Raw genomic sequence first — 57,671 nt, forward strand, 5'->3', positions numbered from 1 at the left:
GCAGTTAAAGTTGTTTTACCATGGTCAACGTGACCGATTGTGCCCACGTTTACGTGTGGCTTATTACGTTCAAACTTAGCCTTAGCCATGTTTATAGTCCTCGTTTACGTCGAACACAATTCTGAGCAAAAACTCAGCATCGACATATCGCCTAAAAAATCAAACACCCAATACTTGAAAAGCAGACTAATAAGCCTGCTTTTTAAATCTTTGTAGAAAATCTACTAAACTGTATCTGGAGCTCTTATCGAGATTTGAACTCGAGACCTCTCCCTTACCAAGGGAGTGCTCTACCACTGAGCTATAAGAGCGATTATCCTTCGATGGAGCGGGAGACGAGGATCGAACTCGCGACATGCAGCTTGGAAGGCTGCCGCTCTACCAACTGAGCTACTCCCGCACTGTGTTGGTATATATACCACTTCAATCGAAGTTAATGGTGGTGAGAGAAGGATTCGAACCTTCGAAACTTTCGTAGCGGAGTTACAGTCCGCCCCCTTTGACCGCTCGGGAATCTCACCATATCACACTTATTTCAGTGTTGTTCTTTACTTCACAACTACACACCTTTAAGATGGTGCCGGCACACGGATTCGAACTGTGGACCTACTGATTACAAGTCAGTTGCTCTACCAACTGAGCTATGCCGGCTCTTCTTAGTGTTTCGTACGTTTCGTATCGGAACGGTGTGCAGTTTAGCAAAACTTCCAAACGATGCAAGCGGTTTTTTTAAAAAAACCGCTAAAAACTCATAAAATCAATCCGTTTGATGATAATTCAACCGCTTTGATCACTGCGCGAGCTTTTATTTGCGTTTCATTCCATTCAGATTCAGGATTTGAGTCCGCTACCAAGCCTGCTCCAGCCTGTACATAGACCTTTTTATTTCGAATAACACAAGTACGGATTGCAATCGACATATCCATTTCGCCGTGCCATCCTAAATATCCCACTGCCCCGCCAAAGATACCTCTTTTCACAGGCTCAACTTCATCAATAATTTCCATTGCACGGATTTTTGGTGCACCCGATAAAGTACCTGCAGGGAAAGTTGCTTTGAATACATCTAGTGCATCGATATCATCACGAACTTCACCTTGTACATTTGAGACAATGTGCATGACATGCGAATAGCGCTCAATCACCATTTGATCAGTCACTTGGACCTTACCAATTTTAGAAACTCGCCCAACGTCATTTCGACCAAGGTCAATCAACATTAAATGCTCTGCGATTTCTTTTTCATCAGAAAGTAAGTCTTTTTCTAAAGCAAGGTCTTCTTCTTTAGTTTTTCCACGTGGTCTGGTACCTGCAAGAGGACGCACTGTCGCAATGCCATTTTCTAAACGAGAAAGAATTTCTGGCGATGACCCTACAATATGGAATGGCTTTTTATCAGTAATCGTTTGCCCTTGTACCAAGAATAAATAAGGCGATGGGTTCAAATGACGTAAAGCACGATAAACCTGTAAAGCCTCCCCATCGAAATCAGAAACCATACGCTGTCCCGGAACAACCTGCATCACATCACCAGCACGTATATATTCTTTAACTTTTTCGACTGTCTCTAAGAATTTCGCTTTACCAGTAATTGATTCAAAATGTGGAGGTGTATGCGGCTTAGCTTGCAAACTAACTGGGGTAGCTAACAATTGCTCTAATTGATCTAATTTTTGTTGAGCGTCTTCATAAGCATTACTCTGCTCTGCATCCGCATGAACAATTAAAAATAAAGTATCTTTAAGGTTATCAAAGACAATGACTGTCTTTGATAGCATTAACCATAAATCCGGCAATGTAATTGGGTCAGCTGTAGGAACATTCTTTAAACGTGGCTCGATATAACGGACTGCATCATAGCCTAAATAACCCACTAATCCGCCAGTAAAACTTGGTAAGTTTGGCAAGAGCTCAGCAGATGGCACTTTAAATTGCTTCTGAAATTCACGAATATACTGAAATGGGTCTTGGCAATCTTGTTGAGTAATTGAACCATCAGCATGTTGTATAGACAGAACACCTGCATTACATGAGAAAACCGTCGACTCACCTAAACCAATCATAGAATAGCGCGCCCAATTTTCGCCACCTTCGACGGACTCAAATAAATAAGCTTGCGTGTGGTCTTTAAAACGAGCGAAAACAGATAAAGGGGTTTCTGTATCTGCTAAGCGTTGGCGATAAACTGGAATCGTGTTGTAACCAGCAGCCTTGAGTTGCTCAAATTGCGCTAATGTTGTCATGAATTTTCTCTAATATGGTTTCGATTTAAAAGTGTGTTTTTCTAGATTCGGTTTAGACACGCCATCGAAAAACCATACGCTTATTCATTCTGATCTCCATTTCATTCATTAGATAATTAACTCAGCAAGACTATCAACAACTTGCTGAGGTTGGCAATCATAGATATTTTCTCCATGATTATAGCCATAGCTAACCACAATACAATCAATTCCAGCACGACGCGCAGCCTCAATATCATTACTTGAATCGCCAATCATTAATGATTGTGAAGCAGATATTTTTAGGCTTTGCATGCAATGCAATAATGGCAATGGATGAGGCTTTCTCTCAGGTAAACTATCCCCACCAAGTACGACTTGAAAATATGGAGAGAGCTGTAAAGCATCAAGCAAACCTTGAGCAAGTTGTACAGGCTTATTGGTAACGCATGCCATTTGTATATTCAAAGTTTTACAATGTTTTAAAAACTCGGTTACACCAGGATAAATTTGAGTATTTACACAGAGTTCTACACTATATATATCAATAAATTTTTGTAATAAGACTTTATGTTGTTCAGGATCTAATTTTCCAAAAATATGAAGCAGAACACTTTCACAGAGTTTTGAAGCTCCTTTACCCACCCATTCTCGTATTTGAACTTCTGTTACCAATGGCCAACTTAGCGCCTCTAAACTTAAATTCATAGACCGATACAAATCAGCAGCAGAATCAACCAACGTCCCATCTAGATCAAATAAAATTAAATCGCGCTTACTTAGTTGTGCAACAGACATCTTTTTTCTACTCAAAATTAAAAAGGCATGCGTTTAGCATGCCTTGATTGTAAAAGCAGCAACGGATTATTTAAAGAATAACCATGCCAATACAGCTAAAATTACTAAAATAATAATAGTGATTAAACCAACTGAGGCATTCTTTTGTTGCTCTTTTTCTTCGGCAACTCGAGAAACAGGCTCATCAAAAGTCACAGGTGATGGTTGTTTTACATTGACATCCACACCTTCGGGAATAGGCGCAGGTTTTGGAATAGAAATATTCTGCGGCATACCATCGCGACGAACTTCTACTTCTGCGGCACGCTCTGCAAGGCTCGGCATTCCTTGATCGCTTAAATCTGGAGAGGATGTCGTATTTACAGGTTCGGCTTCAATTTCAGGTAATTCCGTGATTGCCTGTGCAGGTGCTAGTACAGAAAATTTAAAACTAGCAAACTGAACAATATCACCATCATGCAACTGCTTTTCTTGCTCAATACGAATATCGTTTACAAATGTGCCATTCGATGAATTCAGGTCTTGCACCCATAGCGCTTGATCTTTTAGAAGCAATGCAGCATGGCGACGTGAAATTTCAGCAGCTTGTAACAATACATCAGCATCTTGATGACGCCCTACCAACATATCACGATCAACATTAATTTCTTGGCCAGTAATTTCACCAGTAATTGCTTGTAGTTTCCAAGTCATGCGTATGTCCTATTCATTTTTTATCAATCATAACATGCTACTACTGTGCTGTGCTTGGGCGCAGTGTCGTTGTTGTTACTGTATTTTTAGTACGATTAACTTCAGGATCAGGTAACTGTAAAGTTTGCTTTTGCAGTGCTGGCTCTACGGCTACAGGTGTAGTTACCGTCGAGGTTTTTCCACCTGAAGGAACTTGTTGATAGTTTTTCGGCTGAGAGGCAATACTAGGTGGTGTCATCTTTTGATTGTAGACATCATCAACCTGCTCAGGCAGTTTTGCAAAATTGCCGTTTTTATCCATAGCCAATTGCAAGCTATAAAGCTGGCTATAGCGCTGCTGAGACAAACGGCGCACATCATTTGCATCACCCACAATTGTTGGGTGGATAAAAACAAGAAGGTTACGCTTCACATTACTTCGAGTATCCGAGCGGAATAATCTACCTAAGTATGGAATACTGCTTAACCCAGGAATACCTTGACGGTTAAATTCAACATCATCAGATACTAAGCCACCCAAGACTACTGTCTGTCCATGCTCAGCCAATACAGCTGTTTTTATAGCACGTTTGTTTGTAATCAAATCGGCAGCCTGCCCCTTACTCGCCTGAACATTTGAAACTTCTTGTTCAATTTCAAGTCGAACTGTGCCATTTTCACCTATGTGAGGTATAACTTTTAATGTCACCCCCACATCTTTACGCTCAACCGTGGTGTATGGGTTGATCCCCGTACTGTTTGTAGTGACCGATCCTGTTACAAATGGAACGTTTTGACCGACAACAATATAAGCTTCTTCATTGTCCATCGTTACAATAGAGGGGGTAGACAATAAATTAGAAGCTGTATTCTCTTTTAAAGCTTGAATTAAAGCTCCATAAAGCTGGCGAGAACCATCCGCACCCTCTTTATACTTCCCTAATGCAATTGAACTACCGGCTCCAATTGCACTTCCCAAACCAGAAGCACCGCCAGTTAAATAACCTGCTGCCAATGAAGCCAGACTTGAACCTGCATTGGTAAAGTTAATTAGACCAATACCACTATTAATGTCACCAAGTGCCCATTGCACCCCTAATTGATCGGCATCTTTACCTGAAACCTCAATAATCGCAGCTTCAATCAGAACTTGCTGACGACGAACATCAAGCTGCTGAATAGCAGATTCAATTTCGCGCATTAATTGAGGATCTGCCTTAACCACTAACGAGTTTTGGGCATTATCCGCAATAATGCTTACCCCATTTTGGCTAAAGCTAGAGATATTATTCTGATTATTATTGTTCGAATTACCATTTAAATTAATAGATGGCGTAGAAATTGAACTACCATTTGAACCAGAGGTATTTGAACTAGAATTCTGGTTATTACCCATCAAATTATTGATCGGATTCGATGAATTAGAAGAACTGTTATTACTATTTGACGAAGAAACAGCTTGTCCTGTTACGAGGCCTTGCAAAATCTCAGATAAATTTTTTGCACTTGCATATTTCAATCGAAAAACTTTTAAACCACCTAAACGGTCGGCCGAAGGCACATCCAGCATTTCAATCATGTGGCGAATACGCTTACGCGTTTCAGGATCACCCTTAACTAAAATACGATTGGTTCGGTTGTCTGCAATAATACGGATACGGGCACCGTTAAAATCTTTCGATGCTCCCGTAGCACTCATTGCTTCCAGTTGAGTAATAATTTCTTCAGCTTGGCTCGACTGAAGGCTTATTGCCTCAATATCATTCTGGCCAGTACCATCTAAATTACGAATAATATTTTCAAGTTGATAAATATTTGCCGCACGGTCCGAAACAATCAGCGCATTAGTCCCTGCAATTGCAGCCATATGTGCAAATTGCGGCATTAATGGACGAAGTGCTGGAATTAAATCATTAGGATTGGTGTTTTCAAGCCAAATGACGCGGGTAACAATCTGATCACCACGCAATTTATTTCGCGAGTCGTAAGGAATTCCCGAATTTTTAACATTGCTATCTGGAACCAACTTAATGGTGTTACCCGAAGGAATTGCCACTACTCCATTCACATTTAAGACCCCAAGGAATAGGTCGTAAACTTCATTTTTATTAAGAGGTTTATTCGATATTACTGTGACGTTACCACGTACTCGTGGATCTACTGCAAAGTTTTTACCCGTAATATCTGCCACTTCATTAATAAATGCAGTTAAGTCAGCATCACGTAAATTGATCTTCCATGTTTGGGCATAGACACTGCTGCTCACTGTCGCAATCAATGGGGCTGCTGCAAGTAATGCCCAAAGTGGACGTTGATGATTCAATAAAGCCATAACTTGCGATAATTCCTAACTCTTATGGTGACGTGTTATCACTAAAAATTTTGTTGTATGGTCATCACTTGATCACCACGTTTTATTTCTATTTTCACTTGCCCAGCTCGACGAGCCTGTTCAAGTAACTGCACATCCGTTTGTCCCTGCCCAACCGTTTGACCGTTTAAAGAAACAATCCGATCACCCGGCCTTAAACCTAACTTATTTCGAAGCGCAGTGGGTGTACGTTCTGTAACTTCAAAACCTTCACCAGAGTTCCCACTAACGCCCATGTCACGCAGATATTGTTCACGGTTGCCTTGCATTTGCTGAATAGCCTGTCCTAACGCCTCTTGAGTCGTATTAACAGGTGCCGATGACTGAGGCGCAGTAGCAGTTGGCTGTGAAGCATCTGGCGTCATAGGTTGATATAAACCGTTTGGCAAACCTTTAAATTGGAGTTCACGAGTACTTCCATTACCTTGACGTAATATTACGTGATCCCAATAAACTTCTGCCAACTGATAAGATGTAGAACCGATTGTTTCTCCTACCCGATATCGGTCGGCAATATTGTCTAGTTTAATAACAGCCGAAGAAAAACGGTTCGGATAACCTAGCATTACGCCTTGTAATTCTAGGTTGACATTTTCCTGAGCTGCATTGGCTGAAGGTTCATTAAAAAGCGAAAAAGTACTAATGTTAGGAATTTGCGGCTGCTGTGATCCTAACTCGACTCGATCAAATTGCATCATTTGAGGAGGGGCAATTACCCACCAAAATAATGAAGCTAATTTCCAACACAACCATAAAACCAAAAAGGCAAACACAACTACACTTAACCGATCTAATTTTTGCCACTGTAATTGCTGTAATTTCTCAATCCATACTTTCATTAGTTACCCCCTTGTATTAAGGGTTGACGAGAACTAATGACAAACGTATCTAAACCAGCTTTTCCATCATAAGATGGGATATTGAGTAATAACCTTTGGGTAAGCTGTACATCAAGCATCATGTTGGCATCTAATAAGAGATTCGCCATTTTTTGACTGCGTTGATCACGTATATCAACTTGTAATTGTCCATTTTGATCCGTTAATTGCCCATTTAAAGAAGGCATATTCATACGGTCTTGACGATCACCGATATTATAAATTAAAGCACCACCACCCCAATGTAATTGACCATCAACTGCTGCGAACCCCTGCTCTTTCTTATAATTAAACTCAATATCTTTCAGCTGGATGCTGTTCGCAGGCCATTGCCAATTCACAATTTGTTTTAATGTTTCAGGTGCAACCTGACCATTCATAGCCTTTACAATTACTTTTTTCCCCACACCATAGCCCATTACCCCAGCTAATTGGGTATTTCCACTATGGATATCTACATCAGCAGCGAACCTTAATAAAAACAGGTCTAGAGGTCTAGTTTTCCAATGAATCGAGCCTCTCAAAGTACCACGCCGCCAATCTGCTTGGCCTTGCCAGATATTTCCACTTACATTGTGTAGAGTTTGATTATTCTTTGAAAATTTAGAAATAAGCCACGTCGCCGGGATCTGTAAAATAATAAAAATTAAAAATGCAATGAGGGCAAAAAACCACCACTTCCATTGCTTAGACTTTTTCTTCATTCAGCCTTACCAACATGCAAATTATCATCCTTATTTTGAGAGTAGCTCCCTAGTCTGACATTATGCATACTTTTTCAACATCGCCAATTCACTTCATATAAAAAAACCAAGCAATCGGGCTTGGCTTCGGTATTAAGACTATAAGTTGAACGTATGACAAAATCATGAAAACTTGACGCTTAATGAACTAAATGCACATTTGATCTCAACAATTCATTTAAAGAGCAATTTAAACACTCAATTTTTTAAATAATATTTATAGCAAAATTTTGAGATATTTTTATCAATAAAAAAGCCAAGCAAATTTGCTTGGCTTTTAAAAATGGCAATTTGATTAGATTAAGAAATCTTCAAGTTTTGCGCCTTTTTCAATTTCAGCAACTAACCAGCGTGGTTGTTTACCGCGACCAGTCCAAGTCTCTTCAGCATTGTTTTTGTTGCGGTAACGAGGCTCAACAGATTTACGAGTTGTTTTCTTACGTTTTTGAGCACCAAACTCAAGAAGTTGTTCAACACTGAAACCTACATTTTCAGCAATCTCGATAATTTGATTATAAGCATCTTCGATTGCTTGATCTTTTTTACTTGCAATTAAAGCTTCTGCTTCTTCTTGTAAGCGTTTTAACTCTTCAACAGATAATTCACTGATATCCGGTTTCATTAATAAATACTCCAGTCTTACAGACAATTCAAAATAATACAGACAAAATTTAAAAACATAAAATCAAGACCAATATTATTTATAATCTATTCAATAAGCAATAGTTTGAAAGCCGTGTTCATCAGAATAATCAAAAAAATTACCTTTTAATTACATTACCAATTATAAATGAAATATATTTTATTAATATTTATTTAAGATAAATGTATTAAGTCATGCCCAACTGATTTTTCTAGCTCAATAATTTTTTGTTTTATTTCCTGTGGTATTTCACATTTTCGTTCTGTTAATTTATCTACGCATACCATAACAGCTTCACCAGTAGCGACTATTTGTTGTTGGGTTTCACTCCACAATATATAAGCCATACGGAATGCGCTATTACGGAGCTCTTCCACGCGAACACCAACTTTCAATACGTCAGGATAAAAAACAGGCTTTAAATATTTACACTGACTTGAAGCAACAACGGTATATAAATGTGGGGTTAATATATTGATTGCTTCCATATATAAAATACGTGAGCTTTCAATATATCGATAATATTGTACATTATTGACATGACCAAAAGCGTCCATATCTCCCCACGCTACTTTCTGTTCATATATTACCGGGTAGACAGACAGTTCTTTCATTTTTACCTCATATTTTAAACTTTAAAAAATTTGCATCATTTTCAAAGATTAGATTTAACTGTTTGATTAACACATCATCTTCTTTAAGCGTGGACTTAATACGTAAATAGCTCATTAAAATATTATCTGGATATAATGATAATAATGTTTCAGCTTCTGTTTGACGTCCAGTTGCCATATAGACATGCCATTTTGCAAAGGTTAAAACTGGCAAATTCATATATTGATTTTCAAATTGAATAATTTTTTCTTCAACATCGGCATAGTCTGGAACTTGTTTAAGCAACTGCTGCTGAAACCATAGATAAAACACTTCTGGGTCAAACTGTTCTTTTAACAAATGTAGCGTTAAGGCCGCATGCTGCATGCTCATATCTGGCATACGTGCTAATAGTTTTAGCCATAACAACTTACTGCTATAAGGTCGAGTTTGTATTTCAGACTCTAAATCCAAATAACGTTGCTGCAAGGCATGTAAGTCATCGATAGATGCTTGGTCAAATTGCTGAAGAAGCTGCTGTAACCATAAATCACGGTGTTCTGCATCTAGTAAACCGTATTTCATAGAACGTAAATATACCCATGGATGTTGCAGCGCTAATTGCCCCCATAAAGCCGTTAACCTTTGCTGGTAAGCTGTTTCTATTTCTTGTAACCAAGGCGATAACTGATGCTGGTATAAAAATTCAAGATGAGTTAATGCACGATCAGCTTCATTTTCGGCTAAAAAGATTTCAATTCGCTGTAACTCTGCCAATTCAAATGCCATCGGTGGTGATTGATCGAGAGCAGCCAATGCTTTTGAATAATCCCCACTTAAAACCAGAAACTTGGCATCGATAATATTTTTTAAAAGCCCTGATTGAGTAAAAACACGTTCAATAAATACACGTTGATCTTCGGCCGCTTCTAATAACCAAACAATACCTAATTGTTCATAGGGATGAAGGTTTTTAAACTGGAAGATGTTTTCACTTTTTCTTTGTTCACGAGATGAATAACGTTTAATCCACAGCCACAAGAGTTGAGCAATAAAACTCATCACTACAAAAGTAAGAGTTAATCCCCAGACATTTGTTTGCAGCTGCAATTGTCGCCAGTAAATATAGACATACCCCATTCCATAGCCATAACTAAATAAAGCTAGGGCTGCAAAGAGTATTAAGCTGATTACGAAATAAACCCACAGGAGGTGTTTCATATATCCTCCTTATGAGCCGATTAGCCCAAGTGTAGAGAGTTTAGGAACAGGCACGATAGATAAATGTGCCACTTTAGCAATACGTTTTTTTAACTGCTGACTGGTTGCATCAGGCATTTCATCTAACTTTTGCATCACAGATTGCAACTCATTTTGATACTCAGTCATTTTTCCTTGATTGAGTGCCTGTTCGGCAATCAACAATCTTAATTGCACTTCTTTAAGCACAACGCTTCGACTCATTAAATTAATAGACGGCGTTTCTACTTTTTCTATACGGAACCACTTTTTCCACCAAGACACAGTCTCGGATTGATCCATTTCAAGTTTAGGCTGGGCTAAGGCTTGTTGAATATTCTTATCAATGTTCTGTAATAAATCATCGATTAATTGATGACGTTGATTTTGAGCCAAAGTGAACTGTTGAACTGCCTGTTTATCCTGCTCAAGCGATTGATCCAAGCTATGCTGCAATGCAGGAGCAATTTCATAGTGTACAAGCGATTGCTGTAACTGATTTAATTGATCAACTGCATAAATCAACTGCTGCTGATCAATCGCAAATTGAATTAAATCTAACTTTTGTTTAATTAAAACTGTAGGTGCAATACCTGTCGGTGGAGCATCCGGTTGAGCTACTGAACTCGTTTTATTCCCTGTACTTACGGGTTGATTCTGCAACTGTCGCTGTAAAGCAACCAATTGATCATTTAAATTGGCATAGTGCTGTTCTGATTGCAGCAGACTTTGTTTAAGCTCGGGAACAGTACGAGAAATTTGCCACATATCGTAACTGAGCTTAGCCAACCAAGCTACGCCCAGTAAAATGATGATAGAAACAAGTTTTCTCATACGAATCCTTATAATGCCTGAATGTGATGAATCATCCCCGAAGGCGATAAATTTTCAAGTTGAATAATGTGAAAATGAGCCTGTTGCTGATCGCGATACTCTTTAACAATTTGAAAAAGACGAGGTCCTAAAACCAGATATACACCATCAGGTTGTACATTATTTTTTGAACAAAGCTCTAACCAATATTTCCAGCTCGCTTCACTGGTAATTAAGACGAGCCATTTATTTAAATTATAATTTGAATTCTGTGTCAGATGTTTGAATGTAGAATATGAAGTTTCTGGGCATTGCCGATGATATAGAACAAAATTTAAAATCTGAATTCCTTGTTGTTGCAAGGTCTCCATCATAAATTGGCGTCCACCTTCTCCCCGCCAAAAAGCCACACTACCCGTCTGTTGCATATTGTGCAGAATAGGCAGGTTCAACATTCCTTCAGAAGTTTCAACATCTGGGATATGTGCTTCTATTCCATATTCGTTTAGACAATTGGCTGTTGCTTGCCCTACCGCAATCCACTGAATATGTTTTAAGTCGCTAATTTTTAAATCGCTTTTTACTAAATACTCCATACCCAATTCAACAGCAGTTGGGCTGACGACAACAATAGCTTGCGCCTTAACTAATTGTTGGTAAAGCTGAAGTAAGTGTTCGGAAAATGGGGTAGCAACGAGCTCTAAAAGAGGTAAAGACTCAACCTGATAACCTTCATTTTGCAAAGCTTCTGTTAATTCAGCTGCACGCGAATCAGGTCGAGTATTAATAAACAGCATGGTTTAGTAGAGGGCCTTTAATAGCTCGCCAGCACCTTGATCAAGTAAGTTTCGAGCAAGGTTTTCACCCAATTGCTGAGCATTATTGGCTTCATCTGTTAGTTCAGCACGTAATAATGTTTGGCCATCAGGGCTTCCAACACGACCTTCGATATGGATTTGACCATTTTGCAGTGTGGCATAACCTGCAATTGGGACCTGACAACCGCCTTCAAGATAGGCATTAAATGCACGTTCAGCACGTACACAAACATCAGTTTCTTCGTGTAATAAAGGTTGAATTAAAGCCAATACATCTTGGTCAGCTGCACGGCACTCTAAACCCAATGCACCTTGTCCCACAGCAGGCAAACTAATATCTGGTGTCAAACAATGACGGATACGTTCTGACAAACCTAAACGCTTCAAACCAGCACTGGCCAGAATAATCGCATCGTATTGACCTTCATCTAGCTTCGCCAAACGTGTGCCAACATTTCCACGCAAGTCAATAATTTGCAAATCAGGACGTTGTTTTAAAATCTGAGATTTACGACGCAAACTTGAGGTACCGACTTTTGCACCTTGTGGTAAATCAGCGAATTTTTCAAACTGATTTGAAACAAAAGCATCTAACGGATCTTCACGCTCACAAATTACTGCTAAAGTTAAACCTTCTGGCAAAGCCATTGGGACATCTTTCATTGAATGTACGGCTAAGTCTGCACGCCCATCTAAAAGTGCTGCTTCCAACTCTTTAACGAACAGCCCTTTGCCCCCAATTTTTGCTAAAGGCGTATCTAAAATTTTATCGCCCTGCGTGACAAATTTAACCAGTTCCACCGTTAAATCAGGGTGAAGCTCCTCTAAACGGGCACGAATATGTTCTGCCTGCCAAAGAGCAAGTGGGCTTTGTCGTGTAGCAATTTTCAAGGTTTTCATAAATTCAAGCATGGGCTGGTCAAACAATACACCCTAAACTTAACTTGATCCCTTAAAATTGCAAGTAAAATCTCGCAAGTCCAAGATAACTCTTTTAAATTTAGAGCTGATGAATTCGCTCTCTAAGCGTAGACAAATGTCGACGACTCACTGAAAGTCTTTCATCAAGACCGCGTAATTTAACCTGATATTGCCCCGAACTGATCAGCTCCAACCCATCTAAATATGCGACTGCAACCAACGCATTTCGATGAATACGAATGAACTGATCTGCGAATTCGGTTTCAAGCTCTTTTAATGTTTCATCTATTAATACACTGCCATTTTTATGTCTCACAGTGACATATTTCTGATCGGCTAAAAAGTAATAGATATTTTCAACTGGAATCAGCTCAACACCACGATAGGTTTTTGCGGCAATTTGATGACGCTGTGTTTTTAAATCTTGTAAAAGTTCAGAATTCGGTAATGCATTGAGCTGCGCTTGAGTAAGTTGGGTTAGCTGACTTAAAGCTTGCTCAAGCTCAACCGGATCAATCGGTTTAAGAAGATATGCTTGAGCCTGAGCTTTAAAAGCTTCCAATGCATGCTGATCGTAGGCGGTACAAAATACAATAGCTGGTCGAGGATTGAGCTGACTTAACTGTTCTGCACAGACAAGCCCATTCATACCTGGCATTTGAATATCAAGCAAGATTACATCCGGTTGATGAAGCCGTGCCTGTTCCAAGGCCTCTTGTCCATGATGAGCCGTTGATACAACTTCATGTCCCATCTTTGAAACTAAACGTGATAAACGCTCCACTGCAAGTGGTTCATCATCACAAATTAGCACCTTCATTCATCCTCCTTGTCACCGTTAACTTGGTCCATTTTTTTATGGTTAACTCTGACTGACTTATTATTTTGTTTGATATTGATAGCTCATAATAGTGGTATATAAAGCTTCACCTTTATAAACCTGAAATCTAACGGTGTTCCCATAATACGCTTTCAGGCGCTGCTTAACATTTTCAAGAGCGATTCCATGCCCTTTCCGTGAATTTATTGTATCGTCTGTATATGGGTTGGTAATGACTATACTGACCTGATTTTGCAATATTTCAACCAATACCCCTATGGTTGCTTTACCCATCATTGGTTCTACCCCATGAAAAATACTATTCTCTAACAAAGGTTGTAATGTCAATAAAGGAATAGTGATCTGTTTTAATTGCACAGATGAAAGCTCGATCTTCCAATCTACTTTTAAACGTTCTCCCAAACGGACCTGTTCAATCATTAAATATTGTTTACTCAGCTCGATTTCTTCATGCAGACTCACCAATTTTAATTCTTGGAAACTTGCTCGAAATAAACGCGACAAACTAATAAGCATACTTTCTGCTTTATCTGGATCTATCGCGATTAAACTCACCACATTATTTAAACTATTAAATAAGAAGTGAGGGTGAATTCGTGCTTGCATGGCCTGAATACGGGCATTTAACTCGGCATATTGCTGGTGCAACCATTGTTCCCTGACATATAAATAACGTAAGCAGAAAGCCCCGAGTAATATTCCATAGCTTAGATATAAAGGTACATTGGTAAAATAAACACTCCAGCCCTGCGTTAAAAAAGCATGTTTATTTAAAAGACCAAACTGAAAAAAATTACTGATTAAAGTGGTCAAAACAACAATACTTTGCAGCATGACAAAACCAATAGCCAAAGCAAATTCTTGACGCAAGCTGCTAAAAAAACTTTGAAAGCGTTCCACCAATGCAAAAAAGGACAATATTACCCAGTTAATAAAAATGATGTATTGAAAAAGCCTTCCCCCGCTTAAGGCTTGCCAAGACTGCGCTTCAGCCAATGCCAGAACCAGTGCCAAAACATTACTTGCGATAATTAATTCGAATAAGTGTTGCCAACGCCCGCTTTTCGTAAAAAAATAGGAGGAATTTTGATTTCGGTATGCTGTAGGAAACAACTTTGTTTGTTGAGCTTCGGCAAGTGATATACTCTTTTTTATTTTACTGAGCCACCATGACCACATCTTCAAATCCCCCTAATTCAGTAACCCCAGACCAAACCTCAGGTATGTGGGGTGGTCGTTTTTCTGAAGCGACGGACGCTTTTGTAGCCGAATTTACCGCCTCTGTTCAGTTTGACCAACGTTTTTATAAACAAGACATCGCTGGTTCGATTGCGCATGCTACCATGCTTGCGAAAGTTGGCGTACTCACAGAAGCAGAACGCGATGACATTATTGAAGGTTTAAGCACCATTCGCTCAGAAATTGAGGCTGGAAACTTTGAATGGCGCATCGATCTTGAAGATGTTCACATGAACATTGAATCACGTTTGACTCAACGTATTGGCATTACAGGTAAAAAATTACACACTGGCCGTAGCCGTAACGATCAGGTTGCAACTGATATTCGTCTTTACCTGCGCGACGAAATTGATGATATTTTAAAATTATTAGAACGTTTACAAAAAGGCTTGTTAGGCTTGGCTGCTAAAAATGTAAATACAATTATGCCAGGCTTTACACACCTACAAACCGCTCAACCAGTAACTTTTGGTCATCACTTGTTAGCATGGTTTGAAATGTTGGTACGTGACACTGAACGTCTTCAAGACTGCCGTAAACGTGTTAACCGTATGCCACTTGGATCTGCCGCTCTTGCTGGTACTACTTATCCGATTGACCGTGCTTATACAGCAGAACTTTTAGGGTTTGAAGCTGTATCTGAAAACTCTCTTGATGCTGTATCTGACCGTGACTTTGCCATTGAATTTAATGCAGCTGCTGCACTTATTATGATGCACTTATCACGTATGTCAGAAGAGCTCATTCTTTGGACTTCTGCACAGTTCAAATTTGTGAATATTCCTGACCGCTTCTGTACTGGTTCTTCAATCATGCCACAGAAGAAAAATCCGGATGTTCCAGAACTTATTCGCGGTAAATCTGGCCGTGTATTTGGTGACTTAATTAGCTTACTTACGCTCATGAAAGGTCAACCATTGGCGTACAACAAAGATAACCAAGAAGACAAAGAACCTTTATTTGATGCAATCGATACAGTTCGTGGTTCACTCATGGCATTTGCAGACATGATTCCTGCATTGGTTCCAAATATTGAAATCATGCGTGAAGCTGCTCTTCGTGGATTCTCGACTGCAACCGATCTTGCAGACTACCTAGTGAAAAAAGGCGTTGCATTTCGTGATGCGCATGAAATTGTAGGTAAAGCAGTTGCATTAGGTGTTGCTGAAGAAAAAGACTTATCTGAACTCACACTTGAGCAATTACAGCAATTCTCTGACTTAATTACAGCAGATGTGTTTGACAAAGCCCTAACTCTAGAAGCTTCTGTAAATGCTCGTGATCATATTGGTGGAACTTCTCCAAAACAGGTTGAAGCTGCAATTGCGCGTGCCCACGCACGTTTAGAACAGTTATACGCTTAAGGATAAAACATGAGTCGCCAAGTATTTTGCCGTAAATATCAAAAGGAAATGGAAGGTTTAGACTTCGCTCCTTTCCCAGGTGCTAAAGGCCAAGATTTTTTTGAAAATGTTTCTAAACAAGCATGGCAAGAATGGTTACAGCATCAAACTACGCTCATTAATGAAAAGCGTTTAAACGTGTTTGAACCAGAAGCTAAAAAGTTTCTGGAAGAACAACGTGAGAAATTCTTCAATAATGATGAAAGTGTAGAAAAAGCTGAAGGCTGGAAACCAGAATAATCGGTTTGTTTTAGCTTAATCATCATTAAAAAGGCGGGTCTATATACATAGATCCGCCTTTTTTTACGTGAAACTTACACAAACATAAAAAGCCTTACATAGAGCGCACAGGACTCTACATGACATCAAAAAGCGAAGAACTTAATATCACTCTATAGCAAGAAGAACACGATCCCTGTCGTGTTTATGCACTTGATTTTCTGTCCTGAACTTCCCCCCAAAGTTCGGGACATTTTTTTATCTATTATTTTTAAAAATAAAAAGGCCTTGCTTCAAACAAGGCCTTTAAATATTTCAGCTCAAGATTACTTTTCGTGGACTTTAGCTTCAATTTCTTCAATTTTGGTATGACGAGCATCAAAGCCTTTGGCCATATAAATCACTTGCTCAGCAATGTTACGAGCATGATCGCCAATACGCTCTAATGAACGTAAAACCCACATGACATTAATTACACGAGCAATATGACGCGGGTCTTCAATCATATAGGTCATTAATGTACGTGTTGCTGATTGATATTCACGGTCAATGTCAGCATCCGCTAAAAGTACACGTAAAGCTTGATCTGCATCTAAACGTGCAAAAGCGTCAAGTGCATCATGAATCATGACACGAACTTGGTTACCAATATGACGTGTTTCCATGTAGCCACGCGGTGACCCGCCCTCTTCACACAGGTTTTGTGCAATACGGGCAATTTTCGCTGCTTCATCACCAATGCGCTCAAGGTCAGTATTGGCTTTGCTCATGGCAATAACCATACGCAAATCAATCGCTGCCGGATGACGACGCGCCAAAATCAACGTTAAGCCTTCATCAATATCACGTTCATATTGATTGACTGCATTATCTTTAAATTGAACATCAATCGCTAAATTTGCGTCGGTATCAAGTAAAGAATGGATTGCATTTGCAACCTGCTGTTCGACCAAGCCACCCATGGTCATAAACTTTGTGTTTACATCTTGCAAATCTTCATTAAATTGAGAAGAAATATGATGGCTTAACACCGGATTACTCGGACTCAAGGGAAGCCTCCAACATGATGGCGCGGGAATAAAATGATTGAGCATTAAAACACAGCAATCATTAAGTTTTTATGACAAAATTAAATTTCAGATAAAAGCATTTAATTACTGATAAGTTAACCAGCTATTAAGCTCAACCAGATCCTTTTCACCTAACTGGCCTACCGCAGCTTTTAAACGAAGCACATTCAATAAATAGTCATACTGAGCATTAAGATAATCCTGTTTTGCAGAAAAAGCATTACGCTGCGCCAATAAAACATCAACCATACTTTTTAAGCCTTCGTTATAACTCGCTTTTGAAGCTTGAGAAACTAAAGAAGATGAATCCATTGCAGCCTTTCTTGCTTCAAGTTTGGCTTGATCTGTGTCTACCTGCATAAACGCACTTTTCACATCGACATTGGCACGGCGAATGGCTGCATCAAGTTGTGCCTGCGCTTTACTGACTTCTACAGTGGCTTTTTTAATTGATGTTCGGGTTCGTCCACCATTAAATAGATTCCAGTTCATTTCTACCCCGACCTGATCAAATTTTCCGTCAGTCGAAATGAGCGTCTCTGGTGTTTGTTTAGTATAGCCATAACTTGCTACGGCATCTATTTGAGGATAAAGCGCTGCCTTTTCGACACGGCGCTGATCTTCACTATATCTTTGCTGTAAACGGGCTTGCTGGATCTTTAAGTTTTTTTGCTGCGCCAAAGAAAGCCAGTCATTAAGTTCTGCTGGATAAGGCTTTTGAAAATTAAAATCACTTCGCAGTACAGCGAGTTTATCTTGATAAGAACCAATATATTCAGAAAGCTGCTCTTGGGCTAAAAGTAATTGAACATTGGTTGAAATACGATTGGCTCTGGCATTTTGATATTGAGCATTTGCTTCACTTACATCACTACGTGCCACCAACCCTTCTTTGAGTTTAGCATTCATCATATTGAGCTGTTCAAGCAAAGCTTTTTCTTCTTGTAAGTATGCAACACTCAGTGCCTGCTGACGCAACACATTAAAATAGGCTTCTGCCACATTTAAAACATGATCTTGTTTTTGCAGTCTTAAGGTAATTTCACTTAAGGCAACCGAAGTTTTAACTTGCTTATAACCTTCCCAAGCATCCATTCGAAATAATGGCTGACGTGCAGTGAGAGTGGCTTGTCGAGTCGTTGATGTATTACTTACCAAAGCATCTGACAGGCCTTCTTGATCAACACCCGGAAAGTTTGAACGTTTTACAGTTTGTCGATTACGAGTAATGTTTCCAGACAATGTGACAGTGGGTAATAATGCCCCCGTTGCTAAGCCTAAGTTCAGTTGATCTGCTTCAAATTGTTGTTGATTGGCTTGCCACGTCGGGTCATTTTGTTTTGCGCGCTCATAAGCTTCAACCAAATCTAGAGCAAAACTCGAAGATGCAAAACTCCAAAGGCCAACAGCGACCATTAATTTTATTTTCATTGTTCAAATCAACGATAAAACTTGCCTTTAAGACTAAGAAAAATTCAAATCAAACTCAAGCCATTAAAAGTTTTAGTTTTTTAAGCGTTCTTAGTTTTTGACAAGATTAAAATACAAATAAAAATCAAAAACATGCCTATCCAACCTACCCATGAAACATGCTCGCCAACCAAAACAATCGCAAAAATCGCAGCCACTAAAGGTTCAAATAAAGTTAAGGTTGTCGCTTTGCTGGCATTTACTGTTTTTAGACCAAATCCAAAAAGTAAATAACCAAAAAACATAGGAATCAGCATCATATAGCCAGCCACAAGTAGATTGGTTGAGCTTTGTAGTAACCCTCCACCTGTAATCAACAAAGTAGGCAGTAAAATAACCGCTCCACCGCCCATAATCATACCCATTGCAGCTTTAGCAGCAACACCCCGATCTATTAATCTTTTCGCGGCCCATGAATAAAGCGAATAAGTTGTAGCAGCGACCAGCCCAAGAAAAATACCGAAAAATTTATTCCATTGATTTGTACTCTCTTGAACCGCATGACTTTCGCCCATCGACAACATACTTACCCCAAGCACACCGCACACAAAACTTAGAAACCAGATAGCCGATAAAGCTTTGCGATCAAAGAATCGTTCTAAAATTGCTGCGATTAGTGGAGCAGTACCAATTGAAACCACGGTGCCAATCGTAATGCCTGCATAATACATTGAAGAATAAAAAGCCAAGGGATAAATACCCACCGCCGCTATGCCTAAAAGCAGTATTGAAAGATTTTCCCTTATAAACTGACGGTTTTCCCGTATTGCTCGTGATGCAACCAAAGCTTGTAAAAGACCTCCACCGCCCATCGCTACAGCGCCAATAGCAAGTGGGCCAAGTGTCGGTGCAAATGCTGCCGCCGTACCTGTTGTTCCCCACAAAACAGAAGCAACTAAAATTGCAATTGTGCCTCCATAGCTACTATTTTTAATGAGGCTAATCATGTGGACATTCTCTATTTAAAATGTCTTCTGCCATTTGTTTTGCTAATAGAAGTTGACGGCTGTTTCCTTCTAAGCCTGCTCGTGCCATAGAACCCTCTAAAAGAAAAGAAAGCTGCGTAGCCACATAGTTAACGCGCTGTAACTCTGGGATTAATTTTTTTAAATGCTCAGCAACAATAGCCTCCACTTCTTCTTTATGCTGCCTTACAGAACTACGCCCTGTACTATTGGCCGGAAACTCAGCCGCAGCATTCAATAACCCACAACCTCGAAAGCCTTTTTCATAGGCAAATTCCGCATGGTCTTGATAGGCATCAAATACGGCCAAGATGGCTTCTTTAGCTGTTTTTATTTTTTCTAAACGCTTTTGGTAGAGATCAAGCCACTCTTGATGGCGTGCAGCAATGTAGGCATCGACAAGCTCACCTTTTGAAGAAAAATTATTATAAAGCGACATCTTCGCAACATCTGCTTTAGCCGTAACTGAGTTAATTCCAGTTGCAGTAATACCATCGTTATAAAATAAGGTTGCTGCTGCATCGAGAATTTTCTGTCTTGCTGTTTTATCATTCATAGTTTTTACTTAAGTAGACCGACCTACCTAATAATAAAGATTTCTAACAATGATGCAATCTTTTTAAGCGTTATAATTTGAGCAATATTAATTTCTATAAAAGTACAATGATGAAAAAAGTTCTAATAATGAGTATGTGCGGTGCACTACTTTTAGCTGGATGTAATAAAACATCAGAGCAAGATCAAGCTGTACCTAAAGAGCAAAAACCAACTGAGCAAAAGGCCACTCAAAAACAAGACAGTAGCTGCTTACAAATTATGGTAGCTATGCACACGATTAATCAAAACAGCAAAATAGAAGACTTAAATCAAATTAATGAAAAGCTTAAAACCTGTGTTCCTTCTTTAAAAAATCATGAGCAGCTTAAGCTGATTGATGCATCAACTGCCATGTATCAACGTTTTCTAAAACAAGACTACACTGAAAAAACAGGTAGAGCTTTTGAAGCATTTGGCTATGCCGTTTTAGAACAGAAACAAGACCTTAAAAAGGTTATTCAAAGTCAGAAAAAGCTCTTCGCCCAACTTAGCCCACGTGATCAATATTTACTTCAACATGAAGGCCAAGCCTACATTGACCTGCTTTATCAAGGCGAAGGCATGTTTACCTATCGACGCCAGCCAAGCTATTTAGTTGACATTTTTTCCAAATCCTTACCTGCGGACCAAAAAGAGTTTTTAACTCGTATGGCGAAAGACAATCAGGATATTTTTTATAATGATGGTGCGTTGGCTATTTCATGGAAAGAGCTCACTGAACGCGCATTATTTTGGGAAAAGTTTATTCAAAAGTATCCAAAGAGCCACTTTATTGATGATGCAAAACTACTATTTAATGAATATCGTTATTTTATTTTCTTTGGCTTAGACAACACGCCAGTGTCAGATGAATATGCGCCGAACACATGGTTTGATAAAGATGCGCTTCAGCAAATTCGGTTTCTCTCTACACAAAATGAGTCGAGTTTAGCCAAACCTGCTCAACTGTTTCTTAAGTTTATTGCTACGCCTATCGATGAGCGTAATAAGCAATTTAAAATAGATTTAACTGATAAAAATGGTGATAAAAAATCAAATTATCAGATGACTCATGAACAACTTGAGCAGCTCTTAAAATTTGATTCGCCATGGAACACGGAAGTCTATCGTGACTGCCATATGGATGCGGTTTGTATAGATACAAATTGACAATGCCAGCCAACCTAAAACATGTTAGTCTTTAAATCGCTTGACGGAGCGCGAGTAATAGCTCGCTGAGATTGTGTAAATTCCGTGTTATCGCAACACAAGTTTGATCACAAGTACCGTTGAACCTGATCAGGTTAAGACCTGCGTAGGAATCAAGCCATCTGAAAACTTACAGCCTTAAATTTATCTAGTTAAAGATAAATCCGCCATCGTTTTTGGTCGTGCTTGATTCGTTGATGTTATTCATAAGGATCATGTGATGAACCAGTTAACGAATCTTTCTTCTGCTGAAATTTCAGCACAACATGAACAAGATGCAAAAGATTTAACCCGCGTCTTACCCGCTTCTAAAAAAGTTTATATTGAAGGCTCTCGCCCTGACATTCAGGTTCCAATGCGGGAAATTTCTTTAACCGACACGCCTACCGGTCTTGGCGGTGAACATAATCCTCCTGTTATGGTATATGACACTTCAGGTGTTTATACCGACCCAAATGTTCAAATCGATTTAGACAAAGGTTTACCTTCAGTTCGCCAAAACTGGATTGAAGAACGTAACGATACTGACGTACTTTCTGGCTTGACCTCAAAATTTGGTCAGGAACGTTTAAAAGACATCCGTACCGCTGATATTCGTTTTGCCCATATTCAAAATCCACGCCGTGCTAAAGCAGGCAAAAATGTCACTCAAATGCACTATGCCAAGCAAGGTATCATCACACCTGAAATGGAATATATTGCAATTCGTGAAAATCAACGCCAGCGTGAAGGTGTTGATATGCGTCAGCATGCTGGACAGAATTTTGGTGCAAAAAACTTAAAAGAAATTACACCTGAATTTGTTCGCCAAGAAGTTGCTGAAGGTCGTGCGATCATTCCTGCCAACATTAACCACCCAGAACTTGAGCCAATGATTATTGGTCGTAATTTCTTGGTTAAAATTAATGCCAATATTGGTAACTCAGCACTTGGTTCTTCAATTGACGAAGAAGTTGCAAAAATGACGTGGGCAACCCGTTGGGGTGCCGACACCATTATGGACTTGTCGACAGGTAAAAATATTCATGAAACACGTGAATGGATTATTCGTAACTCACCTGTTCCAATCGGCACAGTACCGATTTATCAAGCACTTGAAAAAGTTGATGGTGTTGCAGAGGACCTGACTTGGGAAATCTTCAAAGACACACTGATTGAACAAGCTGAACAAGGTGTTGACTACTTCACCATTCACGCAGGTGTATTACTTCGCTATGTACCACTTACAGCAAACCGTTTAACAGGTATTGTGTCTCGTGGTGGTTCAATCATGGCGCAGTGGTGTCTAGCACATCATGAAGAAAACTTCCTATACACTCATTTCGATGAAATCTGTGAAATCATGAAAGCTTATGACGTTTCGTTTAGCTTAGGTGATGGTTTACGTCCTGGCTGTATTCAAGATGCAAATGACGAAGCACAGTTCAGCGAACTTAAAACACTAGGTGAGCTTACTCACCGTGCATGGGAACATGATGTTCAGGTCATGATTGAAGGCCCTGGTCACGTACCAATGCACATGATTAAAGAAAACATGGACCTTCAGCTAGAAGTGTGTAAAGAAGCGCCATTCTATACACTCGGGCCATTAACGACCGATATTGCTCCGGGTTATGACCACATTACATCTGCAATTGGTGCAGCCATGATTGGTTGGTACGGCACAGCAATGCTTTGCTATGTCACACCAAAAGAGCATTTGGGTCTACCAAACAAAAAAGATGTTAAAGACGGGATTATTACCTACAAGCTTGCAGCACATGCCGCCGATCTTGCGAAAGGACATCCGGGTGCACAGGTACGTGATAATGCCTTATCAAAAGCACGTTTTGAGTTCCGTTGGGATGATCAGTTCAACCTAAGTTTAGACCCTGATACAGCACGTAGTATGCACGATGAGACCTTACCAAAAGAGGCTCATAAATCTGCTCACTTCTGTTCAATGTGTGGTCCAAAATTCTGTTCAATGAAAATCACTCAGAATGTACGTGACTATGCCAACAACCTCACCAATAACGATTCAGAGGTTGAAGAAGGCCTCAAAGCGATGAAAGAGGTTTATCAAGAACAAGGACAAAAACTGTATCATAAAGTGTAAATATTCAAAAAAAACACTTGCCTAGCCCTGATTCTCGGTTAGGATGAAATAAATAGATTTCGTCCTGACCGAATCATGAGTATTGTTGAACGTCCAAGTTATACATCTAAAGATGTCGAAGTAACATCACGTGAATCTCTATTCCGTGGTTTTATTCAAGTTGAAAAAGTCAGCCTTCGACATCGTCTATTTAATCAATCTGAATATACTCATGTATTGCAGCGTGAACTCGTTCATCGGCCTGAAGCAGCTGGTGTTCTACTCTACAACGATCAAAAACAACAGTTTGCACTGATTGAACAGTTTCGTGTTGGGGCTTTAGATGACTATCATTCCCCATGGCAGCTAGAAATAATTGCAGGTGTGTTAGATGGTGATGAATCACCAGAAAGTTGTATTCGACGAGAGAGCCTTGAAGAATCAGGTTGCGAAGTTCAAAATTTAGAGCATCTATTTAGCTTTTACCCGTCAGCTGGTGCTTGCTCAGAGTTATTTCATCTCTATGTTGCTGAAACTGAATTACCCGCTGAAGGGGGTGTATTTGGAGTAGATGATGAGGGTGAAAATATTCAATTACACTTATTTAATTATAGTGAAATCCAAACTCTACTCGACAGCGGACGTTTAAGAAATGCTCCTGTCATTATGGCATTACAATGGCTGGCCCAACACAGCAAAACGATAATAAACCCGAAGAGGTAGGACGGTGACTTTTCAAGTCTCAACACTTTCACAAAAAGACCATGTCATTATACAAATTACCGATACCCACCTATTGGAGTATCCGCATTTAGAATTTGTGGGTATGAATCCTGAAGAAAGCTTTCATGCCATTATGCAACAGATACTTAATAAACATCCTGAAATTGATGCAATTATCCATACTGGGGACCTAGCTCAGGCACCAACGCCTATTACCTACAAACGTTATATTCAATATATGCAAACGCTTGGTCTGCCCTTTTTTCAGACCTTAGGTAATCATGACAATGTTGACCATTTCCCATTGCATAAAGAGAATCATCAGGAACCTGTAGTTATTTGTTTAGGAAACTGGCGGGTTATTTTATTAAATAGTGCGGTTAAAGGTCATATTGATGGGCATCTATCAGCAGAACAGCTAGACAGCTTAACGAATTTACTTGAAGAGTATGCAGATAACCCGATTTTGCTGGCTTGTCATCACCATCCTTTTGCCATGAAGTCAAAATGGATTGATCATCACAAGTTACAAAATTCTAATGCTTTGCTTACAGCATTAACGCCGTTTAAAAATGTAAAAGCTTTAGTCTGCGGGCATGTTCATCAGGACTCAATAAACACTTGGCAAGGGATCGAATTTTTCTCTACACCCTCGACAAGTGTGCAGTTTAAACCCTTTAGCAATGATTTTGCTTTAGATCAAAATGCTCCCGGCTATCGTTACATTCGTCTAAAAAACGATGGTAGTTTTGAAACCGAAGTCTTCCGTCTTGAAAATTTTCAAGGCCATATAAACACTGATATTTCAGGCTATTAGCCCTATTTCTTATATGCTTATATATAATTATGACTGGGGTAAACACGTTTTGAAAATATTTACGGGTCGGAATGACTATCATCTTGCAGGAAAAATCTATATGATGACGACCCGATGGGAAAATCCCATCGATGGTTTTCTATAAAAACACTTGCATATCACCATATTTTTTGCGTATAGATAATACGTGTATGATGAGGAATGCCCTATTATGGCGAATGACAACCACAACCAAGTTTTGGATGAACATACAGAAGTTGTAGTGGAAGGTGACAAAGCTTCTGCAAAACGTGCACGTAAAGTGAAACCTAAAACTTCTGACATAGGCACAACTGCAAGTTTATTTGGTATTGCACCTTATCAACCTAAGAAAAATGAAGAGTACATGTCTGAAGGACAGCTCGAGCATTTCCGACAAATTCTGCAAGCATGGAAAGCTGAATTAATGTCTGAAGTTGATCGTACTTTAAATACGATGCAAGACGAATCAACTGCACTGCCAGATGTAAACGACCGTGCTACCCAAGAAGAAGAATTTGCAATTGAATTACGTACACGTGACCGTGAACGTAAGTTAATTCGTAAAATCGAACAATCTATGGAAGCTATTAAGAATGAAGACTACGGTTTCTGTGAAACTTGTGGTATTGAAATCGGCTTACGTCGTTTAGAAGCACGTCCAACTGCAACGTTATGTATTGATTGCAAAACTTTGGCAGAAATCAAAGAGAAGCAAAATAACGGTTAATTGTGACTGTTGATAATTCTCCAGCCGAGCACAACTCGGCTGTTGTGCAGCAGTTAAATCGCCTGCCAGAAAAGCATAGCTTTTCTCTTGCGCAGCGGCGGAACAATGTTCCGCTTAATCGCTGCTCATACTCAGGTCGGTTTGCGCCATCGCCAACCGGCCCTTTGCATTTTGGATCACTGATTACTGCTGTTGCCAGCTATTGCGATGCAAAAGCCCATCAAGGCAAATGGCTCGTTCGTGTCGAAGATACAGATATCCCTCGTATTTATCCCGGCAGTGAAGAGCATATTCTCACATCACTTGAAGCCTTCCAGTTCGAACCTGATGCAGAGATCATCTTTCAAAAAAATCGTTTAGACATTTATGAAAGCGTATTAGACCAACTCAAAAAAGAAGGTCTTATCTATGCATGTCAATGTACCCGCAAAATGCTTGGTTCAAATGCAATCTATGCAGGTACTTGCCGCGATCTCAATCTTGATTTTCAAGGTCAAGCGATTCGGGTAAAAGTTCAAGATCAGCAGATCTGTTTTGATGACCGATTGCAAGGAGTACATTGCTCCAATCTACAACACGATCTTGGAGATTTTGTTCTTAAGCGCCGTGATGGGATTATTAACTATCAACTTGCGGTCGTCGTGGATGATTATTTACAAGGTATTACCCATGTCGTTCGAGGCGCAGACTTATTAGATAACACCGAACGTCAGATCTGGTTAAGCCAGCTTCTAGGTTATCCTCAACTAAGCTATATGCACCTTCCCCTTGCCATGAATAACCAAGGACAAAAGCTCTCTAAACAAAATCTAGCTCAAGCACTCGATTTATCAAAAGCGCCTGAATTACTTCAAAAAGCGATACTGGCCTTGGGACAACCCAACGTTGATTTAGATCAACCTAGACTGATGCTCAAACAAGCTGTAGCACAGTGGAATGTTGATTTGATTCCCCATGGGCAAGAGCTCAGCGGAACATATCTATAAATAATAAAAAAGCCCGATATCAAATCGGGCTTTTTAAACTTCTAAATACTCAATTAAAAGTTCGACTCTTCTCGTTCTGGGTTGACTTCTTGTGTTGATGCATCAATCTTTAAGATTAAGCTAATCATCGCAGCACACATCATTAAAGACGTACCACCATAACTAATGAATGGCAAAGTCAAACCTTTCGTCGGCATTAAACCCATATTCATGCCCGCATTTACCAAAATCTGGAGCAAGAAAATAATACTAATGCCGTAAGCTAAATAGCCTGCACGAAGGTAATGATGTTTCAAAGCACGGTGACCAATTTTGATACAACATGCCAGCATCAAGAAAGACAAGCCAATAACAATAGAAATACCCACAAAACCAAACTCTTCACCTAGCACTGCCAGCATAAAGTCAGTATGCGCTTCAGGTAAATAAGATAGTTTTTGTACACTGTGCCCTAAGCCTGTACCAAACCATTCACCACGGCCAAAAGCCATTAATGCATTTGATAACTGATAACCCACACCCAACGGGTCTGCCCATGGGTCAGTAAACGAAATCAAACGCTGGAAACGGTATGGTTCAAATAAGATCAAAAACACGATACCCGTGACAATCGCACCAAGCATGATTAAGAACTGAGTTGGCGGCGCACCCGCTAAAAAGAACACCCCAACCATCATCATGACAATAACGACCGTTGCCCCCAAGTCAGGCTCAGCAATAATCAAACCGACCGTGATTGCCATAACCCCACTTAAACGCAATAAGCCTTTCCAATGAGTACGAACCTCTTTGGCACGGCGCACAACGTAGTCTGCGGTAAAGATTGCCATCATGACTTTGGCAACCTCGGTTGGCTGCAATGTAAAGCCACCGATCTTAATCCAACGTGTAGAACCGTTGACTTCCGAACCCACCACTAAAGCAGCAAGCAACAGAACCATGGTTAATAACCACAGCGGGAAGGTATTTTTAAACCACGTATTCAGTGATATTCGATAGGTCAAATAAGCCACTACACCCGCAGCGACAATCGAAATACCATGACGAATCACATAGTGAAATGGGTTTTCATGCATATATTCAGCATAGGGCATCGAAGCGGACGCCACCATCACTGAACCGATACACAACAATGCAACGACACAGAAAATCAGGACATTACGTGGCGTCACTTCCGCTGGCCATTTAGGCAATATCCGTTCATACCAATGATTGATTTTCTGGATTGTGGTCTGAGCTAAGCCTGCCATACTACATTCCTAATCATGTTTTCTTTAAACCAACGAATTGACGCAGGCAACAAACTGCTGACCACGGTCATTATAACTTTTAAACATATCAAAACTTGCACATGCTGGTGATAACAACACCACATCTTCGGCCTGAGTTTCACGTTGAGACAGCTCTACAGCTTCTTTAAGCGTTGCTGCATGTAAAATTTTGGTTGCACCTTGAATTGCTTGTTCAATAACCGGAGCATCCTCACCAATCAATACCACAACTTTGGCATATTTTTCGATAGAAGAACGTAATGGGCCAAAATCCTGTCCTTTACCTTGCCCACCTAAAATCAAGGCAACCTTACCTTTTTTCACTTCAATGGCAGCGCCTAAACCATCAATCGCTGCAAGCGTAGCGCCAACGTTAGTGCCTTTAGAGTCATTGTAATAACGTACATCATGCACAGTCTTTACATATTCACAGCGATGCTCTAAGCCTTTAAATTGTTTTAAGGTTTCAAGCATAGATTCCATAGGCAGGCCTATTGCCTCACCTAATGCGAGACAAGCTAAAGCATTTGCTACATTATGCATGCCTTGAATATATAAATCTGAGCTTTTAATTAAACGCTGTAAACCACGCGCAAGCCAAAGCGTGCCATCACCATCTCTTAAAACACCATATTGATTTAAATCTGGCGCATTTAAACCAAAGCTTTGCATTGGCGTGGTATCTGGAACAAGAGGACGACTTAAAGCATCATCACGGTTAAATACTACTTTTTTAACGCCTTGGAAAATACGGTGTTTTGCTTGATGGTAACCCAACATATTGCCGTGACGATCTAAGTGGTCTTCACTCATATTGAGAACCACAGCAACTTCAGCATTTAAGTGAGACGTGGTTTCTAGCTGAAAACTTGATAGCTCAAGTACAATTAACTCAGGTTGATCTTTTAATAAATCTAGAGCTGGGCGTCCAAGATTGCCACCTACAGCAACTTTCTTACCCGCATCTTTAGCCATTAAGCCAATTAAAGTCGTTACTGTACTTTTCGCATTAGAGCCAGTAATCGCCACAATAGGCACATCGGTTGCACGGCGTAATAATTGAATATCCCCTACCACAGAAATACCCTTAGCAATAGCTGCCTGAATTTCCGGTAATTGTGGTGCAAGGCCTGGACTTAAAATAATTTCTTCTGCTTGTAATAATAATTCTTGGTCAAGTTGACCGAAACTAGTTTTAACGCCAGCTGGAATCTGATCATGCCCTGGTGGCGTGGGGCGAGAGTCTGTTACTGCAACTTGGTAGCCTTGTTCATGCAAGAAATTTACAGCAGAAACGCCTGATATTCCCAAGCCTGCTACAACTTTTAATCCACCACGTTGTATTAACATTTTTGCCCCACAATTTATCAATCGACAGAATGGCAAAAATGTTAGCACTTTGCTGTTTTGAATGCTTTTTCAGTTTGAACTTTATTCATCTTTTTTTGTGTCAGTGCGTAAAAAAGCCATCAATATGATGGCTTTTTAAACGAAACAAGAAATACTGAATCTACTGCCATTTAATCGGCTTAATTTCTTGAACTGTATTCGTAGGTTTATCTTCGCTTGAACAACCACAACCGCCAGCACAACCAAAGGTCATTTTCGGTTTAAGCCACTTTGCCAAAGTTGCCCAACCCTGCTTTTCGCAAAATGCAGAGAGTGAAGAAAAGACTGAATTTGCTGTTTTTGGAAATACTTTCTTAAAAACAACTAAAGCACTCCAAATCACTAAAACCGCAATAATCAGATATTGAACCATATACAACCTCCTTTATTGCCTTAACCCCAATAGTGGGAAGCAATTTGATAGGTAACAAACGATGCAAAATAAGCTAAACCAAACAGATATGCAGTCATAGCTGCAACATGTTTCCATGAACCTGTTTCACGGCGTACCGTTGCCAATGTTGCCAAACAATGTGGAGCATAAATGAACCACACTAAAAGCGATAAACCTGTTGCCAAAGACCAACCTGTTCCATCTGCACTAATCAGATGTGACAAACCTTGTGCCACAGCATCATCATCTGTTGCAGACAAGGCATAAACTGTACCTAATGCCGCAACTACCACTTCACGAGCTGCCATAGCTGGAATTAAAGCAATACAGATTTGCCAGTTAAAACCAATTGGAGCAAATAAAGGTTGTATAAGATGCCCGAGCATACCTGCAAAACTATAATCTATGGCAGGTAATGTCGCCCCTTCTGGTGGCTGCGGAAAAGTACACAAGAACCAAAGCAAAATAGAGAGCGCAAAAATGATTCCACCGACGCGTTTCAAGAAGATCTTTGCACGATCCAATAAACCGATTCCCACACTTTTTAAATCAGGGAAACGATAACTTGGTAGCTCTAGCAGTAAAGCATGCTGTGACTTATCTTTTTGCAAAAATTTCATTAAAAATGAAACGCAAAGCGCACTCACAATACCAGCCATATACAGACCGAAAAGCACTAAACCTTGCAGGTTAAAAATACCCCAGACCATTTTCTCTGGAATGAAAGCAGCAATCAGCAAGGCATAGACGGGTAAACGTGCCGAACAAGTCATTAAAGGCGCAACCATAATGGTCGTAAAACGATCACGAGGGTCACTAATACTACGCGTTGCCATAATTCCCGGTACTGCACAAGCAAAGCTCGAAAGTAAAGGAATAAAGGCACGGCCACTTAAACCAGCTTGGAACATTAATTTATCAAGCAAGAATGCTGCACGCGGTAAATAGCCTGATTCTTCGAGTACTAAAATAAAGAAGAACAAGATCAAAATTTGTGGCAAGAACACAACTACGCCACCCGCACCTGCAATAATTCCGTCAACAACTAAACTATGCAGTAGAGGTTGGGTAATCACAGTTCCCACTACCTCACCAAGCCAGCCGAAGAAGCCTTCAATACCATCCATGAATGGAGCTGCCCATGCAAAAACTGCTTGGAACACAATAAACATCATAATAGCAAGGCTAAGTAGGCCTAAAACTGGATGTAAGAAAATTCGATCTAGAAAATCAGTACGCTTATCTCCCTGATCAACATAATGAACTACATCTTTAAAAATCATATCGATTTTTTGATGATGAGTTCCAGTTAAACCACTTAGTTCGGTTTGTGGCACACTATATTTTTCTTGATCAAGGGCATGTAATAGATTTTCAATACCCGCATTACGAACAGCCACTGTTTCAACAACGGGTACGCCCAAACGTTGAGACAACTTTTGAGTATTAATTTGGATACCACGACGACGCGCTTCATCCATCATATTCAGTACAAGTAAAATCGGACGACCTAACTCGATCATTTCGAGCACTAGCCCTAAATGCAATTTTAAGTTAGTGGCATCAACCACACATAAAAAGGCATCTTGCTGCCCTTCTTCTGCAATCTTACCCAAACACACGTCACGGGTAATTACTTCATCAGGACTGGTGGCATTAAGGCTATATGTACCCGGCAAATCAAGTACACGCACTGCTCGGCCTGAAGGCAACTGAAAATGACCAACCTTACGCTCGACCGTTACGCCTGCATAGTTTGCAACTTTTTGTCGAGTTCCGGTTAAATGGTTAAAAAGAGAGGTTTTACCACAGTTAGGGTTTCCCACAAGGGCAATACGTAACGCATCACTCATGCGGGTACTCCTTCTTCTACTTGAATTTCAATTTTTTCCGCTTCTGCTTTACGTAAAGCGAAACGAGTAAAGCCAATTTGGATTAAGATCGGATCACCACCAAAAATACCTTTGGTAATCACTTCCACTCGTGTGCCCGGTACAAAGCCCAGACTTTCCAAACGAATTGCGACCAAATCTTGCTGCTCGGACTCTAGTTCTATCCGATTCACTTTGGTGATGGTCGCCGCTTGCTTCACTTTTAAAGCTGATAAACGCACCGCATCCGATCCTAAACCTTTTTTAATAGTATACATATAAATGAGAATAATTACCAAATAAGGTTAAATTTCACTTCTTATTCAGTTTAATCGACAAACCTTAAAGTTTCTTTTACAGTACAGAGGTTTAGAGGATCTAGTGTATGTTGAATAAAAAACCGCGTATTCCAAGCCCTGTTCAAATTCCTGAACATTTAAGCTTTTTACAAGGTTTTCGTGACTATCTCGTTGCTCAGACGGTAAGTCCACATACACGTAATGCTTATTTATCCGACCTTATTCAATGCAGTGAACTTCATAAAAAATCAGCTCTTCCAGAGTGGACAAGTGACGATATCGCTGATGTTTTGATTGAGTTGACTAAAGCTGGAAAAAGCCCACGCTCGATTGCCCGCTGCTTATCTGCCCTACGCCAGTTTTACAAATTTTTACGTGAACAGAAATTACGAAGCGATAATCCGGTAGCAACCCATCATTCTCCAAAAATTGGCAGAGCTTTACCCAAAGATCTATCAGAAGAAGATGTCGAAGCACTGATTCAGGCTCCAGACATTAATACAGCACTGGGTTTACGTGATCGGGCAATGTTTGAAGTCCTTTATGCATGTGGTTTACGTGTTTCAGAACTGCTGAACTTACGCCTAGAACTTATTAACTTAAAACAAGGCTATTTAAGAATTACGGGTAAAGGTAATAAAGAGCGTTTGGTCCCGCTAGGCCAATTTGCTTGTGAATGGGTAGAACGCTACTTGCAGGATGCTCGGCCTCAACTCTATAAAAGCTCTACTGACTACCTCTTTTTAACTCAACACGGCGGAATTATGAGCCGTCAGAACTTCTGGTATGCCATTAAGCGTTACGCGCTTCAAGCCAATATTCAAGCTGAACTTTCACCTCATACCTTACGTCATGCCTTTGCAACACACCTGCTCAATCACGGCGCTGATTTACGCGTAGTACAAATGTTACTGGGTCATAGCGACTTATCAACCACTCAAATTTACACGCATGTAGCCCAAGTAAGAATGCAACAATTGCATGAAAAACATCATCCTAGAGGTTAAAAAATTTAAAACTTATTATTTGAAACACACCCAACAATCAATTGATTTCGTTCACAAAGGTTAAGAAAGTTTTAACAATACACACTAGATTTTTTGTTATGCTTAGCAGCTTCTGACTATAAATACTGATGAAATAAGGGTTATCTATGTCTTTTACCCGATCTCAACTGTTTCTTGCCTGTGCTTTGGCTTCTAGCCTGTTATTCAGTGCTTGTTCTAAAGAAAACAAACCACAAAAAGAAGATGCGCTCACTGCGACCGCACCTGCTACTGGGGAAGCTTCAACTATCATTGAACGCAATGCTAAACAGCGTTTAATTGAAACTTTGCAAAAACAATTTAAGAATGCAAACATTAACGCCAAAATTTTAGATATCAAGCCTACTGAAGTTCCTAACTTATATTGGGTAAATCTCGAAGGAATGACGTCGATTTATACAACCAGTGATGGCAAATACCTGATTCAAGGTGATGTCATTCGTTTAGGCGGTAAAGAACTGCATAATATTGGCGATAATCTTCAAGCTTCAGAAAACAAGAAGCATCTTGCTGCTTTAAAAAATGAAGATTTGATCGTTTACCCAGCTAAAGGTGGTAAGGCTAAACATGTGATTTATGTGTTTACCGATGCAAGCTGTCCTTATTGCCATAAATTACATGAGCATTTACCTGAAATTAATGAAAAAGGTATTGAGGTACGCTATATCGCTTGGCCACGTGGTGAACAATTTATGCCGACTATGGAAGCTGTATGGTGTAGTGCAGACCGTAAAGCTGCCTTTAACCAAGCAGTACAAGGTATTAATATCCCACCTGCTCAATGTAAAAACCCTGTTCGTGAACAATATCAACTTGGCTTAAACATGGGTGTAAATGGAACACCAGCTATTTACAATGTTGATGGCGAGTACTTAGGTGGATACCTAACACCTGATGAATTAATTAAACGTCTGGATAAATAATCTCCTTTAAGCTGATGAATGATTAATCATCTATCTCTTTTAAAAAGCGCTGCTGTGATTGCAGCGCTTTGTTTTTTCAATAATTAATATTTAAACAACCTCTGTTTAAAGACTGATCTACTCTTCTTTTCCAAACATCGCACTCTAATTCATTGAACAAGCACTAAAAGCGCTAGAGTCTGGCGTTTTTTTTAGCTATGATCTAGCTTCAACTAAATGATTAAATGATGAATGGAGTGTGACGTGAAACCAGTTCGCCTGGCAATACTCGGTCTAGGAACCGTAGGTGGAGGAGCCCTTAAACTACTACAAGAAAATGCCGCTGAAATTAAACGTCGCACCGGTCGAGAAATTCAAATTACCCACGTTGGAACACGCCGCCCTCGTCCAGATCTTGAATTGGAAGGGATTAAACAAAGCGCCGATTTACTTGACATCGTTCGTCAACCAGACGTTGATGTAGTTGTAGAAGTTATGGGTGGGATCCACCCTGCTTACGAAGTTATCATGGAAGCGATCAAACACGGCAAACAAGTCGTGACTGCAAACAAAGCATTACTCGCTGAACATGGCAATGAATTATTTAAAGCAGCAGAAGACAATGCTGTGCAAATTGCTTATGAAGCAGCAGTTGCTGGCGGTATTCCAATTATTAAAGTGATCCGTGAAGGTCTTGCTGCAAACCATATCGAATGGTTGGCAGGTATTATTAATGGTACAGGTAACTTTATTCTGACTGAAATGCGTGAGAAAGGTCGTGCATTTGATGATGTATTAAAAGAAGCTCAAGAACTCGGTTATGCAGAAGCAGATCCAACGTTTGACGTTGAAGGTATCGATGCTGCGCATAAACTTACCATTTTAGCGTCTTGTGCGTTTGGTATTCCTCTTCAATTTGATAAGGTTTATACCGAAGGTATCAGCAAAATCACTGCGCAAGATGTGAAATATGCCGAAGATCTTGGTTTCCGCATTAAACATCTTGGTATTGCACGTCGTGCTGAAAAAGGTATTGAATTACGTGTTCACCCAACACTTATTCCAGATGAACAGCTGATTGCGAATGTAAACGGTGTTAAAAATGCTGTTTTAGTTCAAGCTAATGCCGTAGGTCCAACACTCTATTACGGCGCGGGTGCAGGCGCAGGTCCTACAGCTTCTGCGGTTGTTGCCGATGTTATTGATATTGTTCGTGACATCTCTTATACCGAAGACGGCGCAGGAACAATTCCTCAGTTGGCTTTTGAAGCATTAACCAATGTGCCAATTTTAAGCCGTGAAGAAATGACCACAGGTTATTACATCCGCTTAAATGCAGAAGACCAAACTGGCGTACTTGCAGATGTGACTACCATCTTAAGTCGCGCTGGAATTAGTATTGATGCGATCATGCAACAATCTCGTTTAAAAGACCTTATTCCAATCGTGATTCTGACCGATCCAATCGTTGAATCAAAAATGGATGATGCTCTTGCACAAATTCAAGCATTACCTGCAATTCGTGGCGAAATCGTAAGAATTCGTTTAGAATCGCTCGATAGTTAATCAGGTTGAGGGAAAGATTCCCTCTCCCGCTTCACCTCTAATTGGAACACCATCATGTCTAATGCCAATCGTTATACTGGTCTTGTAGATCGTTATCGTGACCGTTTGCCAGTTTCGGCAACTACTCGTGCTATCTCTTTGGGTGAAGGCAACACCCCACTCATTAAACTTGAGAATATTCCACGTATTATTGGCAAAGATGTTGAAATTTATGTGAAATACGAGGGTTTAAACCCAACTGGTTCATTTAAAGACCGTGGTATGACCATGGCTGTAACCAAAGCGGTTGAAGAAGGCTCTAAAGCGATTATCTGTGCATCTACTGGTAACACTTCTGCTGCTGCTGCTGCCTATGCTGCACGTGCAGGTATCAAAGCATTTGTTTTGATTCCAGAAGGCAAAATTGCGATGGGTAAAATGGCACAAGCGATGATGTATGGTGCAATCACTATGCAAATTCGTGGTAACTTCGATGATGGTATGCGTCTTGTAAAAGAAGTTGCTGATCAAGCGCCTGTAACGATTGTAAACTCAATCAACCCTTACCGTTTGCAAGGTCAAAAGACTATTGCTTATGAAATCGTTGAAGCTTTAGGCCGTGCACCTGATTACCACTGCTTACCTGTAGGTAACGCAGGTAACATCACTGCTCACTGGATGGGTTATACCGAAGCTGTAGCAAACCAACCTGCTGATCAGTTTGAACAAGTGATTTATGATGCTGCTACTGATCAATTCACTGGTCCAAAACCTGAAGGTTTACCAACAATGGTGGGTTATCAAGCTTCTGGTGCAGCTCCATTCTTACGTGGCGCTCCAGTTGAAAGCCCTGAAACTGTTGCAACGGCAATCCGTATTGGTAATCCACAAAGCTGGAACCATGCAAAAGCTGTAGTACGTGACTCTAAAGGCTGGTTTGATGAACTTCAAGACAGCGAAATTTTAGAAGCTCAACGCTTACTTTCTATGTATGAAGGCGTATTTGTTGAGCCAGCTTCTGCAGCTTCTATCGGCGGTGCGATCCGTGATATTAAAGCGGGTAAAATTGCTGAAGGTTCTGTCATTGTATGTACAGTAACAGGTAATGGCTTGAAAGATCCTGACACTGCAATCAAACAATGTGCTGATGCCGTGATGTTGTCAATTGATGCAACAATGGACCAAGTAAAAGATTCGATTTTATCTAATATGTAAGATCTGATTTTTCAAAAACGGCTGTATTAAACAGCCGTTTTTTATGTCTTTTTTATAGCCATAAAAAAAACGCTTCTTGATAGAAGCGTTTTTTAGAATATTGAACTTAAATACGTTTTGGTAAATTACTTAACCAACCCAATAAGTTAGTTGCATCATTATTACGTGCCTGTGTACTTGGTTCACCCAGTAATACAATGACTGCTGGACGTGAATTTACAGTCGTGTGCATCACAACACAGCGTCCTGCTTCATTAATATATCCAGTTTTAGACAAGTTAATATTCCAACCACCATTGCGTACTAGAGCATTGGTATTGTTAGATTTCAACACGCGATAACCCAAGTTAAAGTCATAAGTCGGTGTAGTTGAGAATTGACGAATCAAGCCATATTGAGAAGCTGTACTTGCCAAAATCCCTAAGTCACGCGCAGAAGATACATTACGCGGATCTAAACCAGTTGACTCATAATAGTGGGTTGCGTTCATGCCTAAAGCACGTGCTTTAGAATTCATTGCAGCGACGAATGCTGGACGACCACCTGGATAAGTACGTGCTAAAGCCGCTGCTGCTGGGTTTTCTGATTTCATTAGAGCAAACAGAAGAACTTCTGCACGGTTCATCTTGTCGCCAACACGTAAGGTTGAACTTGAGTTTTTACCATTTGCACCAGCAAAATCGATTTGCTCAAGTGTAATTTCTTCTGACATGTTTAAACGGGCATCTGCCGTTACAACTGCTGTCATCAACTTAGTAATAGAGGCAATTGGCACAGAAGCGTTTGTATTTTTACTGTAGAGCACTTCACCAGTTTGCGCGTCCATCACAAGTGCAGCTCGAGCGCTTACACTCGGCTGGGCATTGTAACCAGTCGTATCACGGATTGGAGCAATCTTCGGTGCAGATGCTACAATTTTAGGTGCGCTACCACCACGCAAAGTTGTGGTTACCGATGTTGAACCTTGCGGAGTAGGTTCGTCATCTTCATCATTTAAAAATTGGCTAGCATCAGCTGAAGACCAATTTAAGCTTGCAGTACCACTATTCCCTGAGGACGGGTTATTGACGAGTTCTGCAAAGCTTGTTGAACTCAAACTAAGCAAAATAGACATGCTTAGCACATGCATTAAAGACTTTTTAGAATTTTTCACGGCACAATACTCGACTCAGGGTGATACACATTTGCGCTTACTATAATTATGCCTTACATTTGAGGTATAAGGTATAACGCTTTTACCGACACAATTGTGCACAACTATTCGCTCACTATATAAGAATAGGATTGCTAATTTTGTCATTCCATTGCAAGCTAATTTTGCTTTATGTAACAAAAAACTTGTTTTTTGAAAGAAAGGAGGTCTTCTTGATTACAGTTTTAGTTGTGGATGACCATGAACTTGTACGTACAGGTATCTGCCGTATGTTAGAAGATCATGCCGATGTAGAGGTCATTGGACAAGCCGAATCGGGTGAAGAAGCAATTGCTATTGTTCGTCAGAAACATCCTCAAGTTGTGCTACTTGATGTCAACATGCCTGGCATCGGTGGCGTAGAAACAACCCGCCGTTTACTACAAACCGCACCAGATACAAAAGTGATTGCAGTCAGTGGCTTAGCAGAAGAGCCTTACCCATCTCTGTTGCTTAAAGCAGGAGCTAAAGGTTACATTACCAAAGGTGCTCCAATTACAGAAATGGTTCGCGCAATTAATAAAGTGATGCAAGGTGGCAAATACTTCAGCGCCGATATTGCCGAGCAATTAGCAAGTTCTTATTTATCCGATACACAGCAATCGCCTTTTGACTCACTATCTGAACGAGAAATGCAAGTTGCAATGATGGTTGTAAATTGTATTAGCGCTCAAGAAATTGCAGATAAACTTTTTGTAAGTGTCAAAACAGTGAATACTTACCGCTACCGTATTTTTGAAAAGCTAGCCATTGATAGTGACGTTAAACTGACTCATCTCGCGATTCGTTACGGTCTGATCAAGCCTTAATCAGACTTATATGCAATTTCCCTTAAACTCATCCTTGTCCCATACGATATTTCGTTTGGGCACGTGGTATGGTTTATATCGCCTTATTATTGCGGTTAGTCTGAATATTATTTTGGTTTTAACCGATGCTCAAATCGACAATAGTCTACAACAACCCACTTTATATTCTTACACACTACTCGGCTATTCGCTCTTAAGCCTTCTTCAACTTTTATGCTTTAAGTTTATTGCTACTCAGGCAACTAGGCAGCTCATTTTATTTTTTATAGTTGATATTATCTGTCTGAGTTTACTGACATTTTCAGTAGGCGAACCCAATCTTCAACTCAGCTTGCTCTATGTTATTGCCATATTTACTTCGGCCATTTTACTTAGCGCAAGAATGTCGTTACTCATTACATTACTTGCAGTCATTGCGGTTATTTACCAACGCTTCGTTGGCAGTTTATTTGACTACAATAATTTAAATACGATTAGTAATAGTGCTTTATTAGCCTTCTTGTTTTTTGTAGTACACGGAATCGGACAAATTGCGGTCCAGCGCTTTAAATTACTTGAAGCACTAACTTTCCATCAATCAATAGAACTCTATCAACTACAAAATATTAACCGCTATATCTTGGAACAAATTGAAGAGGGCTATTTAGTTCTAGATGAAAACTACGACATTGTTTTAAGTAACCCAGCCGCCTGCTCTCTTTTAGGAATTCCACCTCAATTTGCCAGTGAAAAATATCCCTTAGCAAAATGGCATGCTGACTTATTTGAAATTCTTAAGTTTGACAACCTAAAAGAAGGTGATCGATTTATTTTTGAATCTCGACTGTCGGCTTATTCTATTAATATTAAAGTGCAACATCTTTTGGTGCCACAGCAAGCATTAACACTACTCATCTTACAAGATGCACAGCAGATTAATCAGCAAGCTCAACAACTCAAACTTGCCGCTTTAGGACAACTCTCAGCCAGTATTGCACATGAGATCCGTAATCCTCTTGCAGCCATTGTTCAAGCAAATGAATTACTCAAAGATAGTGATGTGGAGCAGCAAAATACTTTAAGGAATATGATTGGCAAACAAACCAAACGCATTGATAGTATTGTTCAAGACACCTTAGGACTTGCCCGCAGTGAAAGAACATATCCCATCCAGATTGAACTAAACGACTTCATAAAAACGTTATTAGATGAAGATTTATCTGATGTTAAACACGCGATCCAGCTTAAAAGTTCTGATTTATCCTTAAAGCTATTGTTTGATGAAAAGCAACTCAGACAAGTCCTCATTAACCTTGTTAGGAATGCTTTACGCCACAATGCACCCGACTCTCCCTATGTTCTGATCAATATTCATTCACAAACAAATAAAATTTATATTGATGTGATCGATTACGGTGAAGGTGTTTCAAAACGTGATATATCTCAATTATTTAAACCATTTTTTAGTACCGAAATTAATGGAACTGGTTTAGGATTATATTTGTCTCATAGTTTTTGTGAGGCAAACCATGCAAAGCTCACTTATGTAGAGCAAAAACAAGGGGCATGCTTCCGAATAGCGTGCCCAATAATATATTGATTTTTTATTAGGTTTTTGGGGAAATGGCAGAACAGCAACCACTCGTTTTGCTTGTAGACGATGAAGAAGATTTGTGCCTGTTAATGCAAATGACTCTTGCACGAATGGGGATTAAGACACATCTTGCTTATCGGGTTGAACAGGCCAAACAGCTCTTTACTCAGTTTCATTACGATGCGTGCTTGACCGATTTAAATCTACCTGACGGTAGTGGCTTAGAATTGGTCCAACATGTTTCTCAAACTTACCCCCACACTCCCATTGCAGTCTTAACTGCATACGGCAATATGGATATTGCAATTGCAGCATTAAAAGCGGGAGCTTTTGATTTTGTCAGCAAACCTATTAACCAAATTCACTTAGATCAGTTGTTAAAAAAGGCGCTCAACCAGCCAAAACCAGAGCATGAGTTCGGTGAAACAATATTAGAAAATGACTTATTAATTGGCCGTTCACCACCTATACAAAACTTACGGACAGCTATTAAAAAAATAGCCCGCTCCCAAGCTCCTGTATTTGTTACAGGCGAATCTGGTACGGGTAAAGAAGTTGTTGCTAATCTAATTCACCGCTTAAGCAACCGCAGTGAAGGACCATTTATTGCAATTAACTGTGGAGCAATCCCAACTGAGCTCATGGAAAGTGAACTTTTCGGGCATAAAAAAGGCAGTTTTACTGGAGCAACCCAAGACAAACAAGGTCTTATTTTATCGGCACACGGCGGCAGTTTATTTTTAGATGAAATTGCCGAATTGCCTTTAAGTATGCAAGTTAAATTGCTTCGGGCAGTACAAGAGAAAAAGATTCGCCCTGTAGGTTCAGATCAGGAAATTGATGTTGATTTTCGAGTAATCAGTGCGAGTCACCAAGACTTAGATTTATTAGTTCAACAAGGTAAATTCCGTCAGGACTTATTTTTCCGTATTCATGTTATGGATATTATGCTGCCGCCACTGCGTGACCGTGGTGGAGATATTTTGCTATTGGCCAATCATTTTATTCAAAAGGTTTGTACGGAATGGGGAATTTCAAGCAAGCAATTAACGGCGAGCGCTGAAACTTACTTATTGCAGCAAGACTTTCCGGGTAATGTTCGTGAATTAAGAAATATGATTGAACGAGCTATTACTTTAAGTGATGATGAGTGCATTGATTTGACACACTTAGCTCCTCCTCTTAGAAGTAGTAGTGTGAGCCCGCAAATCGTAACGAAACAACTAAATCAAACACCGACTGTTCAGACTCACCCAAAATTTCCAATGGAAGGTTTAGAACGCTACTTAGAAAATATCGAAAAAGATATTTTACTGAATGCTCTGAACATGACGCATTGGAATCGAACTTTAGCGGCTAAAAAGTTAGGAATGACTTTCCGTTCTTTGCGCTATCGACTCAAAAAGTTTGGCTTAGATACTGAAATGGGAGAGGAAGTATAAAAATTACTTCCTCTTTAGGAATAAATCTGCAACGCGCTCTAAATATACGTCTTCTTTCATTTCTGCAGGTAATGGATAGGTCTGGTTAGGTTGAATACCCTGACCTTCAATCATATTGCCATTTGGCGTGTAGTAGTGTGAGACCGTCATTTGTAGAGCCGCCCCACTTGGCAAAGGAAATAGCTTTTGCACTACACCTTTTCCATAACTTTTTTCACCCATCACCCAAGCACGCTGGTGTTCTTTCATGGCCGCAGTAAAAACTTCTGCTGCCGATGCAGAGCGGTGATTAATTAATATACCTAGTTTTATATTCTGAAATTCATTACCGGGCAAAGCCTGAAACTGCTGGTTACCTTCCGAACGGCTTTTGGTTGAAACAATAATTCCGTTATTTAAAAATAAATCTGCTGATTCAACTGCTGCCGATAACAACCCACCCGGATTGTTTCGCAAATCGATTAAAACAGCCTTTAAACGTGGGGAGCTATTTTCTTCAATTAATCTTTTAATTTCATTAGCAGTGTCTTGTTGGAATACTCTAATTTTGAGTACGAGCACCTGATTATGTAGCATTACAGGTTCTATATCGGTTTCTATTTTTTTATTACGGACTAAGTTAATGTTTCCGTTTAGCTCTTCTGCTTGTACTTGAAGTGTACTTCCTATAGAACCGTAAAGTAGTCCAAGCACCTGATCTTGGTTTAAATTTTTTAAATCTTGGTTATCAATTTTGAGAATCGTCTGACCATTTCTCAAACCTAATTTATAGGAATCAGAACCGGTTTTAAGATCACGAATCATCCATTTATGAGCATGTGATTCAGGGCTTAATGCAAAATCAACGGACGCAAGGTCACCCTCTGTGTATTGAATCAGTTGGCGATATTCTTCTGCCGATAAATAACGCGAATAACGATCTAACCCACTTACCAATCCTTTTATGGCTTGTTGAAACAAGGCATCGTCAGACTTCACATCAACGTAGTTATCTCGAACTATTCCATATATTTGCACAAACTGTTGAATCGACTCGATCGGCACCTCTGCATAGCTATGTTCCGGTTCTTCCGAATCCGAATGCAAAGGTGACATTTTTTCTTTTACAACTGGCGCTGCAAAAGCAAATTGGCTGCAACACAGCAACATACTTACAATAAGTTTTTTATATTTAATGTGTTGCAGCATCCAATCACCTTTAACTTATGCAGATAGTGTAATCAGATTACGTCCTTGCATTTCGGCAGGAACAGGAATCTTCATTAAATTGAGAATTGTCGGTGCTACGTCTGCAAGCACACCACCTTCTGCAATTGTTGCTTGTGTTGGACCAACATAGATAAACGGCACAAGCTCGGTTGTATGTTGAGTATGCACTTGCCCACTTTCGTAGTCTTGCATTTGTTCAACGTTACCATGGTCAGCAGTAATGAGCATATGGCCTTTTTTCGCCATAACTGCCTCATAGACACGACCTAAACAAGTATCAACCGCTTCAACTGCTTTAACAGCAGCATCAAATACACCTGTATGCCCGACCATATCACCATTTGCATAGTTCACAACCAATAAGTCGTATTCACCCGAATTAATTGCCTTAACCAACTCATCAGTGACTTCATAAGCACTCATTTCTGGCTTAAGGTCATATGTCGCAACGTTTGGAGATGGAATTAAAATACGTTTTTCACCTGGATATTCATCTTCACGGCCACCACTAAAGAAGAATGTTACATGTGCATACTTTTCAGTTTCGGCAATACGTAACTGGGTTTTACCTAAAGAAGATAAATACTCACCCAATGAGTTTTTGAGGGCTTCTGGCATGTAGGCAACTGGTGCATCAATGCTTGCCTGATAACGCGTTAACATCACAAACTTAGAAAGATTCGGTACAACTTTACGTTCAAAACCAGCAAAGTCTTTCTCTACAAATGCGCGAGTAATTTCACGAGCTCGGTCAGCACGGAAATTCATAAATACAACGCTATCACCATCTTGAACTTTAGCAATATCACCAATACGAGTCGCTTTTACAAACTCATCATTTTCGTTGGCTGCATAAGCTAATTCCAACCCTTCAACTGCGGTTTGTGCAGTACGAAGTGCTTCACCTTCGGTTAACAAGCGATAAGCTTGCTCAACGCGATCCCAACGATTGTCACGATCCATTGCAAAGTAGCGACCAATCATAGTTGCGATACGGCCTTGGCCCGGATATTGAGCAAATAATGCATCTAATTTTTCTAAAGACGGCTGAGCACTGCGTGGAGGTGTATCACGACCATCAAGGAACGCGTGTAAGTAAACTTTTGCACCGCGTTTTAATGCAAGCTCACACATCGCCACAATATGATCTTCATGTGAATGGACGCCACCTTCTGAAAGTAGTCCCATAATATGAACAGCACCGCCAGCAGCTTTGGCTTTTTCAACAGCGTCGATCAACACTTCATGTTTAAAAAAGTCACCAGTACGGATATCTTTAGTAATACGGGTAAAGTCTTGATATAACACACGGCCAGCGCCAAGATTCATATGGCCAACTTCAGAGTTCCCCATTTGCCCATCAGGCAATCCAACATCTTCACCTGAACCAGAAATTAGACTATTCGGATGCTTGGCTTTCATTGCCGCCAAATTTGGTGTTTTTGCTGCAAGAAAAGCATTATCTTCAATCGCTTCACGGTGTCCAACACCATCCATAATGACCAGAACGTGAGGGATCTTGCCAGCAGTTGCATCCGTCATAATCAATTTCTCTTTTGTCTACAATTTCGTCACAATATCTTACCGAATTTTCGGTCAAGACTCTATTTATTCCTATGGCTTTCACCAATATCCGCGATTGATGAAAACCATAAATATCACTTATTACTAGCGAGCGCGGTAAAGCAAATAACTTCCGGCACCAAACATTAACAAGATAGGCACGAGCACAAACCATGCTGGAGATGGAGAATAAACCAAGCTCGCATAGCCCAAGAAATCCTGCAAATAATAGAAACTCAAACCAATAAACAATGCGATCACCAAACGAAAACCCATTGATTGTTGGCGTAACGGTCCAAAAATAAAAGAACATGCCACGAGAACTAATGCGATGAGTGAAAATGGCGAAGCAACTTTTTGCCAGAAAGCCAATTGGTACGTCTTTGGTACCTGACTATATTCATCCATATAACGCATAAAGCTAATCAGTTGGCTTGGCGATAAATCTTCAGGATCTAAAGTCACCATATGCACATATTTAGGCTGTAATGCTAAAGCAAGCGATTGTTCTTCATGGTCAGTTTTGATGGCATTGCCTGCCGCCAAAATGTCCATTTGTTCAGCTTTTTTCAAAGCCCATTGACCATTTTTAATAAACTGTCCTTGCTGAGCATTAATTAATGATTGCAAGTAATAGTTCTGGTCAAAGTCGACCACTTGAATGTCTCTTAAATTGCCTTGAGAGTTAGCATAGTCGATATAGATAAATCGCTGCCCTTCACGTGACCAATAGCCTTTTACTTCACCTAAAGCAGCTACAGAACGATGGCTTTTAACACTTTGCGCTTTTTCATTGGTATAAGGAATAACCCATTCACTTAAAGCAAATGACAAAATAATAAGCAGTAAAGCTGAGCGCATAACCCAACCAACAATACGCCATAAGCTAACACCGACTGAACGCATAACAATGAGTTCACTACTCGTTGCCAATGAGCCCAGTCCAATCACAGCACCAATCAAGGCAGAGATAGGTAAAATTTCATAGAGATAGCGAGGAGCTCCCCACAGGACATAGACGAGAGCTTGCCATGCGTTATAGTCTGGTTTGAGCTCACCCAACTCACCAAGATATGTAAATAAGACCTGAAGAATGGACAAAACAACTGTGGTGCCAAACATCGCAAGCGCAGTGGTTTTCGTCACATATTTGGCGACTATTCGACGTGCTAACATTATAATTTCACTCGCTTGATCTGTTTCTTGATTTTTGGTCCTAACTTCTGCTTACGTGAGAATAAGGCGGCAGCAACGCCATACACAACTAACACGGCAGGATAAGCCCAAATATCGAGTTCTTCTTTACTAATACGAGTCTTGATTGCAATCATTAATACGATCAGACTGGAAAAAATAAAAATCGCCGGAATAAGACGGTAATAACGGCCTTGTCGTGGACTCACCTCAGACAATGCCACTGAGAGCATTAGCGCAATAACAATGGTGAATGGCCCAAATAAACGCCATCCCAACTCACTTCTGATGACTGGATCATTCGTTTTTGAAAAGAGTTTTGTTGTTGATAGTGCTTCTACATCGCCACTCTCAAACTTAACATCTTTGTCATTTTCTAAACGTAGACGATAAGACTGGAACTCTGCTTGTGTATATTTTGGTTGTCCCGGGAATATTTCATAGCGACGACCTTGTACCAGATCAACGACATTGGCGGTGTCATTTGCAACTTCTACACGAGTCGCTTCTTTTGCCAAAATCATAACATCTGGCTTATCTTCTTTAGCAGCGCGCTGATAAAAGAAAATATCCTTCAAATTCTTTCGGTCTTCTGACAATGAACCTGCATAGATCGTATATGGCCCAGAGGAAATAAACTCTCTTGGTCGAACCAAATCGAAACCTGTCCGGACAGCTTGTGTAGTTGTCAGTTTTTCAAACTCACGTAGTCCCCACGGCGTCATCCAGAGCATAAGCACAGACTGAAACACCATATAAACAAGTGTCATTGGAATGAGTAATCGTGCTAATTGATGACGGCTTACACCACTACCATTCAATACGGCCATTTCATGGTCAACATATAAACGACCAAACACCAACATTAAACCAATGAAAAAACCCAATGGTAAAATGAGTGTTAGAAATTCAGGTAAACGATATCCAATGATGCTAAACAAGATACTGGCATCTAAACGCCCCTGCGCCGCCACACCAAAGTATTTGATCAGACGACCACCCATCATGATTAAGGTCAGTAAAGAAATGACCACCAATGAGGTAGAGACAACTTGCTTGACGAGATAACGCCGAATAATCAAAGTAATACTTCCAAAAGGCTAATCGGGACGTGTGCTAGTTTACCCGAATGTTAAAAATATAAAACCGCACATTGCAACGCTATGCTTGAAAGTGTTTCAATGTTTTAATCCAACATAACTTTCTATAGGCAATCACGGCAGCCATGAAATTTACAACTTATACAACTTTTCCCGAACAGACATCTAATGAATCTTTGTGGGTTTTAGTTGATTCAGAACAGCTACAAAGCAACATCAACACATATCAAATCAATAACCTAGAAAGCGTTCTTACTGCCACCCAATTCAAAGGCAACTTCAATGAAACTCTGCCTTTATTCGGGCAAGTTTCAAATCAACCTCATAGCCAATTACTTGGCCTAGGAAAAACAGCCGAACTTCAGGCGGTTAAGCTCGCTAAACTTGCCCAAACCATTATCAAATCGACACAAAATAAATTTAAGCATATCGCGATTGATATTGCTGCGTTACCTGTCGAATACCATTATTTATTCGCTTTAAGCTTAACTCAAGCAGCTTATGGTTATGATGAGTTTAAATCGAAAAAAAATGAATTTGTGTTACAACAGGTTGATTTAATTAGTTCAACGACGAGCCTCGATGAAAAACAACTGGCTTTAGTGCATGCCGTACAGTCTGGTCAGTCGTATGCACGTGACCTTGGCAACCGTCCAGGCAACATTTGCTTCCCTGAATATTTGGCAGAACAAGCATTAGCTTTAGCTGCAGAATTCCCTGACTTGCTCAAAGTAACTGTCTTAAATGAACAGCAAATGGCTGATTTAGGTATGTATGCTTTTCTTGCAGTCAGCAAAGGATCTGAACGTCCGGGTCGTATCGTAACACTCGAATACCAAGCTGGAATCGATCAAGCGCCTGTTGTGCTTGTTGGTAAAGGCGTTACTTTTGATACAGGCGGTATTTCTTTAAAACCAGGCCTAGGCATGGATGAAATGAAGTTCGATATGTGCGGTGCAGCCTCTGTATTAGGTACTATTCGTGCGCTATGCGAAGCAAAACTCCCTATTCATGTCGTTGGAGCAATTGCAGCTGCAGAAAATATGCCTTCAGGTAAAGCAACTCGCCCAGGTGATATTGTGACAACCATGAGCGGACAAACTGTTGAAATTTTAAATACCGATGCGGAAGGTCGTTTGGTACTGTGCGACACATTGACCTATATCAAACGTTTCAATCCAGCAGTCGTGGTTGATATCGCAACATTAACTGGTGCATGTGTAGTCGCTTTAGGTAAAGTACTGAGTGGTTTGTTCTCACCAGATGATGCTTTAGCAGCTGAACTCCAGCAAGCAGGTGAGCAATCATTTGACCGTGTATGGCGTATGCCAGTGATTGAGGATTATCAAGAATTACTTGATTCACCATTTGCTGATATTGCAAACATCGGCGGTCCATACGGCGGTGCGATTACGGCAGCATGTTTCCTTGAGCGCTTTACACGTGAGTACCGTTGGGCTCATTTAGATGTAGCAGGAACAGCGTGGTTATCTGGTCCAGCTAAAGGTGCAACAGGTCGTCCAGTACCATTACTCATGCAATTTTTAGCGAATCGTGTAAATACGAATGGCTAAAGTTAGTTTTTATCTGTTTGAAACCAGTGAAGAACGGCAAGTCGATAGTGCTTGCCGTTTATGCCGAAAGATTTTACAGAAGCATCCTAAAATCTGGTGGTATTGCCCAGATGTGCAGCTACAACAAACTCTTGATGAAAGATTATGGGATTTCGACCCTGCAAGTTTCATTGCGCATGGCATTGACCAAGCTGAAGCTGCTGTATGTATTTCGGCTAAACAACCGCTTGAACAAGGCTTGTTAGTATTTAATTTTAACAATCATGCACTTGAACAAGTTGATCATTTTAGCCACATTATAGAAATTGTTGAAAATAATGAAACAGCCAAGCAAATTGGCCGAGAAAAATTTAAAATGTATCGCCGTTTGGGTATAGAACCGCGGACCTTTAAATTATAACGCGCTAAAATGTAAATACTGTTGAACAAAGGAGAAGCATGGTGGCATTAAATGTCGGGCAAGATTTTAAAAAAAGATGGTTAAATGCGCCTGAAGCTGTCCGTCATGCCTATCAACAGGATCTGGCACGTATTTGTGACTTATTAGAACCACAAACCCCTATTCAGCTTTGGGTTTTAAATGACGAAAAAGCGCAGTTAGAATCACAGCAAAAAATTGAACAAGCTTACGCGGATCTTAAGGCAGAGCTTATTGAGCAAGCACGTATCCGTCGTCAACTCGCTTTAGAAAAAGCACTTGCTGATAAACGTGCATCAGAAGCTGCTTATGCTGCGGAGTTGCAAGCAGACGAAATTCGCAAGTTTAATGAACAGACTGAAACATTACAGACATTACGTAGTCATTTAGAACAAGAAGTTGCAGAACAAACTGCACGTTATCAGAAAAACCCTGAAACCCCAGCCGTCAATTACTCTGCTGGCGTAAAACTTAGTATCACCGATGATCAAATCTTATCTGAGCTTGAAAGTTTACGCATTCGTTTAGAACTTGAAGCTGAAAACTTAATTGAAGAGTCAGTAACGGCTTTCCGAGCCAAACTACATTCGGCAGCTCAAGAAGAAATTGAATACATTTTAAAGAACTCTAAGTTTTCTGATGAAAAAATAGAGAAGTAAAATTTTAAAACTTCTTCTGTCATAAAACTGACACCTATATGTCACAAAATAGACATAAATATTATTCTTGTAGATCAATTGATTATGAGAATAGAAAGTAGTGATTTTAAGATAATTAATGAGGGTAAGAAATGGACATTCCGCATCAGATTTCAAAGCAACTTGAGCAGCTTAATCAGGGTGAGCAATGGACATTTTCAGCACAAGAACTTTATATGAGTCATAACGACTTTAATTCGCTTTCAATCTTGCTGACACGAGCGTCGGAAAAAGGTGAGTTTTCAATTACACGCACTCAGCATACTAAACCATGGGTTGGCACACATTCGGTTACACTCACCAAGCATTAATTTTTTAAAAATAAAAAAACCGGAACATATGTCCGGTTTTTTTATTTTGATGATCTGGCTTTTATTTTAAAAAACCATTTTCAGCTAAAAAAGTCATACTAATATTTGACTCAGTTTTTTGTTCAGCTGCTTTATCACCTAGCAATAAACGCTCGATATAACGCGCCAACACGTCGACTTCAAGGTTGACCTTACTACCTACTTGCCACGTTCCAATATTGGTACGTTCTGCAGTATGCGGAATCAAATTCAAGCTTAAAATATTTCCACGCAAGTGATTAATCGTTAAGCTAATTCCGTCAACGGTTACAGAGCCTTTTTCCGCCAAATATTTAGCAAGTTCTGCCGGTGCTGTAACTTCATAATAGATTGAACGAGCGTCTTCACGTACTACAGTAATTTCACCTACGCCATCAACGTGACCACTTACAATGTGCCCGCCAAAGCGCGTTGTCGGTAACATTGCCTTTTCAACATTGACACGTTGCCCAACTTTCCAGTTACCTAAAGTCGTTCGATTTAAACTTTCACGGGAAACATCTGCTGCGTACCAGTTATCGCCCCATTCAATCACTGTGAGACAAATACCATTGGTTGCAATTGAGTCACCCAAATGTACATCAGACATATCCAGATCAGTCTGAATACGTAGACGTACATCACCACCTACACTTTGCAGGCTTTCAACTTTACCTAAACTTTCAATAATGCCTGTAAACATGGCTCAATCTCCAAATCTTTTTACACTGCTTAAATTGCAGCGCTTACCAAAGTGCGAGCTGTGTACTGTTACCTGAGGTATCTACACCACCTAGCTCGGCGAAGTGGTAAAGCTGGCCTAATAACTGACGTAATGGTGGTCCTGACTTAGCATGAGTATCAGTAATCACAATAAACTCAAGCACGCGTGCACGTTCAGACTGTCGTTGTTTACTCACTCGATAACGCGGAACATCTTGTGTTAACAAGGTCACTTTGCCTCGTTCCAGATTGGCCATAAGTAAATCTTTCGGCTCGATATTACCATCAGTTGAATAGCTGGTCAGAATATAGCGTGCATTGATCGTTGAAAGTAATTTCTCATATGCATCTTTTGCATGTTTAGAAGAGTTATATGGACTTGGACGTTCTTTACGCCATGCTCTATCAATACCACTCTTATAACCTTTGGTATCTGGTGAAGGTAAATCCACCTGATCCCATAAAGTTAATGCATTTAAGACGTGGTAATTACTACTATATGCGTGTTGGTTATATGGTGGATCGAGATAGGCAACATCAACCTCAAAACCACTCATTTGATTTGCTAGATGTTGTGAATCTACACACCACATTTCAGCAGCCGGACGTTTGCGATCACCAATCTCACAAAAACGGCTCGGTGTTAACCAAAGTAATGATTCAATTCGTTCTAACGCAGTTTGAGTACGTCCGCCCCACCCTTGGTGGAAGCTTTTAAATACACCACTCGTGTTACTGACAAAACTAGCTGAATAGAGCAATGGCGCAAGCAAAGCACTCATCTCTACATCATTAATTGCACCTTGTGCCTGCCATGTTGCAATCTGCTGACGAATTGCATCGATACGCATACCGTTACGGCGTTTAAAGAATAAACGGTCACGAGTTGGATCGTATACATCATCGTTACGTGGACAAAGGTTATGCGTTACCCAACCTTTAACTTCAGGTAAGCGATTTAAATAATCGATTGCCTTTTGATAGCCACCCAGTTCTTTAAAAGCAGGTGCATCTACACAGGCTAAAATCGCATGATTTAAAGCATGACTATAAGGTTCCCAGTCGTTTGCAATGACTCGGTAACCATTTTGACGTGCTAAACGAGATACAACGCCACTGCCGGCAAAGAAATCGGCAAAAATCGGTGGATTCTTTTTCTTGCTATTCAGTGTCCCTGTAATTTCAAGGGCTTCTAAAATTAGATGGAGCAATCGGCGCTTGTTACCCAAGTACGGCACAAGCTGATGGAAAAGATATTCGTCTGTCGTACGGGCTGCATGACGACGTTTGTGATAAACCGAAGGCTCTGAATTCATACTTTCTCTTGCGTAGGGATTAACCTTAAGCGTATATCTTGATCAATTTTTGTCACATCAAGAAGTGTAAAACGAAGTTGCTCTGCCATATATTCAAATTCTGCATTGAACATGGCCCTTGCACTTTTCCCCAATAAGGTCGGGGCAATATAACTGATCAATTCATCCACCAAACCTTCTTGCAAAAAGGCAGTAGACAATGTTGCGCCAGCTTCAACCAACACATCATAAATTTGATGTTGCTTAGATAGGGTCTGTAACAGCATTTTTAAAGGCTGAATTTCTAATTGTATCACGCCTAAATCAGCAAGTTCTTGACGATACGGCCCCATTACCATCACAGTTTCAGGATTCGCTAAGATCTTAGCGTTAAGTGGCAAACGTCCTTGGCGGTCTAAAACAACCCGTTTTGGCTGAGCAACCATCTCGATATCAAAATTATTGAGTGAACGCACATTAAGCTGACAATCATCTGCAATCACAGTTTCAATACCTGTAATCACTGCTCCAGAAATGGCACGCCAATGTTGTACATCTTGGCGTGCAGCCGAACCGGTAATCCACTTCGACTCACCTGATGCCATTGCAGTACGCCCATCTAAACTTGAGGCTACCTTTAAACGTACATAAGGCATGCCTGTAGACATTGCCTTTAAAAAACCTTGATTAAGTTTTGATGCTAAATCTTCGCAAATGCCAACTTCTACTTCAATTCCGGCATTTTCCAAAATCTGAACACCCTTACCCGCCACCAATGGATTTGGATCAGGACAAGCAACCACTACTTTTTTAACTTGGGCTTTCACCAATGCTTCGGCACAAGGAGGAGTTCTGCCATAATGTGCACATGGTTCAAGCGTAACGTAAGCTGTTGCACCTTGTGCATATTCACCCGCTTCGCGTAAGGCAAAAACCTCTGCGTGTGGCTGACCCGCTTTAGGATGAAAACCTTGGCCAACTAACTGATCATCTTTGACAATCACACAACCAACATTTGGATTAGGCTTGGTCGAATATAGTCCTCGTTTGGCAAGTTCAATAGCTTGCTGCATCCAATACTGATCTTGTTTCAACTCAGACATAAAAATCTCAAATGATTAGTGTTCACGTTGTTGCATTTGCTCTATTTGACGGCGAAACGCTTCAACATCCTGAAAATCTTGATAGACAGAAGCAAATCGGACGTAAGCAACATGGTCAAGGGCAAATAAAGATTGCATGACAATTTCGCCAATTGTTCTAGATTTCACATCACGCTCACCTAAACGGCGAATCTGCAACTGGATATCACTTAAAACTGTTTCGATCTGCTCTTGTGTGACCGGACGTTTTTGCAAAGCATGCATTAACGAACGACGTAATTTGGCCTCATCGAAAGGTTCATTTTTTCCATTCGATTTGATCACACGGGGCATTACCACTTCATAGCTTTCAAAAGTGGTAAAACGTTCACCGCAACTTACACACTCACGACGTCGACGAATCTGACAGCCTTCGGCGGCTAAACGTGAATCGATGACTTTACTATCTGCGGCGTTGCAAAATGGACAATGCATAGCGGATTTATAGGGTCGATTACTTTGACCTAGTGTAGCAAAATTTCTACACTTACAGAACCAGCATTCTATAAGACAAAAAAACAGTCCGAAGACTGTTTTTTTGATTGGAATATATTACGAATTATTCGATACGTTCGCCATGTTGGCTTAAATCCAGACCCATGCGTTCATCATCAGCATTAACACGAATACCAATCACAAGATCAATCACTTTAAGAATAACGAAAGTCGCAATACCACTGTAAACCATGGTTGCCAATACGCCTTCAACTTGTACCCATAATTGGCCAGCGAATGTTGGAGCTAATGCAACGTTAGCTGCTTTAATAATTTCGTCACTGTAGAATACGCCTGTTAAAATCGCACCGACAATACCACCTACCGCATGCAAACCAAACGCATCCAAAGCATCATCGGCTTTAAGTAAGCGTTTAAGTGCTGTAATACCCCAGAAGCACACGACGCCACCAATAAGGCCCATCACTAAAGCACCGCCTACCCCAACAAAACCTGCTGCTGGTGTAATCACAACTAAACCAGCTACTGCACCAGAAGCACCACCTAATACAGATGCTTTGCCACGAATCATACGTTCAACAACTAACCAAGAGAATGCAGCAGCGGCAGCAGCAACTTGAGTCACTAAAATTGCCATACTTGCACGAGCACCAGCGCCTAGAGCACTACCACCGTTAAAGCCGAACCAACCCACCCAAAGTAAGCTTGCACCCACTACAGTTAAAGTCAGGTTATGCGGAGCCATAGATTCGCGGCCAAGGCCAATACGTTTTCCAAGCATGTAAGCAGCAACTAGACCAGCAACACCCGAGTTGATATGTACAACTGTACCACCAGCAAAATCTAATGCGCCTGCTTTAAATAACCAGCCATCTGCAGCCCACACCCAGTGAGTAATTGGTGCGTAAACAACGAGCACCCAAACTGCAATAAACACCATGAAAGCTGAATACTTCATACGGTCTGCGATAGAACCGCTAAGGATCGCAACTGTAATAATGGCAAAAGTCATTTGGAAAATAACAAAGAGACTTTCAGGAATTGTCCCACTCAATGCATCAAACGCCACCCCGTTTAGCATTGCTTTAGACAAATCACCAAAAAATGCACCTGTGCCAGAGAACGCGATTGAATAACCAGCAATCACCCACAGCAAACTTACCAAGATTGCAGCTGAAAGGCTGAACATCATCGTACTGAGTACATTTTTTTTACGTACCATACCGCCATAGAATAATGCCAATCCCGGAATGGTCATTAATAGAACCAATGCGGTTGAAACTAAAATCCAAGAGGTATCACCCGTATCAAGCGTAGGTGTCGGTGCTGGAGCTGCTGGAGTTTCAGCAACTGGTGCTTCTGCAGTAGTAGTTGCAGTAGCTGGAGATGTTGATGCAGCCGCAACTTCCGATGTTGGCGTTGTTACAGCTTCTTCTGCCCAAACGGCAGTACCACCCAAAAGAGCGCCTGATAGACTGAGCGCCATAAGCATTTTTTTCATTCGTGTCCCCCAACCTCATTTGCGAGTTATTTTCTACTCAGCAAGCTTTGTGCCAATTTAGACAGCATCCGGTCCAGTTTCACCCGTACGGATACGGATTACTTGTTCCAGGTTAGTCACAAAAATCTTACCATCGCCGATTTTTCCAGTGCTTGCGACACGTGTAATTGATTCGATTACTGCGTCGACCATTTCATCACTAATCGCAATCTCGATTTTTACTTTAGGTAAGAAATCAACCACATACTCCGCGCCACGGTAGAGTTCAGTATGCCCTTTTTGACGACCAAAACCTTTAACTTCAGTTACGGTAATCCCTTGTACACCAATGTCAGAGAGTGCTTCACGCACGTCATCCAATTTAAACGGTTTTACAATTGCAGTTACAAGCTTCATGTTTGTTTCCTTCGGCTTCTTTTCACCAGTAAGGTTTTATGTTCAATTTTCATGCCAATATTTCAAAGGTTGAGGGAAATGAATCTTTTGCATGAACTTTCTTTATAACCTATTTAGTGAGCAAGATGTAGATGAGCTATCAAAAATAAAATGAATTTTCAGTAGTGTTATATGCTGATTTAATGATCTATTTGCACTAAAAAAATTGAAACCTATATCCAGCGCTTAAGCAGTGTTAAACTGTAAAGCATAAGGTAATACAACACTTTGGATATTTCATGCTAGAAACTTTGCTACAGGCCATTCTGGAACAAATTGATGAGCCTAAAAAAGATTTGGAAAAAAATTTACGTGCATTATTAAATGAAGCGGTCGAAAAGTTGGATCTTGTTTCCAAACAAGAGATCGACCGTCAAAAGACTGCACTTCAATCAGCCAATCAACGTTTAGAAGAGCTACAAAAACAAGTAAGTTTGTTAGAAGAAACTTTAAAGAATAAAAAATAAGCACCAACGTAGCGCATTTATACTTTACAACGATTAAAAATGAAGCACCATAATGGAACAATAAGATGTCTTTTTCTAAAATTTATACACGGGGACTTTTAGGTTTACATGCACCTCTGATTGAAGTTGAGGTACATGTGAGTCAAGGCTTACCTTCTCTTACTATTGTCGGCCTAGCAGAGGCGGCGGTAAGAGAAAGTAAAGACCGAGTTCGCTCAGCCATTATTAATAGTGGTTTTCAATTTCCAACAAAACGGCTGACCATTAATCTTGCACCAGCAGATTTGCCCAAAGATGGATCACGTCTAGATTTACCTATTGCTATAGGTATTTTAATTGCTTCTGGCCAGCTCCCAGAAAACTGTGCCGAAGATTTTGAATTAATTGGTGAATTAGCTTTAGATGGCCATGTAAGACCAGTGTCAGGCACTTTAACTTTGGCAATGGCGTGTCAACAGGCCAAGCATAAAATGCTTTTACCTCTCGATAATAGTCAGGATATTTGCCATTTACCGAATCTTGAATGTTATCCCGTGAGCCATTTAAAAGAAGTTTGTGATCATTTCTTGGGCATGAAATCACTATCTTCGATTGAACCTGCAACGACCTCAAACCAAATGCCTTATAAATTTGATCTGGCAGATGTAAAAGGTCAGCTACGTCCACGTCGCGCACTAGAAATTGCCGCCGCAGGCGGGCACTCGCTGCTCTTTAAAGGACCACCAGGTACAGGTAAGACTTTACTCGCTTCACGTCTTCCTTCAATTTTGCCACCCCTTTCTAATCAAGAAACGCTTGAAGTCGCGAGTATTTATTCTATTTCAAATACACCGCATACCTTTGGTCAGCGTCCATTCCGAGCGCCCCACCATACAGCATCAGCGATTGCACTAGTTGGGGGCGGCTCACATCCTAAACCGGGTGAAATTACTTTATCTCATTTAGGGGTTTTGTTTTTAGATGAACTGCACTTTTTCCTAATATAACATTTTAAGCAAAAGAGAATTTTATATATTTTTCAATACATTGAAGTAAATAGTGACAACAACATATTTTGACAAGATTATTCAAAAATTATATATGCACAATATAAATCCTAAAATAAGTTATTAAACTAAAATTAATGAAGAAATTATTTATTATAAGTAATAATTGACTAATGCCTTTTTTAAACTAATTAATAATAATTGACTAATGCCTTTTTTTTAAAATCATTCAATAATAATTGACTAATGCCTTTTTTTAAAAAAATATTCTGTTGACAAAATATAGATAATTTAATAAAAAATATAAAATACACAAAAAAGACTACATTATGATTGTTAGCCACTACGACTTTTCAGAAATTCAGTTTGAAATAGAAGAAATCATTAAAGTTTACAATTTTAATGTCAGCGAGCAACCAATAATTAGATCAATATTAAAATTATTTTATATTTTTAAAAAAGTCCACAAAATAAATATTAGAGATAATAAAGGCCTAAAAGAAACTTTAGAAAACAAAGAAATTATCAAAAAAAATGTTGATTATTTTATTTGCTTTATTTACAAACATCATTACTCA

56 protein-coding genes, 4 tRNA genes, 1 pseudogene and 1 riboswitch (1 of these 62 running past the window's edge) are annotated in these 57,671 nt (G+C 40.1%); of the genes and pseudogenes, 22 read left to right on the forward strand and 39 right to left on the reverse strand.

What is annotated here, in order from left to right:
- From RMA94_RS01955 to RMA94_RS02045, 19 genes are all read right to left on the reverse strand, one after another.
- Window positions 1-89, reverse strand: an 89-nt coding sequence (locus tag RMA94_RS01955; protein ID WP_072292276.1) for a GTP-binding protein, incomplete at its 3' end; no start/stop codon positions are given.
- Window positions 90-236: 147 nt separating this feature from the next.
- Window positions 237-311, reverse strand: a tRNA-Thr gene (locus RMA94_RS01960).
- 13 nt (window positions 312-324) lie between these two features.
- Window positions 325-400, reverse strand: a tRNA-Gly gene (locus RMA94_RS01965).
- Between the two features lie 37 nt (window positions 401-437).
- A tRNA-Tyr gene (locus tag RMA94_RS01970) sits at window positions 438-521 on the reverse strand.
- Between the two features lie 54 nt (window positions 522-575).
- A tRNA-Thr gene (locus RMA94_RS01975) sits at window positions 576-651 on the reverse strand.
- 98 nt (window positions 652-749) lie between these two features.
- Window positions 750-2,243, reverse strand: a complete 1,494-nt coding sequence (trpE, locus tag RMA94_RS01980) for an anthranilate synthase component I (protein ID WP_311081633.1) — start codon at window positions 2,241-2,243, stop codon at window positions 750-752.
- Window positions 2,244-2,351: 108 nt separating this feature from the next.
- A complete protein-coding gene (locus RMA94_RS01985; RefSeq protein WP_005079407.1) occupies window positions 2,352-3,020 on the reverse strand; it encodes a phosphoglycolate phosphatase in 669 nt (222 codons plus the stop codon).
- A gap of 66 nt (window positions 3,021-3,086) precedes the next feature.
- Complete coding sequence (locus tag RMA94_RS01990; RefSeq protein ID WP_311081634.1) at window positions 3,087-3,713, reverse strand: FHA domain-containing protein; 627 nt, start codon at window positions 3,711-3,713, stop codon at window positions 3,087-3,089.
- Between the two features lie 40 nt (window positions 3,714-3,753).
- On the reverse strand, window positions 3,754-6,024 hold the full coding sequence (gene gspD, locus RMA94_RS01995) for a type II secretion system secretin GspD (RefSeq protein ID WP_311081635.1): 2,271 nt from the start codon (window positions 6,022-6,024) through the stop codon (window positions 3,754-3,756).
- A gap of 41 nt (window positions 6,025-6,065) precedes the next feature.
- Window positions 6,066-6,902, reverse strand: a complete 837-nt coding sequence (locus tag RMA94_RS02000; protein ID WP_005079413.1) for a type II secretion system protein N — start codon at window positions 6,900-6,902, stop codon at window positions 6,066-6,068.
- On the reverse strand, window positions 6,902-7,645 hold the full coding sequence (gspN, locus tag RMA94_RS02005; RefSeq protein WP_002121195.1) for a type II secretion system protein N: 744 nt from the start codon (window positions 7,643-7,645) through the stop codon (window positions 6,902-6,904). The genes RMA94_RS02000 and gspN overlap by 1 nt, the downstream gene beginning before the upstream one ends.
- A 334-nt stretch (window positions 7,646-7,979) precedes the next feature.
- Window positions 7,980-8,306: an H-NS family nucleoid-associated regulatory protein gene (locus tag RMA94_RS02010; protein WP_000801427.1), complete on the reverse strand. Its 327-nt coding sequence runs from the start codon at window positions 8,304-8,306 to the stop codon at window positions 7,980-7,982.
- Window positions 8,307-8,500: 194 nt separating this feature from the next.
- Window positions 8,501-8,941, reverse strand: coding sequence for a thioesterase family protein (locus RMA94_RS02015; RefSeq protein ID WP_002121251.1), 441 nt, complete (start codon window positions 8,939-8,941; stop codon window positions 8,501-8,503).
- Window positions 8,942-8,948: 7 nt separating this feature from the next.
- A complete protein-coding gene (locus RMA94_RS02020) occupies window positions 8,949-10,142 on the reverse strand; it encodes a heme biosynthesis protein HemY (RefSeq protein WP_202724773.1) in 1,194 nt (397 codons plus the stop codon).
- Between the two features lie 9 nt (window positions 10,143-10,151).
- Window positions 10,152-10,994 carry a hypothetical protein gene (locus RMA94_RS02025; RefSeq protein ID WP_311081638.1) on the reverse strand — a complete coding sequence of 281 codons (843 nt, stop codon included), beginning with the start codon at window positions 10,992-10,994 and terminating at the stop codon, window positions 10,152-10,154.
- Window positions 10,995-11,002: 8 nt separating this feature from the next.
- The gene (locus RMA94_RS02030) at window positions 11,003-11,770 is read right to left on the reverse strand and encodes a uroporphyrinogen-III synthase (protein WP_311081640.1); all 768 of its coding nucleotides are present in this window, start codon (window positions 11,768-11,770) and stop codon (window positions 11,003-11,005) included.
- A 3-nt stretch (window positions 11,771-11,773) separates the two neighbouring features.
- On the reverse strand, window positions 11,774-12,691 hold the full coding sequence (gene hemC, locus RMA94_RS02035) for a hydroxymethylbilane synthase (RefSeq protein WP_032037675.1): 918 nt from the start codon (window positions 12,689-12,691) through the stop codon (window positions 11,774-11,776).
- 100 nt (window positions 12,692-12,791) lie between these two features.
- Window positions 12,792-13,532, reverse strand: a complete 741-nt coding sequence (locus tag RMA94_RS02040; protein ID WP_311081642.1) for a LytTR family DNA-binding domain-containing protein — start codon at window positions 13,530-13,532, stop codon at window positions 12,792-12,794.
- Between the two features lie 60 nt (window positions 13,533-13,592).
- A complete protein-coding gene (locus RMA94_RS02045) occupies window positions 13,593-14,732 on the reverse strand; it encodes a histidine kinase (protein ID WP_311081644.1) in 1,140 nt (379 codons plus the stop codon).
- Between RMA94_RS02045 and argH the strand changes: the two genes are divergently transcribed.
- Both argH and RMA94_RS02055 read left to right on the forward strand, forming a co-directional pair.
- Window positions 14,723-16,156, forward strand: a complete 1,434-nt coding sequence (gene argH, locus RMA94_RS02050; protein WP_213688977.1) for an argininosuccinate lyase — start codon at window positions 14,723-14,725, stop codon at window positions 16,154-16,156. The genes RMA94_RS02045 and argH overlap by 10 nt on opposite strands.
- A gap of 9 nt (window positions 16,157-16,165) precedes the next feature.
- Window positions 16,166-16,435, forward strand: coding sequence for an oxidative damage protection protein (locus tag RMA94_RS02055; RefSeq protein ID WP_000089995.1), 270 nt, complete (start codon window positions 16,166-16,168; stop codon window positions 16,433-16,435).
- Between the two features lie 305 nt (window positions 16,436-16,740).
- Here RMA94_RS02055 and phoU read toward each other — a convergent pair whose 3' ends face one another.
- From phoU to RMA94_RS02080, 4 genes are all read right to left on the reverse strand, one after another.
- Window positions 16,741-17,463 (reverse strand): phosphate signaling complex protein PhoU, encoded by a 723-nt coding sequence (phoU, locus tag RMA94_RS02060; RefSeq protein ID WP_000075183.1) that lies wholly within the window; start codon window positions 17,461-17,463, stop codon window positions 16,741-16,743.
- 105 nt (window positions 17,464-17,568) lie between these two features.
- Entirely contained in the window at window positions 17,569-18,900 is a 1,332-nt protein-coding gene (locus RMA94_RS02065; protein ID WP_233735310.1) for a TolC family outer membrane protein, read from the reverse strand.
- Between the two features lie 95 nt (window positions 18,901-18,995).
- Window positions 18,996-19,901, reverse strand: a complete 906-nt coding sequence (locus RMA94_RS02075; RefSeq protein ID WP_311081647.1) for an EamA family transporter — start codon at window positions 19,899-19,901, stop codon at window positions 18,996-18,998.
- Window positions 19,894-20,475, reverse strand: coding sequence for a TetR/AcrR family transcriptional regulator (locus RMA94_RS02080; RefSeq protein WP_284086935.1), 582 nt, complete (start codon window positions 20,473-20,475; stop codon window positions 19,894-19,896). Before RMA94_RS02080 ends, RMA94_RS02075 begins: the two co-directional genes overlap by 8 nt.
- A 107-nt stretch (window positions 20,476-20,582) precedes the next feature.
- Here RMA94_RS02080 and RMA94_RS02085 point away from each other — a divergent pair, with 107 nt between their 5' ends.
- The 6 genes from RMA94_RS02085 to gluQRS all read left to right on the forward strand — a co-directional run bounded on the left by RMA94_RS02085 (window position 20,583) and on the right by gluQRS (window position 27,055).
- Entirely contained in the window at window positions 20,583-21,665 is a 1,083-nt protein-coding gene (locus RMA94_RS02085) for a hypothetical protein (protein WP_311081648.1), read from the forward strand.
- 34 nt (window positions 21,666-21,699) lie between these two features.
- Window positions 21,700-21,834: riboswitch (TPP riboswitch) on the forward strand.
- 90 nt (window positions 21,835-21,924) lie between these two features.
- Entirely contained in the window at window positions 21,925-23,802 is a 1,878-nt protein-coding gene (gene thiC, locus RMA94_RS02090) for a phosphomethylpyrimidine synthase ThiC (RefSeq protein WP_311081650.1), read from the forward strand.
- A 75-nt stretch (window positions 23,803-23,877) separates the two neighbouring features.
- Window positions 23,878-24,504 (forward strand): NUDIX domain-containing protein, encoded by a 627-nt coding sequence (locus RMA94_RS02095; RefSeq protein ID WP_060466384.1) that lies wholly within the window; start codon window positions 23,878-23,880, stop codon window positions 24,502-24,504.
- A 4-nt stretch (window positions 24,505-24,508) separates the two neighbouring features.
- Window positions 24,509-25,321 carry a 3',5'-cyclic-AMP phosphodiesterase gene (gene cpdA, locus RMA94_RS02100; RefSeq protein WP_311081652.1) on the forward strand — a complete coding sequence of 271 codons (813 nt, stop codon included), beginning with the start codon at window positions 24,509-24,511 and terminating at the stop codon, window positions 25,319-25,321.
- 211 nt (window positions 25,322-25,532) lie between these two features.
- Window positions 25,533-26,069 carry an RNA polymerase-binding protein DksA gene (gene dksA / locus RMA94_RS02105; RefSeq protein WP_002121205.1) on the forward strand — a complete coding sequence of 179 codons (537 nt, stop codon included), beginning with the start codon at window positions 25,533-25,535 and terminating at the stop codon, window positions 26,067-26,069.
- A gap of 2 nt (window positions 26,070-26,071) precedes the next feature.
- Window positions 26,072-27,055, forward strand: a complete 984-nt coding sequence (gluQRS, locus tag RMA94_RS02110) for a tRNA glutamyl-Q(34) synthetase GluQRS (RefSeq protein ID WP_311081654.1) — start codon at window positions 26,072-26,074, stop codon at window positions 27,053-27,055.
- 53 nt (window positions 27,056-27,108) lie between these two features.
- Here the strand turns inward: gluQRS and ftsW are convergent, their stop codons facing one another.
- The 5 genes from ftsW to RMA94_RS02135 all read right to left on the reverse strand — a co-directional run bounded on the left by ftsW (window position 27,109) and on the right by RMA94_RS02135 (window position 32,222).
- Window positions 27,109-28,305, reverse strand: coding sequence for a putative lipid II flippase FtsW (ftsW, locus tag RMA94_RS02115; RefSeq protein ID WP_005079447.1), 1,197 nt, complete (start codon window positions 28,303-28,305; stop codon window positions 27,109-27,111).
- Between the two features lie 24 nt (window positions 28,306-28,329).
- Window positions 28,330-29,676 carry a UDP-N-acetylmuramoyl-L-alanine--D-glutamate ligase gene (murD, locus tag RMA94_RS02120; RefSeq protein WP_014208179.1) on the reverse strand — a complete coding sequence of 449 codons (1,347 nt, stop codon included), beginning with the start codon at window positions 29,674-29,676 and terminating at the stop codon, window positions 28,330-28,332.
- Between the two features lie 160 nt (window positions 29,677-29,836).
- The gene (locus RMA94_RS02125) at window positions 29,837-30,088 is read right to left on the reverse strand and encodes a DUF6587 family protein (protein ID WP_311081656.1); all 252 of its coding nucleotides are present in this window, start codon (window positions 30,086-30,088) and stop codon (window positions 29,837-29,839) included.
- A 20-nt stretch (window positions 30,089-30,108) separates the two neighbouring features.
- Entirely contained in the window at window positions 30,109-31,962 is a 1,854-nt protein-coding gene (locus tag RMA94_RS02130; protein WP_311081657.1) for a ferrous iron transporter B, read from the reverse strand.
- Complete coding sequence (locus tag RMA94_RS02135; RefSeq protein ID WP_002121198.1) at window positions 31,959-32,222, reverse strand: FeoA family protein; 264 nt, start codon at window positions 32,220-32,222, stop codon at window positions 31,959-31,961. The genes RMA94_RS02130 and RMA94_RS02135 overlap by 4 nt, the downstream gene beginning before the upstream one ends.
- A 143-nt stretch (window positions 32,223-32,365) precedes the next feature.
- Between RMA94_RS02135 and xerD the strand changes: the two genes are divergently transcribed.
- The 4 genes from xerD (at window position 32,366) to thrC (ending at window position 36,987) form a co-directional block, all read left to right on the forward strand.
- Window positions 32,366-33,286 carry a site-specific tyrosine recombinase XerD gene (xerD, locus tag RMA94_RS02140; RefSeq protein WP_002121166.1) on the forward strand — a complete coding sequence of 307 codons (921 nt, stop codon included), beginning with the start codon at window positions 32,366-32,368 and terminating at the stop codon, window positions 33,284-33,286.
- Window positions 33,287-33,432: 146 nt separating this feature from the next.
- Window positions 33,433-34,248, forward strand: coding sequence for a DsbC family protein (locus RMA94_RS02145; protein ID WP_002121175.1), 816 nt, complete (start codon window positions 33,433-33,435; stop codon window positions 34,246-34,248).
- Between the two features lie 243 nt (window positions 34,249-34,491).
- Window positions 34,492-35,793, forward strand: a complete 1,302-nt coding sequence (locus tag RMA94_RS02150; RefSeq protein WP_002121263.1) for a homoserine dehydrogenase — start codon at window positions 34,492-34,494, stop codon at window positions 35,791-35,793.
- A 54-nt stretch (window positions 35,794-35,847) separates the two neighbouring features.
- Window positions 35,848-36,987: a threonine synthase gene (gene thrC, locus RMA94_RS02155; RefSeq protein ID WP_002048893.1), complete on the forward strand. Its 1,140-nt coding sequence runs from the start codon at window positions 35,848-35,850 to the stop codon at window positions 36,985-36,987.
- 106 nt (window positions 36,988-37,093) lie between these two features.
- On the opposite strand, the gene pbpG is transcribed toward thrC, so the two are convergent.
- A complete protein-coding gene (gene pbpG, locus RMA94_RS02160) occupies window positions 37,094-38,140 on the reverse strand; it encodes a D-alanyl-D-alanine endopeptidase PBP7/8 (RefSeq protein ID WP_031946764.1) in 1,047 nt (348 codons plus the stop codon).
- A 212-nt stretch (window positions 38,141-38,352) separates the two neighbouring features.
- Here pbpG and RMA94_RS02165 point away from each other — a divergent pair, with 212 nt between their 5' ends.
- From RMA94_RS02165 to RMA94_RS02175, 3 genes are read left to right on the forward strand one after another with little or no spacing between them, the layout of a single operon-like run.
- Window positions 38,353-38,988: a response regulator gene (locus tag RMA94_RS02165; protein ID WP_002121174.1), complete on the forward strand. Its 636-nt coding sequence runs from the start codon at window positions 38,353-38,355 to the stop codon at window positions 38,986-38,988.
- Between the two features lie 10 nt (window positions 38,989-38,998).
- Window positions 38,999-40,567 carry a PAS domain-containing sensor histidine kinase gene (locus RMA94_RS02170; RefSeq protein ID WP_068529320.1) on the forward strand — a complete coding sequence of 523 codons (1,569 nt, stop codon included), beginning with the start codon at window positions 38,999-39,001 and terminating at the stop codon, window positions 40,565-40,567.
- A gap of 23 nt (window positions 40,568-40,590) precedes the next feature.
- Entirely contained in the window at window positions 40,591-42,003 is a 1,413-nt protein-coding gene (locus RMA94_RS02175; protein ID WP_206243321.1) for a sigma-54 dependent transcriptional regulator, read from the forward strand.
- Between the two features lie 3 nt (window positions 42,004-42,006).
- On the opposite strand, the gene RMA94_RS02180 is transcribed toward RMA94_RS02175, so the two are convergent.
- The 4 genes from RMA94_RS02180 to lptF form a co-directional block, all read right to left on the reverse strand.
- Window positions 42,007-43,191, reverse strand: coding sequence for a S41 family peptidase (locus RMA94_RS02180; protein ID WP_017400162.1), 1,185 nt, complete (start codon window positions 43,189-43,191; stop codon window positions 42,007-42,009).
- 15 nt (window positions 43,192-43,206) lie between these two features.
- The gene (gene gpmI, locus RMA94_RS02185; RefSeq protein WP_005065710.1) at window positions 43,207-44,754 is read right to left on the reverse strand and encodes a 2,3-bisphosphoglycerate-independent phosphoglycerate mutase; all 1,548 of its coding nucleotides are present in this window, start codon (window positions 44,752-44,754) and stop codon (window positions 43,207-43,209) included.
- Window positions 44,755-44,880: 126 nt separating this feature from the next.
- Complete coding sequence (gene lptG / locus RMA94_RS02190) at window positions 44,881-45,951, reverse strand: LPS export ABC transporter permease LptG (protein ID WP_002121203.1); 1,071 nt, start codon at window positions 45,949-45,951, stop codon at window positions 44,881-44,883.
- Window positions 45,951-47,051 carry an LPS export ABC transporter permease LptF gene (gene lptF, locus RMA94_RS02195; RefSeq protein WP_002121169.1) on the reverse strand — a complete coding sequence of 367 codons (1,101 nt, stop codon included), beginning with the start codon at window positions 47,049-47,051 and terminating at the stop codon, window positions 45,951-45,953. The genes lptG and lptF overlap by 1 nt, the downstream gene beginning before the upstream one ends.
- A 143-nt stretch (window positions 47,052-47,194) precedes the next feature.
- Between lptF and RMA94_RS02200 the strand changes: the two genes are divergently transcribed.
- From RMA94_RS02200 to RMA94_RS02215, 4 genes are all read left to right on the forward strand, one after another.
- On the forward strand, window positions 47,195-48,643 hold the full coding sequence (locus RMA94_RS02200; RefSeq protein WP_002121215.1) for a leucyl aminopeptidase: 1,449 nt from the start codon (window positions 47,195-47,197) through the stop codon (window positions 48,641-48,643).
- Window positions 48,636-49,043 carry a DNA polymerase III subunit chi gene (locus RMA94_RS02205; RefSeq protein WP_002121193.1) on the forward strand — a complete coding sequence of 136 codons (408 nt, stop codon included), beginning with the start codon at window positions 48,636-48,638 and terminating at the stop codon, window positions 49,041-49,043. The genes RMA94_RS02200 and RMA94_RS02205 overlap by 8 nt, the downstream gene beginning before the upstream one ends.
- Window positions 49,044-49,081: 38 nt before the next feature.
- Window positions 49,082-49,720 carry a hypothetical protein gene (locus RMA94_RS02210; RefSeq protein WP_002121184.1) on the forward strand — a complete coding sequence of 213 codons (639 nt, stop codon included), beginning with the start codon at window positions 49,082-49,084 and terminating at the stop codon, window positions 49,718-49,720.
- 131 nt (window positions 49,721-49,851) lie between these two features.
- Entirely contained in the window at window positions 49,852-50,070 is a 219-nt protein-coding gene (locus tag RMA94_RS02215; protein ID WP_002121224.1) for a hypothetical protein, read from the forward strand.
- Window positions 50,071-50,131: 61 nt separating this feature from the next.
- On the opposite strand, the gene RMA94_RS02220 is transcribed toward RMA94_RS02215, so the two are convergent.
- The 6 genes from RMA94_RS02220 to glnK all read right to left on the reverse strand — a co-directional run bounded on the left by RMA94_RS02220 (window position 50,132) and on the right by glnK (window position 55,601).
- Window positions 50,132-50,791, reverse strand: a complete 660-nt coding sequence (locus RMA94_RS02220; protein WP_068529326.1) for a riboflavin synthase — start codon at window positions 50,789-50,791, stop codon at window positions 50,132-50,134.
- A 43-nt stretch (window positions 50,792-50,834) separates the two neighbouring features.
- Window positions 50,835-52,127 carry a DNA adenine methylase gene (locus tag RMA94_RS02225; RefSeq protein ID WP_002121221.1) on the reverse strand — a complete coding sequence of 431 codons (1,293 nt, stop codon included), beginning with the start codon at window positions 52,125-52,127 and terminating at the stop codon, window positions 50,835-50,837.
- Complete coding sequence (ribD, locus tag RMA94_RS02230) at window positions 52,124-53,209, reverse strand: bifunctional diaminohydroxyphosphoribosylaminopyrimidine deaminase/5-amino-6-(5-phosphoribosylamino)uracil reductase RibD (protein ID WP_068529328.1); 1,086 nt, start codon at window positions 53,207-53,209, stop codon at window positions 52,124-52,126. The genes RMA94_RS02225 and ribD overlap by 4 nt, the downstream gene beginning before the upstream one ends.
- A 15-nt stretch (window positions 53,210-53,224) precedes the next feature.
- Complete coding sequence (gene nrdR / locus RMA94_RS02235) at window positions 53,225-53,683, reverse strand: transcriptional regulator NrdR (protein WP_000543541.1); 459 nt, start codon at window positions 53,681-53,683, stop codon at window positions 53,225-53,227.
- Between the two features lie 124 nt (window positions 53,684-53,807).
- Complete coding sequence (locus RMA94_RS02240; RefSeq protein ID WP_017385861.1) at window positions 53,808-55,205, reverse strand: ammonium transporter; 1,398 nt, start codon at window positions 55,203-55,205, stop codon at window positions 53,808-53,810.
- 57 nt (window positions 55,206-55,262) lie between these two features.
- On the reverse strand, window positions 55,263-55,601 hold the full coding sequence (gene glnK, locus RMA94_RS02245; protein WP_000780326.1) for a P-II family nitrogen regulator: 339 nt from the start codon (window positions 55,599-55,601) through the stop codon (window positions 55,263-55,265).
- Between the two features lie 278 nt (window positions 55,602-55,879).
- On the opposite strand from glnK, the gene RMA94_RS02250 reads away from it, so the two are divergent.
- From RMA94_RS02250 to RMA94_RS02260, 3 genes and pseudogenes are all read left to right on the forward strand, one after another.
- Window positions 55,880-56,107 carry an accessory factor UbiK family protein gene (locus RMA94_RS02250; protein WP_002121136.1) on the forward strand — a complete coding sequence of 76 codons (228 nt, stop codon included), beginning with the start codon at window positions 55,880-55,882 and terminating at the stop codon, window positions 56,105-56,107.
- 65 nt (window positions 56,108-56,172) lie between these two features.
- Window positions 56,173-57,084 (forward strand): annotated as a pseudogene (locus RMA94_RS02255) (YifB family Mg chelatase-like AAA ATPase); the annotation flags it as partial.
- 338 nt (window positions 57,085-57,422) lie between these two features.
- On the forward strand, window positions 57,423-57,671 hold the beginning of the coding sequence (locus tag RMA94_RS02260; RefSeq protein WP_311081668.1) for a hypothetical protein. It continues 2,040 nt past the right edge of the window; only the first 249 of its 2,289 coding nucleotides appear in the window; the start codon lies at window positions 57,423-57,425; the stop codon falls past the right edge of the window.

Origin of the sequence: Acinetobacter sp. V115_6, assembly GCF_031799025.1 — a bacterium.
Lineage (GTDB): Bacteria > Pseudomonadota > Gammaproteobacteria > Pseudomonadales > Moraxellaceae > Acinetobacter > Acinetobacter pittii.

Excerpts from the sequence above, each read along its gene's own strand:
- RMA94_RS02010 (WP_000801427.1), bottom strand. The coding sequence starts at position 8,306 with ATGAAACCGGATATCAGTGAATTATCTGTTGAAGAGTTAAAACGCTTA.
- RMA94_RS02095 (WP_060466384.1), top strand. The coding sequence starts at position 23,878 with ATGAGTATTGTTGAACGTCCAAGTTATACATCTAAAGATGTCGAAGTA.
- ribD (WP_068529328.1), bottom strand. The coding sequence starts at position 53,209 with ATGTCTGAGTTGAAACAAGATCAGTATTGGATGCAGCAAGCTATTGAA.
- RMA94_RS02065 (WP_233735310.1), bottom strand. The coding sequence starts at position 18,900 with ATGGTCGCTGTTGGCCTTTGGAGTTTTGCATCTTCGAGTTTTGCTCTA.
- RMA94_RS02130 (WP_311081657.1), bottom strand. The coding sequence starts at position 31,962 with ATGAGTGATGCGTTACGTATTGCCCTTGTGGGAAACCCTAACTGTGGT.
- trpE (WP_311081633.1), bottom strand. The coding sequence starts at position 2,243 with ATGACAACATTAGCGCAATTTGAGCAACTCAAGGCTGCTGGTTACAAC.
- gspD (WP_311081635.1), bottom strand. The coding sequence starts at position 6,024 with ATGGCTTTATTGAATCATCAACGTCCACTTTGGGCATTACTTGCAGCA.
- RMA94_RS02210 (WP_002121184.1), top strand. The coding sequence starts at position 49,082 with ATGGTGGCATTAAATGTCGGGCAAGATTTTAAAAAAAGATGGTTAAAT.
- RMA94_RS02030 (WP_311081640.1), bottom strand. The coding sequence starts at position 11,770 with ATGCTGTTTATTAATACTCGACCTGATTCGCGTGCAGCTGAATTAACA.
- RMA94_RS02200 (WP_002121215.1), top strand. The coding sequence starts at position 47,195 with ATGAAATTTACAACTTATACAACTTTTCCCGAACAGACATCTAATGAA.
- RMA94_RS02015 (WP_002121251.1), bottom strand. The coding sequence starts at position 8,941 with ATGAAAGAACTGTCTGTCTACCCGGTAATATATGAACAGAAAGTAGCG.
- RMA94_RS02240 (WP_017385861.1), bottom strand. The coding sequence starts at position 55,205 with ATGAAAAAAATGCTTATGGCGCTCAGTCTATCAGGCGCTCTTTTGGGT.
- xerD (WP_002121166.1), top strand. The coding sequence starts at position 32,366 with ATGTTGAATAAAAAACCGCGTATTCCAAGCCCTGTTCAAATTCCTGAA.
- gpmI (WP_005065710.1), bottom strand. The coding sequence starts at position 44,754 with ATGACGGATGCAACTGCTGGCAAGATCCCTCACGTTCTGGTCATTATG.
- RMA94_RS02055 (WP_000089995.1), top strand. The coding sequence starts at position 16,166 with ATGAGTCGCCAAGTATTTTGCCGTAAATATCAAAAGGAAATGGAAGGT.
- lptG (WP_002121203.1), bottom strand. The coding sequence starts at position 45,951 with ATGTTAGCACGTCGAATAGTCGCCAAATATGTGACGAAAACCACTGCG.
- argH (WP_213688977.1), top strand. The coding sequence starts at position 14,723 with ATGACCACATCTTCAAATCCCCCTAATTCAGTAACCCCAGACCAAACC.
- RMA94_RS02080 (WP_284086935.1), bottom strand. The coding sequence starts at position 20,475 with ATGAATGATAAAACAGCAAGACAGAAAATTCTCGATGCAGCAGCAACC.
- RMA94_RS02020 (WP_202724773.1), bottom strand. The coding sequence starts at position 10,142 with ATGAAACACCTCCTGTGGGTTTATTTCGTAATCAGCTTAATACTCTTT.
- gspN (WP_002121195.1), bottom strand. The coding sequence starts at position 7,645 with ATGAAGAAAAAGTCTAAGCAATGGAAGTGGTGGTTTTTTGCCCTCATT.
- RMA94_RS02025 (WP_311081638.1), bottom strand. The coding sequence starts at position 10,994 with ATGAGAAAACTTGTTTCTATCATCATTTTACTGGGCGTAGCTTGGTTG.
- RMA94_RS02205 (WP_002121193.1), top strand. The coding sequence starts at position 48,636 with ATGGCTAAAGTTAGTTTTTATCTGTTTGAAACCAGTGAAGAACGGCAA.
- RMA94_RS01990 (WP_311081634.1), bottom strand. The coding sequence starts at position 3,713 with ATGACTTGGAAACTACAAGCAATTACTGGTGAAATTACTGGCCAAGAA.
- RMA94_RS02045 (WP_311081644.1), bottom strand. The coding sequence starts at position 14,732 with ATGTGGTCATGGTGGCTCAGTAAAATAAAAAAGAGTATATCACTTGCC.
- RMA94_RS02225 (WP_002121221.1), bottom strand. The coding sequence starts at position 52,127 with ATGAATTCAGAGCCTTCGGTTTATCACAAACGTCGTCATGCAGCCCGT.
- hemC (WP_032037675.1), bottom strand. The coding sequence starts at position 12,691 with ATGAAAACCTTGAAAATTGCTACACGACAAAGCCCACTTGCTCTTTGG.
- RMA94_RS02075 (WP_311081647.1), bottom strand. The coding sequence starts at position 19,901 with ATGATTAGCCTCATTAAAAATAGTAGCTATGGAGGCACAATTGCAATT.
- RMA94_RS02040 (WP_311081642.1), bottom strand. The coding sequence starts at position 13,532 with ATGAAGGTGCTAATTTGTGATGATGAACCACTTGCAGTGGAGCGTTTA.
- RMA94_RS02085 (WP_311081648.1), top strand. The coding sequence starts at position 20,583 with ATGATGAAAAAAGTTCTAATAATGAGTATGTGCGGTGCACTACTTTTA.
- RMA94_RS02250 (WP_002121136.1), top strand. The coding sequence starts at position 55,880 with ATGCTAGAAACTTTGCTACAGGCCATTCTGGAACAAATTGATGAGCCT.
- RMA94_RS02125 (WP_311081656.1), bottom strand. The coding sequence starts at position 30,088 with ATGGTTCAATATCTGATTATTGCGGTTTTAGTGATTTGGAGTGCTTTA.
- dksA (WP_002121205.1), top strand. The coding sequence starts at position 25,533 with ATGGCGAATGACAACCACAACCAAGTTTTGGATGAACATACAGAAGTT.
- thrC (WP_002048893.1), top strand. The coding sequence starts at position 35,848 with ATGTCTAATGCCAATCGTTATACTGGTCTTGTAGATCGTTATCGTGAC.
- ftsW (WP_005079447.1), bottom strand. The coding sequence starts at position 28,305 with ATGGCAGGCTTAGCTCAGACCACAATCCAGAAAATCAATCATTGGTAT.
- RMA94_RS02145 (WP_002121175.1), top strand. The coding sequence starts at position 33,433 with ATGTCTTTTACCCGATCTCAACTGTTTCTTGCCTGTGCTTTGGCTTCT.
- RMA94_RS01985 (WP_005079407.1), bottom strand. The coding sequence starts at position 3,020 with ATGTCTGTTGCACAACTAAGTAAGCGCGATTTAATTTTATTTGATCTA.
- glnK (WP_000780326.1), bottom strand. The coding sequence starts at position 55,601 with ATGAAGCTTGTAACTGCAATTGTAAAACCGTTTAAATTGGATGACGTG.
- RMA94_RS02220 (WP_068529326.1), bottom strand. The coding sequence starts at position 50,791 with ATGTTTACAGGCATTATTGAAAGTTTAGGTAAAGTTGAAAGCCTGCAA.
- RMA94_RS02215 (WP_002121224.1), top strand. The coding sequence starts at position 49,852 with ATGGACATTCCGCATCAGATTTCAAAGCAACTTGAGCAGCTTAATCAG.
- RMA94_RS02000 (WP_005079413.1), bottom strand. The coding sequence starts at position 6,902 with ATGAAAGTATGGATTGAGAAATTACAGCAATTACAGTGGCAAAAATTA.
- nrdR (WP_000543541.1), bottom strand. The coding sequence starts at position 53,683 with ATGCATTGTCCATTTTGCAACGCCGCAGATAGTAAAGTCATCGATTCA.
- RMA94_RS02170 (WP_068529320.1), top strand. The coding sequence starts at position 38,999 with ATGCAATTTCCCTTAAACTCATCCTTGTCCCATACGATATTTCGTTTG.
- murD (WP_014208179.1), bottom strand. The coding sequence starts at position 29,676 with ATGTTAATACAACGTGGTGGATTAAAAGTTGTAGCAGGCTTGGGAATA.
- thiC (WP_311081650.1), top strand. The coding sequence starts at position 21,925 with ATGAACCAGTTAACGAATCTTTCTTCTGCTGAAATTTCAGCACAACAT.
- RMA94_RS02180 (WP_017400162.1), bottom strand. The coding sequence starts at position 43,191 with ATGCTGCAACACATTAAATATAAAAAACTTATTGTAAGTATGTTGCTG.
- RMA94_RS02175 (WP_206243321.1), top strand. The coding sequence starts at position 40,591 with ATGGCAGAACAGCAACCACTCGTTTTGCTTGTAGACGATGAAGAAGAT.